Raw genomic sequence first — 55,221 nt, forward strand, 5'->3', positions numbered from 1 at the left:
CCGCCGCCGACGCGGCGTTCGACGTCTATCGCGAGACCGACCTCGAGACCCGCGCCGCCTTCCTCGAAGGCGTCGCCGCCGAGATCGAGGCCGTGGGCGACGCGCTGATCGAGCGCGCCATGGCCGAGACCGGCCTGCCGCGCGCCCGCCTGGAAGGCGAGCGCGGCCGCACGACCGGCCAGCTGCGCCTGTTCGCCAAGACCGTCCGCCAGGGCGACTTCCTGGGCGCCCGCATCGACCCGGCCCTGCCCGAGCGCAAGCCGCTGCCGCGCGCCGACCTGCGCCAGCGCTTCATCGGCCTGGGCCCCGTCGCCGTGTTCGGCGCCAGCAACTTCCCGCTGGCCTTCTCGACCGCCGGCGGCGACACCGCCGCGGCCCTGGCCGCCGGCTGCCCGGTCGTGTTCAAGGGCCACCCGGCTCACCCCGGCACCGCCGCCCTGGTCGGCGCGGCCATCAGCAAGGCCGTCGAGAAGGCGGGCCTGCCGGCCGGCGTGTTCGCGCTGCTGACCGGCCAGACCCACGAACTGGGCGGCGCCCTGGTCAGCGACTCGCGGATCAAGGCCGTCGGCTTCACCGGTTCGCGCGCCGGCGGCGTGGCGCTGATGAAGATCGCCAACGCCCGTCCCGAGCCGATCCCGGTCTATGCCGAGATGAGCAGCGTCAACCCGGTGGTGCTGTTCCCGCACGCCCTGGCCGCCCGCGCCGAGGCTCTGGGCGCGGCTTTCGTCGGTTCGCTGACCATGGGTTCGGGCCAGTTCTGCACCAACCCCGGCCTGGTCCTGGCGCTGGAAGGTCCGGACCTCGACACGTTCGTGGCCTCGGCCTCGGCCGCCCTGGCCGCCGCCCACCCGCAGGTCATGCTGACCCCGGGCATCTTCGGCGCCTATGAGCAGGGCGTCGAGAAGCTGGGTTCGCGTCCGGGCGTCACCGTCGCGGCGCGCGGCCTGGTCGGCGAAGGCTGCAACCAGGGCCAGGGCGCCCTGTTCGTGGTCGACGCGGCGACCTTCGCCGCCGACCCGGCCCTCAGCCATGAAGTGTTCGGCTCGTCGTCGGTCGTCGTCCGCGCCCCGGACCTCGCCACCCTGGCCAAGCTTCTGGAAGGCCTGGAAGGCCAGCTGACCGCGACCCTGCACCTCGACGCCGAAGACGCCGAGGCCGCCCGCGGCCTGCTGCCGATCCTCGAGCGCAAGGCCGGCCGCATCCTGGCCAACGGCTGGCCGACCGGCGTGGAAGTGGCCCCGGCCATGGTCCACGGCGGCCCGTTCCCGGCCACCTCGGACGGCCGCTCGACCTCGGTCGGCACCCGCGCCGTCGAGCGCTTCTTGCGCCCGGTCTGCTACCAGGACCTGCCCGACGTGCTGCTGCCGGCGGCGCTGAAGGAAGCCAACCCGCTGAACATCAAGCGCGCCATCGACGGCGTGCTGTAATCCGGCGGGTCCGGTTCGGACCTCGAAAGACCAAGCGCGCGGCGGCCCCGGCCCCGCGCGCTTTTTCTTTGGCCTCAGGTCAGGCGCTCGACCAGCAGCCACAGGCAGAAGGCGAGGCACGAGGCGGGGATGAGCACCTTGTCCATGGCGGCTCCTTTCAGCGCCCGGACAATCTGCAACGCCCCGGAATCGCTGGATTGGACGAGGTCGCTCTTTCTTGCGCGATCGTCGAAATAACGGCGGCTTTGGGACGGGTGCGGCAACACTTGGCGGGCGAGCCGGAACGCTGGCGACAACCTTCCGGTCGCTTTGAAACGGAAGTGTATCGGCGCGAGCCTGGCCGTAGCATGACGGAAATTTCATAGACACGCCTGGGCCACGCACGGCGCCTAAGGCTCGGAGGTTCCTTCAAGCGGGTCCTCCATGTCGCGTAAGCTTCTGATCCTCTCGGCCGCCGCCCTGCCGATGCTGTTGCACGCGGGCGGAGCCGTCGCCGAGACCGAGATCACCAGCGGCAGCCGCACCAAGGCCGTGGCGACCTCGACGGCCAACGACGGCGCGGCCGACGACGTCAAGATCACCACCGACGGCGTGATCACCTACGCGTCCGAAGGCGCGATCGCCACCGTCGACAGCAGCAACACCCTGACCAACAACGGCACGCTGCAAAGCACCGACATCTCCAACTCGACCGGCGTCCTGATCAACGGCGGCCTCACCTCGACGGTGACCAACGGCGGCACGATCTCGCTGACCGAGGACTACGACTACACGGATGCCGACAGCGACGGCGACTACGACGGTCAGTTCGCGCTGGGGACCAACCGTTACGGCATCCGCCTGACCGGCCCGGGCGACTTCACCGGCACGATCGAGAACTCGGGCGCGATCAGCATCGAGGGCAACGACTCGATCGGGATCATCCTGGAGTCGTCGGTCATCGGCGACATCCTGAACTCCGGCTCGATCGCGGTCACCGGCGACGACGGCTACGGTATCCGCAACACCGCTAAGATCACCGGCGACATCGTCAGCGACGGCTCGATCAGCGTCACGGGCGCGAACAGCGTCGGCCTGGCGGTCAACGGCGAGGTCGACGGCTCGGTGATCGTGCAGGGCTCGATCAGCGCCACCGGCTATCGCTACACCAGCCGCTACACCGATCCCGACGATGAGGCCCTGCTCGACTCCGACGACCTGCTGCAGGGCGGCTCGGCCATCCAGGTGACCAGCAACGTCAGCCAGGGCCTGGTGCTGGACGCCCCGCCGACCGACACCAACGACGACACCACCGACGACGAGGATGGCGACGGCGTCGCCGACAACGAGGAAGGCACCGCCTCGGTCACGGTCTATGGCGGCGCGCCGGCGATCCTGATCGGCTCCGACACCCAGACGGTCGCCCTCGGCTCGGCCGGGGAGGGAATATACGACTACGGCCTGGTGATCCGCGGCTCGGTCGGCGCCTACGGCATCCACCCGGGCGTGGCCTCCACCGGGGTGCAGATCGGCGGCGCGGCGGGCTACGAGACGCTGGTCGCCAACGGGATCAACCTGGAAGGCTCGATCACGGCCGGGGCCTACGAGGCCGACGCCATGGGCCTGCACCTGACCTCGGGCGCGATCGCCCGCATCCTCGACAACAGCGGCTCGCTCAGCGCCTCGGTCGAGGCCGAGAGCGACGTCGACGCCTACGCCCTGCTGATCGACGCCGGGGCGACCATGACCACGGTCAACAACAGCGGCGTGATCACCGCCTATCTGTCGGGCGAGACCGGCGACGCCAACGCCATCGTCGACCGTTCGGGCACGCTGACCACGATCACCAACACCGGCACGATCGCCGCCTACGTCTCGGCCACCGACGACGACTACGACCTCGACGACAGCAACGACGACGCGTCCGACGAGGTGGTCACCGGCAAGGCGATCGCCATCAACCTGCAGGCCAACACCACCGGCGTCACCATCACCCAGACCGGCGTCAACGACGGCGACGACGGCGACGACGATGTGGCCGACACCGATACCGACGGCGACGGCGTGGACGACGCCGACGAGCCGTCGATCATCGGCCAGGTCCTGCTGGGCTCGGGCGCCGACACCCTCAACCTGCTGAACGGCACGCTGTACGGCGAGATCTCGTTCGGCGACGGGGCCGATGTCTTCAACATCGACGGCGGCGCCTACGCGATCACCAAGATCAGCGACAGCGACGGCCTGCTGTCGATCAACATCGGCGACGGCGGCCTGCTGCTGACCAACACCAATACGATCAACGCCACCAGCCTGACCCTCGGCGCCGACGCCAAGCTGGTGTTCACCGTCGATCCGTCGGCGGGCACGGCGACCCAGCTGGTGGTCGACACCGCCACCATCGCCAGCGGCGCCAATCTGGGCCTGGTCTTCAACAACCTGCTGACCTCGGCCAGCACCTTCAAGGTGATCACGGCCGGCAGCCTGACGGTCGGCGACATCGACCAGGACCTGCTGGGCGACGCGCCGTATCTCTACGTCGCCAACGCCTATGCCCAAGGCAACGACGTCCTGATCGACGTGCGCCGCCGCACGGCCGCCGAAGCGGGCATGACCCGCAGCCAGGCTTCGGCCTACGAGGCGGTGTTCGCCGCCCTGGGCAATGACGACGGCATCGCCGGCGCCTTCCTCAGCCAGTCGACCGCGGACGGCTTCTACAATCTCTACGACCAGATGCTGCCCAGCACCGGCCAGGGGATGTTCACCAGCCTGCAGGCCGTGCAGCAGCAGCTGTCGTCGGCCACGGCCGTCCGTCCGGATGGCGCCGACCGCTACGGCCCCGACAGCGTCTGGGTGCAGGAGATCAACAGCCTGGTCCGCATCGAGGACGGGGCGGTGCAGGGCTCGGACACCAAGGCCGTGGGCCTGGTCGCCGGCTACGAGGCCATGGGCGACGCCGGCGGCGCGCTGGGCGTGACCCTGTCGTTCGTCAGCCTCGAGGAAAAGGACACCGCCGCCAAGGTCGGCGAGGAGACCACCGCCTCGGTGTTCCAGGCCGGAACCTACTGGCGCCGTTCGATCGGCGGCTGGCGCCTGAACCTGGGCGGCGGCGCGGGCTACATCCGTTTCAACGGCGACCGCAGCTTCATCAGCGAGGACGTCGACAGCGACGGCGCGGCCGACGAGATCGTCCGCAACACCGCCTCCTGGAACGGCTTCACCGCCAACGCCTTCGCCGGCGTCGGCTACGAGGCCACGTTCGGCGCCAACTACATCCGCCCCGAGACCCGCCTCGACTACGTCTATCTGTGGGAAGGCGAGCGCCGCGAGCACGGCGGCGGCGAAGGCTTCGACCTGACCGTCGCCTCGCGCAAGTACAGCAACCTGTCGGGCGACGTCGGCGTGGCCTTCGGTCGCCAGTTCGGCAAGGACGTCTGGTTCCGGCCGGAAGTCCGCGTCGGCTATCGCCGGACCCTGGCCGGCAAGTTCGCCGACACCACGGCCACGTTCGCGGGCGGCTCGCCGTTCACGATCCTGGCCGACAACGCCCGCAACGGCGCGGTGACCCTGAACGTCGCCCTGCGCGCCGGTTCGGACCTCTCATATTTCGCCCTGGAGGGCGGGGCCGAAGCGTCCCGTCGCCAGACCCGCTATTCCGCCCGGCTTGTCGGCCGGGCCATGTTCTGAGAACGCCCGTGAGACCCCGCCTGCTCATCGTCGATCCCGATATCGACTCCCGCGCCGCCATCACCGCCCTTCTGGGCCGGTTCGACCTGGAAGTGCTCGAGGCCGGTTCGGCCCGCGAGATGGACCAGATCCTCGGCCGCACCCAGATCGAACTGGTCGTGATGGACATCCTGCTGCCCGACGAGGCCGGCCTCTCGGTCTGCGCCCGGCTGCGCCGCCTCAACCCGGCTCCGGGCGTGGTGGTGGTCAGCGCGGTCGACGACGAAAGCGACGTGGTGGTCGGCCTGGAGATGGGCGTCGACGACTACATCGCAAAGCCGTTCCGCCCGCGCGAGACGGCCGCCCGCATCCGCGCCGCGGTCCGCCGCCGCCAGGCCTATCGCGCCCCCGAGCCGATCGCCGCCCCGCCGGTCTATCAGTTCAGCGGCTGGCGCCTGAACGTCGCCACCCACGAGCTGTTCGACCCGCGCGGCGAGTCGGTGAACCTGTCGTCGGCCGAGTTCCTGGTGCTGTGGACCCTGGTCTCCAAGCCCCAGCAGATCCTGACCCGCGACCAGCTGCAGCAGGGCCCGCCCGAGGCCCGCAGCAAGGCCCCGCCGCAACAGATCAACGTCACCATCAGCCGCCTGCGCAGCAAGCTGCGCCGGGCGGAAGGCGGGGCGCAGATGGTGCGCACGGTCCGCCACGCCGGCTACATGTTCGCCCCGCGCGTGGACCGCGTGCACGCGGACTGATTGGCGTTCAAGGAACCTCCCCCTGTGGGGGAGGTGATCGCGAAGCGATCGGTGGGGGGAGTGGTCGCGCAGGCGGCCACCGCTTCGGAAGCTGAAAACGGCCCCCCACCGGCCTACGGCCGCCTCCCCCAGAGGGGGAGGTTCCCGCAGCGCATCTACTTCTTCCGCACGAAGGTCAGCGTCTGGTCCGGCGGGCCGGGCTTGCCGTCGACGTCCTGCTCGACCAGCAGGGTGTCGGGCGCCGAGAGGGCCACGCGCATGGTCTGGCGGCGGCCGGTCTGGCCGTGGGTCATCACCGCCACGCTGGACGGACCTGTGCGATCGACGCTGAGGGTCACGAAGTTGAAGTTGACCACGGCCCGGGTCGGCGAGCCGTCGAGGCCGGCGTCGGCGAACTGGATGGCGGCCACGCCCTCGTCGTCCTCCTCGACCAGGGTCCAGGCGATCGACTTGCCGTCGTCCTTGGTGATGTCGAGCTCGCCGCTCAGCGGCGCGGCGCCGGTCAGGGCCTCGTTGAAGTGCGAGCGCGGCAGGTCGAGCATCCACTTGCCGCCTACGCCCAAGGGACCTGTCGCCTGCGCCTGCGCGAGGGCGGGCGCGGCGAGCAGCAGGAGGCCCAGGCCCGCGAGCGCGGATGCGACTTTAGCTTTGGCCATGACCGATCTCCTTGACGATAGGTCAATGTCGGGTGGCGCGGCCGGTTCGTCCAGAGGCCCGGCGTTTTTGAGCCCCGGCGTTTTGGGAGACGCCGTTCTTCCAATTGTGGATTGCCAAGCGCGGGGCGGGGTCGTTCTGGTCGGCGGACTGCAAGAATCGGAGCCCGCCCATGCGCCGCCTGTCGCGTTCGATGTCGCGTTCGATGTCGCGTTCGCTGTTGTTCGCCGCCTCGCTGTTCGCCGCGGGCGCGCTCTACGGCCCCGAGGTCGACGCCGCCGAGAAGGCCGACACCTCGGTCAAGGCCGTGCAGAAGATCGTCGGCGGGGCCGGCTTCAAGGCGGCCGTCCAGCAGCTCGACGCCGACTATGAGCGCACCGTCGCCGACATCGTCACCCTGACCGAGATCCCCGCGCCGCCCTTCAAGGAGGAAAAGCGCGCCAGGGCCTATCTGGAGATGCTGAAGGCCGCGGGCCTGACCGATGTCGAGATGGACGCCGAGGGCAACGTCATGGGCGTGCGGCCCGGCACGGCGACCAAGGGCAAGGGGCCGTTCGTGGTGATCGCCGCTCACCTGGACACCGTCTTCCCCGAAGGCACCGACGTGACGGTCAAGCGCGAGGGCACGAAACTGTCGGCCCCGGGCATCGGCGACGACACCCGCTCGCTGGCCGTGCTGCTGGCCTATGTGCGGGCGCTGGACGCCGCCGGGATCAAGACGAAGTCCGACATCCTGTTCGTCGGCAATGTCGGCGAGGAGGGGCCCGGCGACCTGCGCGGGGTCAGGCACCTCTTCACCAAGGGCAAGTACCAGGGCCGGATCAGCGCCTTCTTCTCGATGGACGGCTCGGATCCCTCGCGCATCGTCGATCGCGGCGTCGGCTCCAAGCGCTATCGCGTCACCTTCAAGGGCCCGGGCGGCCACAGCTACGGCGCGTTCGGCGTGGTCAATCCGATGACGGCCATGGCCCAGTCGGTGGTCGACCTCTATGCGGTCAAGCCGCCGGTCAGCCCCAAGACCACCTATTCGGCCAGCGTGGTCGGCGGCGGCACCTCGGTGAACTCGATCCCCAATTCGATCTTCATGGAGTTCGACATGCGCTCGGAGAGCGCCGACGAACTGGCCAAGCTGGACAAGACGCTGGTCGCCATCCTCGACAGGGCCGTGGCCGGCGAGAACGCGGCCCGCTCGACCAAGCCCGGCGAGGTCTCCTACGAGGCCAAGGTGATCGGCGAGCGTCCTGCCGGCGGCACGGATCCGAAGGCGGCGATCGTCACGGCCACCGCCGCGGCGGCCTCGGCCCTGGGCTTCACGCCCACCCACGAGGCCTCCTCGACCGACGCCAACCTGCCGATGAGCCTGGGCGTTCCGGCCGTGACCATCGGCTCGGGCGGCAAGGGCGGCCGCGCCCACGCCCTGGACGAATGGATCGACGTCGAGAAGGGCGAGAGCCTCAAGGGCATGCAGGTCGGCCTGGCGGCCCTACTGGCCGTGGCGGGGGTGGAATAGCCGCCCGCGGCGGCCCCGAGGAACCTCCCCCTGTGGGGGAGGTGATCGCGAAGCGATCGGTGGGGGGAGTTTCTGCTAACTTTGCCGACGCGCGGGAAGCTGAAAACGGCCCCCCACCGGCCTTCGGCCGCCTCCCCCATAGGGGGAGGTTTCTGTTCTACGCCCGCTGATTCAACGTGATCGCCGTGGCGCTGTTGCGGTAGGCCGAGCCCTGGGCGCTGGGGCCGTAGCCGGCGGCTTGCGGGCGTTGGGCGGCGATCTCGTTGGCGACGGCGCGGACCAGGCCCTCGGTGACGGTCTTGGCCGCGGCGATGGCGCGCGACTGGCGGGCCAGGACGGCGTCGAAGGCCTCGGTGGCGCGCACCAGGCGCATGCGGCGCTCGGGCGAGGCGGCCTGGACGACGGCGACGTTGCTGCGCACCCGCGCCGACTCGTGGCGGTAGATGTTGGCGAGCTTGGCCGTCTCCTCGACGTGGCGGGCGGCCTCGTGCGGGCGGCGGGCCTCGAAGGCGGTGGCCTGCCTGGCGATCAGGTCGGTCAGGCGCTCGGTCAGGATGATCAGCTGTTCGACGCGCTCGTCGGCCGGAGAGAGGGGGGCGGAGCTCATCATTGGGCGACCTCCTGCAAGCCTTGCATCTTGAGCATCTCGCGCTGGACCGAGGCCGCGATGCCGATACCGCCGGCCTTGGTCACTTCCTTGGCCATGGCGTCGGTCAGCAGCGAGCGGAACATCTCCTCGCCCTGGCCGCCGCCGAACGGTTCGGAGGTCTTCACCCCCTCGAACATCGACTGCATCATCGACGACAGGAACGAGGCCTCGAACTTCTGGGACGTTTCCTTGATCTTGCCGCGCTTGGCCAGTTCGGCGGCCGAGGTGGCGCCGGTCCCGGCGATGGCCGAGTAGGCGTCGACGGCGCTGGCGGCGGAGGAGAGGGCGCTCATCACATCACCTCGATGTCGGCTTGCAGGGCGCCCGCGGCCTTCACGGCCTGCAGGATGGTGATCATGTCGCGCGGGGTGACGCCCAGGGCGTTGAGGCCGCCGACCAGGCTCTTCAGCGACGCGCCGCCGCCCAGCGTGATCAGCTTCTTGCCCTTTTCCTCGTCGATATTGATCGTCGACTGCGGGACGACCTTGGTCTGGCCCTGGCTGAACGGGGCGGGCTGGCTGACGGCCGGGGTCTCCTGGACCGAGATGGTCAGGTTGCCCTGGGCGATCGCCACCTGGCTGATGCGGACGTCGTCGCCCATCACCACCACGCCGTTGACCTCGTCGATGATCACCTTGGCCGGACCGTCGGGCTCGACCTCCAGGTTCTCGATGGCGGTGATGAAGCTGATCATGTCCATGCCATTGGGCGAACGGATCGCCACGACGGTGGGGTTCTGGGCCTGGGCGCAGCTGGGGAACTTGGTGTTGATGGCGTCGGCGATGCGGCGGGCGGTGGTGAAGTCGGGGTTGCGCAGGGTCATGCGCAGCTCGCTCATGGCCACCATCTGGAAGCCGGTCTCGCGCTCGACGTCGGCGCCGGCGGCGATGCGGCCGGCGGTCGGGACGCCGCGGCTGATCGAGCTGCCGGAAGCGCCGCCGGCCGAGACGGCGCCGGTCTGCACCTGGCCCTGGGCCACGGCGTAGGTCTGGCCGTCGGCGCCCTGCAGCGCGGTGACCATCAGCGTGCCGCCCTGCAGGCTCTTGGCGTCGCCCATGGCCGAGACCGAGACGTCGATCTTCGAGCCGGCGCCGGCGAAGGCGGGCAGCTTGGCGGTGACCATGACGGCCGCCGCGTTCTTGGCGTTGAGGTTGGCGTCGCGGACGTTGACGCCCTGGCGCTCGAGCAGCGATTCCATGCTCTGCTTGGTCATCGGCGCGTTGCGCAGGCTGTCGCCCGTGCCGTTGAGGCCGACGACGATGCCGTAGCCGATCAGGTGGTTCTCACGCACGCCCTCGAACGAGACGATGTCCTTGATCCGCGACTTGGCGGCGGCCGGACCGGCGACGACGGTCATGGCCGCGAGGGCCAGGCCGGCGAGAACGGAGCTGAAAAATGAACGACGCATGGATTTCCACACCGAGGACACAATTCCGTCGCGGCCCATGCCAGAACCGGGCCACCGGAAAAGGTGAGGAAAATCAATGAAAAGGGCGGGCAAAAACGCCTGCGACAATCCTGTCCGGCAGATTCTGCCCGGCATTAACCATACCGCAAGCGCCGATCTCGAATATGAGTTCTCATCGGGGAGGCCGACTCCCTATATGTAGGCGTTCAAGACCAGCTTTGGAGCGACGGTCGTCATGAAGGTTTCGAGCTCGGGAGGCGTGGGCGCGGCTGGCGCATCACGTGCGCGGCCGGCGGGCGGCGGATCGAACTTCGCCCTGCCCAGCGTCGGCGGCGCCAGCGGCGTGGCCGGGACGGCCGCGGCCGGCGGCCTGGCCGGCGTGGGCTCGCTGGACGCCCTGCTGGCCCTGCAGGCCAACATGGACCCGATGGAGCGCAAGCGCCGCGCCATCCGCCGGGCCGACGACATTCTGGACATCCTCGACGGCCTGAAGATCGCCGTGCTGGACGGGGAGGTCTCCTCCAGCACCATCGACAAGCTCAAGCGCGCCGTGCGCGAGCACCGCGAGAGCGTCGACGATCCGAAGCTGCAGAGCCTGCTCAACGAGATCGAGACCCGCGCGGCCGTCGAAGAGGCCAAGCTCTCCATGGCGCAAGGCGCGTGAGGAGCGGCGGGATGGAACCTCGAACCCATTCCCGCGATTTTATTGCCCCGGCCGGCGCGGCGAAGCTCGCCGCCCCCCAGCATCGCCGCCGCCGTGCGAGGCAGGCGCGCGCGCCTGAATGCACCGCTCATGCGACGTTCATTGAACGGGGCTATCGTTTTGGTATAAGCACACCGCCCGCTGAGGGCGGAGTTCATCGGGGCGTGAGGCGTTGATGCAGACGGCCACTGTTCTTAAAGAACCGGACACCTATCGTCCTTCCGAGGACGAGCCTTTCATGAACGAGCGTCAGCTTGAATATTTCAAGCTGAAGCTGCTCGCCTGGAAAGAAGAGATCCTGCGGGAATCTCGCGAGACGGTGTCCCATCTTCAAACTGAAACTGAAAACCATGCCGACCTCGCCGACAGGGCGTCGTCGGAAACCGACCGAGCGCTGGAATTGCGGACCCGCGACCGGCAGCGGAAGCTGATCTCCAAGATCGACCAGGCGTTGCGCCGCGTCGAAGACGGCAGCTACGGCTACTGCGAAGAGACCGGCGAGCCTATCGGCCTGGCCCGTCTGGACGCGCGTCCGACCGCCACCCTGAGCCTCGAAGCCCAGGAGCGTCACGAGCGCCGCGAGCGGGTCCACCGCGACGACTGAGGCCCTCCGGGTCTTGATCCTGTGTGTTTTGCGACGGCCTCGCCCCAACCCGGGCGGGGCCGTCTGCGTTTCTGCCCGAAATTAGCCCGAGCTTGCTGCTTTTCACGGCGACGGGGGAATGATCTTCTCCCGACCGTCGAGGGCCGTTGAGCGGGGAGAGGTCCGCGCCTACGGCCGCTCGAAAGCCCCTTTCAGCGAGCCGCGTCCATGCGCCTGTCCCGTCGTCATCTTCTTCTCTCGGCCGCCGCCGCCGGTGCGGCTTCCGGCCTGCCCGCCTTCGCCGCCGCCCCGGCCAAGGGGCCGATCGCCGACCCGAAGCTGGCCAAGCTGCTCGACGCCTTCGTCGACGAGATGCTGATCGACCAGCCCGAGGCCGCCACGGGCCTGGGCCTGGACAAGGGCGCCCGCGCGGGGCTGAAGGCCAGGCTGTCGGACAGCTCGACCGCCGGCCGCCGCGCCCAGGTGGCCGCCTACGCCGACCGCGCCAAGCGCATCGCCGCCGTCGATCCCAAGACCCTCAACCCGCACGACCTGACGATCCGCGACACTGTGCTGGCGGCCCAGAAGATCGGCGCCGAGGGCGCGGCCTTCAGCTACGGCGGCGACTACGCCAACCCCTATGTCGTCAGCCAGCAGGGCGGGGCCTATTCCTTCGTGCCGGAGTTCCTGAACTCGCAGCACGGCGTCGAGACCGCCGCCGACGTCGACGCCTATGTCTCGCGCCTGGCCGCCTTCGCCAAGGTGGTCGACCAGGAGAACGGCCGCATCGCCGAGGACGTCGGCGCCGGCGTCATCCCGCCCAGCTTCATCCTCGACAACGCCATCGGCCAACTGACCGAGATGCGCGCCCAGAAGGCCGCCGAGAGCCGCATGGTCGGCTCGCTGGCCGAGCGCGCCAAGGCCAAGGGCCTGGCCGACCGCGCGGGCGACGCGACGAAGATCGTCGAGGGCGAGGTCTATCCGGCGCTCGACCGCCAGATCGCCGCCCTCAAGGCCGCGCGCGCCAAGGCCGACGACAAGGCCGGGGTCTGGAAGCTGCCGCAGGGCGAGGCCTATTACGGCTGGGGCCTGCGCTACAACACCACCACGACCTTGGGCGCCGAGGAGATTCACGCCCTGGGCCTGGAGCAGGGCCGCGAGATCGCCGCCCGCATGGACGTGCTGCTGAAGGGCCAGGGCCTGACGCAGGGCAGCGTCGGCGAGCGCGTCACCGCCCTGACCAAGGACCCGCGCTACCTCTACGCCGACAGCGACGCGGGCCGGGCCGAACTGCTGGCCTATCTCAACGACCGTATCGCGGCGATCCGCCTGCTGATGCCCAAGCTCTCGCGCCTGGGCCTGAAGGCCGACGTCATGGTCAAGGCCGTGCCCAAGGAGATCCAGGACGGGGCGCCGCAGGGCTACATGAACTTCGCCTCGCTCGACGGCTCGCGCCCGGCGATCTACTACATCAACCTGAAAAACATGGGCAATTGGCCCAAGTTCAGCCTGCCGACCCTGACCACCCACGAGGCCATTCCCGGTCACGCCTGGCAGGGCGCGTACCTGGCCGAGCGGGCCAGCCAGATCCCGACCATCAGCTCGCTGATGGGCTTCGGGGCCTTCGTCGAGGGCTGGGCGCTCTATGCCGAGCAGATCGCCGACGAGGCGGGCTATTACGAGGGCGATCCGCTGGGCCAGCTGGGCTACCTGCAGGCCCAGCAGTTCCGCGCCGCCCGCCTGGTGGTCGACACCGGCCTGCACCACAAGCGCTGGACCCGCGAGCAGGCGGTGGAGTTCATGACCTCGACCACGGGCCGCGCCAAGCCGGCCATGGTCAGCGAGGTCGACCGCTACTGCGCCAGCCCAGGCCAGGCCTGCGCCTACAAGATCGGCCACACCGAGATCCTGCGCCTGCGCGAAAAGGCCAAGGCGGCCCTGGGCCCGCGCTTCGACCTGCGCGACTTCAACGACGCCGTGGTCTCGACGGGGGGGACGCCGCTGACCGTGCTGGGCGAGGTGGTGGATCGGTATGTGAAGGGGGCGAAGGGCTGATCGCTTTCTGGCCCTCTCCCCTTGCGGGAGAGGGTGGCCTCGCGGAGCGAGGTCGGGTGAGGGGTCTCTCAAATTGCTCCGCCGCGACGGCCGATCAGCTGTCGCGGCGTTCGATGTCTGAGAGACCCCTCATCCGTCGACTTTGTCGACACCTTCTCCCGCAAGGGGAGAAGGATTTTACCACATCGTCGCGGCGGCCCGCGCTGGCCAGGCCTCGTCATAGGCCGCGCCGCCGACCTCGCCGGCAGTCACCGCGGCCAGCATGGCGCCGGCCGTGGGGATCGACTTCGGATCGACGTGGCTCTCGGCCTTCCACAGCCCGGCGCGCATCACCGCCCGGGCGCACTGGAAGTAGCACTCCTCGATGGTGACGATCAGCGCCGTGCGCGGCGCCTTGCCCTCGACGGCCAGGCTTTCGAGCAGCGCCGGCTCGATGCTGATCACGGCCCGGCCGTTGACGCGGAACGTCGTGCCCGAGCCCGGGATCAGGAACAGCAGAGCCACGCGCGGGTCGCGGACGATGTTGCGCAGGCTGTCGATGCGGTTGTTGCCGCGACGGTCGGGCAGGACCAGCGTGCGGTCGTCGGCGATGGTCACCAGGCCGTGGGCGTCGCCGCGCGGGCTGCAGTCCAGGCCCTCGGGGCCGACCGTGGCCAGGGCCAGGAACGGCGAGGCCTCCACGAGCGCGCGGTAGTGCGGGGTCAGCCGGTCGCTGACCTTGACCGTCGAGGCCGCGACCGGAGCGGGGCTGTAGATCGCCTCCAGCGCCTCGAGCGTGTCGATGATCGCCATCCGCCGTCCTCCCCGTGTCAGGGAAGAAACCTAGCAGGCGAGGCGGGCCGCGTCAGGCCCGGCTGTCGAGCGCCTGCTGGCAGGCCTCGGCCAGGCGGCGGGGCGAGATCGGCTTGTCGACGATGGCCCGGCGGGCGTTGGCCAGCTGGTCGGCGTTGCCGGTGACGAACACCGTCGGGATGCGGCCGAGCTTGGCCTCGATGGCCTCGACCGCCTCCAGTCCCGTGCCGCCGATGATGCGGAAGTCGGCGGTGATCAGGTCGGGCGCGCGGGCCAGCGCGCAGCTGAGCGCTTCCTGCGGACTGTCGGCGATGTCGAAGCTTGAATAGCCCTGGGCGGCGAGAAGCGCCTCGACCTCGAGGGCGATGAGGATCTCGTCCTCGATAATGAGCGCGTGGCCTTGGGACCTTGTCACTGCACTTACGCCAATCCGCTGTCGTCCCTGACAAGACTACAACCCGAACTTTCAGGCCGCGCCAATCGAATTCGCGCTTGGGTTTCCAGAAATGTGTCCCTGCACGCACGAAGACTCACGCCGGCGTGATGGCGCCGCCCGTCCTGCGGGAGCCGCCGGGGGCGGTTTCCCTCGCGAGCCGAAAGCCTCTATTCAAACGGAAAACAGAGAACATCCAGGAGCGCCCAAACCCCATGTCGTCCCAGCCCCTCGTCCTCACCGAAAAGCGCGGCCACGTCGCCATCCTCACCCTCAACCGCCCCGAGGCGATGAACGCCCTGGGCGCGCCGGGCGACGGCGACCAGGTGGCGGCCGCCTGCGAGGCGATCAATGACGACCAGCAGATCCGCTGCGTGATCCTGACCGGCGCCGGCAAGGCCTTCTCGGCCGGCGGCGACGTCAAGGCGATGAAGGCCCGCGAGGGCGCCTTCGGCGGCAACGGCGTGGCCGTGCGCGACGGCTACCGCAAGAACATCCACCGCATCGTGCGGGCCATCTACGGCCTGGAGGTCCCGTCGATCGCGGCCGTGAACGGCGCGGCCATCGGCCTGGGCTGCGACGTGGCCTGCATGACCGACATCCGCATCGCCGCCGACACGGCGAAGTTCGGTGTGACCTTCCTGAAGCTGGGCCTGATCCCCGGCGACGGCGGCGCCTGGCTGATGCCGCGCACCGTGGGCATGAGCCGGGCGGCCGAACTGCTGTTCACCGGCGACGTCATCGACGCGGCCAAGGCGGCCGAGTGGGGCCTGATCAGCCGCGCGGTGCCCTCGGCCGACCTGATGGGCGAAGCGCTGGCGCTGGCCGAGCGGATCGCGCAACAGCCGCCTCACGCCTTGCGCATGGCCAAGAGTCTGCTCAAGCACGGCCAGACGGCGAGCTACGACACCCTGATGGAGATGAGCGCCGCCGCTCAGGCCATCGCCCACCACACCGAGGACCACATGGAAGGCGTCGACGCCATTCTCGAAAAGCGCCAGCCCACGTTCAGGGGCGCCTGAGACATGGGCAAGGAAGCCAAGGCCTGGGGCTACCTCAGCGACGGCGAAAGCGACGGCAAGCTCCAGTGGGAGCCGCCCAAGCTGATCTTCCGCGGGGCGGTGCGCGGCATCTACCAGGGCCACGCCCTGCGCGGGATACGCGTCGAGGGCGACGACATCGTGCTGAGCGACGGCACGCGCTTCACGCTGGATCCCGGCCAGGCGGAAAAGTGGGTGCACGCCATCCTCAACCCGCCTTCGCGGCTGGACAAGCTGGGCGTCAAGCCGGGCATGCGGGTGGTGGTCGACGGCGTCGATGACGAGGCGTTCCTCGAGGAACTGGCCGGCCGCGTCGAGGTCGAGCAGGGAACGGCGGAAGACTTCGAAGAGATCGACCTGCTGTTCCTGGCCGCCGACGACCTGGCCGAGCTGGACCGTCTGGAAGACCTCAAGGGCGTGCTGGCCGACAAGGGCGCGATCTGGATCGTCTCCCAGAAGGGCAAGGGCGCGCCGCTGAAGGACACCGACGTCCTGGGCGCGGCCCGGGGCGTGGGCCTGTCGGACACCAAGGTCTGCGGGTTCTCGGCGACGCACACGGCGCTGCGGTTCGTGGTGCGGAAGGGGTGAGGAGCGAGGGCCTTCCCAATCCTCCCGTCATTCCCGCCCTTGTGGCGGGAAACCCTGGTTCCGCTCGCAGGTGAGGCGCCAGCGGCGTGCTGAGCACGCCGCCACTACTGCCCTTGCGGCTGACAGAGGGGTTCCCGCCACAAGGGCGGGAATGACGGGAGGAAAGATGGCGCAGCTCTTGTACGACGGAGCGGGATCATGATCGTCGGCCGGCGCGCGGGTCTTTTCGAAATCGCCTTCGCCCTGCGCGGCTCGATCCTGCCCAGGATTGCCGGGCGGCTGGTGGTGCTGCTGGCGGTGTCGGTCGGGGCGGTGCTGGTCGCCCAGCGCTGGCTCGTGGCGCTGGAGCGCCTGAGCGCCGTGCCGTTCACCCTGATCGGCCTGTCGCTGTCGATCTTCATGAGCTTCCGGAACAACGCCTGCTACGACCGCTGGTGGGAGGCGCGAAAGCTCTGGGGGCAGCTGATTATCGCCGCCCGCAGCTTCGCCCGCCAGACGCAAGGCCTGCCGGAGCCGGCGCGCGAACCCCTGCTGCTGGGCCTGGCCGCCTTCGCCGGCGGACTGGCCGCGCGGCTGCGGGACGGGGACGAGCGGGCGGCGATCGCGCGCTGGCGGGACCTGCCGACCCTGGCGGCCGCCCCCAATCCGACCGATGCGATCCTGGCCGCCGTCGGCGCCGACTGCGCCCGGCTGCAGGGCGAGGGGCTGCTGACGCCGGTCCATCTGTCGGTCCTGGAGATCCAGCTGACCGAGCTGGGTCACGTGCAGGGCGGCTGCGAGCGGATCAAGACCACGCCGCCGCCGTTCTCCTACTCGCTGATGCTGCACCGGACGGCGCACGTCTTCTGCCTGCTGCTGCCGTTCGCCCTGGCCCACGCGCTGGGCTGGTGGACGCCGGTCCTGGTGCTGCTGACCGGCTACACCTTCTTCGGCCTCGACGCTCTGGGCGACCAGCTGGAGGACCCGTTCGGCCTGGAGGACAACGACCTGCCGCTGGACGCCATGGTCCGCACGGTGGAGCGCGATCTGCTGTTCTCGCTGGGACGGGAGGATCTGCCGCCGGTGCTGGAGGCGAAGGGGTATCGGCTGACCTAGAGGCTGGTGGACCCCAGTCGCTCTGCGACAACTCCCTGCTCCTCCCCCGAGAAACGGGGGAGGTGGCGCGCTGCGGATACGCAGCGTGACGGAGGGGGCGACGGCCGGCACTGAGCCCAGTCTCGCCCCCTCCACCGCTTCGCGGTCCCCCTCCCCCGCAGGCGGGGGAGGAGACAGAAGGGCCGGGTCAGAACCGCTGCTTGCAGCCCTGCTTCTGATGCACGCCGCGCAGGAAGCCGCGGCGGGCCAGGCCCGCGTCGCCGAGGGCTTCGAGGTGGCGGTCGGCGGGGGCGGCGCCGGAGATCTCGCGGACCAGGCTGCGGAACGGGATGATCGAGTTGATCAGCGTCTTGCCGCCGGCCTCGGCCAGCTTGCCGGCGCGGTTTTCCTTGTACTCGTTGTCGGTCTTGTAGTCGGGGCCCAGCACCTCGTTAAGGCGCCCGATCTCGGCCGTCAGCTTGGCGCAGGTCTTCAGGCCCTTGAGGCTGTAGGGATCGGCCAGGGCCTCTTCCAGCACCGGCGGGATCTTCTTCTTCGACAGGCCGACGTCGCGGACCGGCTGAGTGCCGATGTCCATCGACTTCTCGCGCCAGCCGTCGGGCCTGCCGTCGCCGTCCGAGTCCTTGGCGGGCGGGGGCGGCGGCTTGCCGGCCGTGGCGGCCTGGGGCGTCTTGGCCGGATAGCTCGGCTGGGCCGTCGCGCAGCCCGTGGCCATGAACGCCGCCGCGCCCAGGACCGCCATCGTCGTCAAAGTCGCGCGCATCGCACCCCCCGCATCCTGCTGATCGCCCATCATAAGCTGATGAACGCTGATCAGGAACGACAAGCTGGGCCTTGGGTTCCGGGGTGAAGGACCGCCTTGCAACATAAGGTCGCCTTCCTGGGCCTTGTGCCCAGGATCCATGGTTCAACCTGCTCAGACCTTTTGAGGGCGGTCGAGGTCTGAGCGGGCGCCGGCATGGGCCCTCACCACAAGGGCGAGGGAGGCGGGTTTTTGTAGGAGCAGGCGTTCAGAGCCTTAAGCCGCAGTCTTCGCCTTGCGCCGCCCGAACCGCATCACCCCATCCTCCAGCTTGCCCAGGCGCAGGGCGGCCAGGTCCAGGGCGTAGTTCTGGTGCACCTTCCACGGGGTCTTGGTCCCCTGCTTGGGGAACTTGTCCATGGCCCGCTGGACGTAGCCCGACGAGAAGTCGAGCCAGGGCGCGGCCTCCATGTCCGGCTGGTCGAGGTGGGGCATGCACCAGTCGGCGCCGGTGCGATCCATGTGGGCCAGCAGGCGGCAGACATATTCGCTGGTGAGATCCGCCTTCAGCGTCCAGGAGGCGTTGGTGTAGCCGAAGGCCGAGGCCAGGTTCGGCACGTCGCTGAACATCATGCCCTTGTAGCTGAAGCCCTTGGCCAGATCGACGGCGCGGCCGTCGACGACCACCTCCATGCCGCTCATCAGCTGCATGCGCAGGCCGGTGGCGGTGACGACGATGTCGGCCGGCAGGGTCTTGCCCGACTTCAGCTTGAGGCCGTCCTCGGTGAAGGTATCGATATGGTCGGTGACGACCTCGGCCGAGCCGTTTCCGATCGCCGTGAACAGGTCGGCGTCGGGCACCAGGCACAGCCGCTGGTCCCAGGGATTGTAGCGCGGCGTGAAGTGGGTCTCGACGTCGTAGTCCTTGGGCAGCTGGTCGCGGACCAGGTTGATCAGCCGTTCCTTGGTCTTGGCTGGCTTCTTCCTGGAAAGATTGAAGAACAGCATGGTGATCAGCACGTTCTTCCAGCGCGTGATCCCGTAGGCGGTCATGGCCGGCAGGCGCTTGCGCATCCAGTTGGCCAGGCCGTCCTCCGCCGGCCGCGAGACCACATAGGTCGGCGAACGCTGCAGCATGGTCACGCGGGCGGCCGTCTTGGCCATTTCCGGCACGATGGTCACCGCCGTCGCGCCGCTGCCGATCACCACCACCTGCTTGCCGGCGTAGTCGAGGTCGTCGGGCCAGTGCTGCGGGTGGACGATCTTGCCCTCGAAGCGCTCGGTCCCCTCGAAGTCGGGGGTGTAGCCGGCGTCGTAGGCGTAGTAGCCGGCGCACATGTAGAGGAAGCCGCAGCTGATCTTTACGATCTCGCCGGTGTCCTTGCCTGGGTCGAGCCGTTCGGCCTCGACGGTCCAGCTGGCGGTCTCGCTGCTCCACTCGGCGCGGCGCACCTTGTGGCGGAAGCGGATGTGCTGGTTGACGCCCGCCTCGGTCGCTGTCTCGCGCACATAGTTCAGGATCGACGGGCCGTCGGCGATGGCTTTGGCCTCGCGCCACGGCTTGAAGGAATAGCCCAGGGTGTACATGTCGCTGTCCGACCGGATGCCCGGATAGCGGAACAGGTCCCAGGTGCCGCCGATGGCGTCGCGGGCCTCCAGGATGGCGTAGGTCTTGCCCGGGCAGCGCCGCGTCAGGTGATGGGCCGCGCCGATCCCCGACAGGCCCGCGCCCACGATCAAGACGTCGAAATAGTCCGTGCTCATCCGCGTCTCCGTCCCCGCATGTTGGTCCGGTTGGTCCGGACGCTGTCTTCAAGTGAACGATGTTCACCAGCAAACGTCCGTTTGGACGCTGCGTCAATCGGGGCGTCGAAATGCGAGTCGGTTTTCATTGCGCATGGTCCCGCTCGCCAAGTATGCGAAGGGCATGTCCCTGCGTGACTTCGGCCTTCTGGTGCTGGTCTGCCTGATCTGGGCCAGCAACAACATCGTCTCCAAGATCGTGGTCGCCCACTGGGGCGTGCCGCCGCTGTTCTATGCGGCGGTGCGGTTCGGCCTGGTGGCGGCGGTGACGCTGCCGTGGCTGCTGCCCGCGCCACGCCCGACCTGGCGGATGCTGGCGGTGGGCGTGCTGATGGGGGCGGGCGGTTTCGCCCTGCTGTTCATGGGCTTCAAGACAGCCTCGCCCTCGGCCGCGGCGGTGGTGGTGCAGGCGGGCGTGCCCTTCACCACCCTGCTGTCGGTGCTGATGCTGGGCGAGAAGATCCACTGGCGGCGCGGGATCGGCATCGCCCTGACCCTGGCCGGGGCGATGATCGTGATCTGGAACCCGCATGGCTTCTCGCTGTCGGTCGGGCTGTGGCTGGTGGTGGCCTCGGCCCTGGCCGGCTCGCTGGGGGCGGTGATGATGAAGCAGATCCAGGGCGTCAAACCCTTGAAGCTTCAGGCCTGGGTGGGCTTCACCTCGGTGTGGATCCTGGCGGCCGCGAGCTTCGCCATGGAACCCGGCGCCTCGGCCAAGGCGTTCGAGGCCGGCTGGCCGTTCGTGGCGGCGGTGGCCTATTCGGCCCTGGTGGTGTCGGTGATCGCCCACACCGGCTATTACGGCCTGATACAGCGCTACGAGGCCAACCTGATCGCTCCGCTCACCCTGATGACCCCGCTGATGACCATCGGCCTGGGCGTGGCCATCACCCATGACCATTTCGACCTGCGCATGGGGATCGGCGCGGCGCTGGCGCTCGCGGGCGTGCTGATCGTCGCCCTGCGCCGCAACCAGGTGACGCCGCTGCTGATGCTTCTCAAGGACCGCTCGCAATGACCATCGTCGAGGCCCCGTCGCCCAATTTCGACGCCCGCAAGGCCGTGCCCGACACCGTCGTGCTGCACTACACCGGCATGGAGAGCGGCGAGGCGGCCATCGAGCGCCTGCGCGATCCCGAGGCCAAGGTCAGCGCCCACTACGTGGTGGAAGAAGACGGCCGCGTGTTCCGCCTGGTGGCCGAGGAACGGCGGGCCTGGCACGCCGGCGCGGCCTTTTGGAAGGGCGTGCGCGACATCAATTCGTCCTCGATCGGCATCGAGATCGTCAATCCGGGCCACGAGTTCGGCTATCGCGCCTTTCCCGACGCCCAGATCGCCGCGGTGATCAACCTGCTGGCCGACATCCGCTCGCGCTGGACCATCGACGACGACCGCATCATCGGCCACTCCGACGTCGCGCCGGCCCGCAAGATCGATCCGGGCGAGCTGTTCCCGTGGAAGCGCCTGGCCGAAAGCGGCCATGGCCTGTGGGTCGAGCCGCCGTCCTCGCCGGGCGCGCCGCTGGGCCGGGGTGAGCAGGGGACGGGCGTCTTCGCGCTGCAGGCCGGCCTGACGCGCCTGGGCTTCGACTGCGCCCCGTCGGGCGAGTACGACGAGTGGACCGAGACGGTCGTGGGCGCCTTCCAGCGCCACTGGCTGCAGAACCGCTTCGACGGCGTCGCCGACGGCGAGACCCGGGCGCGGCTGGTGGGCCTGCTGCGGGCGGCGGCGGGCGCCTGATGCATCCGGCCAGGGCCTTCCACGTCGAGGATCGCGCGCGGCTGCTCGCCTTCCTCGCCGAGCATTCGTTCGTCACCCTGTGCGCCAGCGTCGCCGGCCGGCCGTTCGTCGCCCAGGCGCCGGTGGTGGTGCGTGACCTCGGCGACGACGGCCTGTTCCTCGACTTCCATCTGTCGCGGGCGAACGCCGTGGCGGGCGCGGTAGTGACCGGTTTCTCCGCCGTCGCCGTCGCCATGGGGCCGCACGCCTATGTCAGCCCCGACTGGTATGGGACCGACGATCAGGTCCCGACTTGGAACTACGTCTCCGTCGAGGCCGAGGGCTTCGTGACGCCGCTCTCCGAGCCCGAGACCATCACGCTGCTCGACGATCTGTCGGCCCAGGAGGAGGCGCGCCTCCTGCCCAAGCCCGTCTGGACGCGGGACAAGATGACGCCCGCCAGGTTCGACGCCCTGCTGCGCGGCATCGTCGGCGCCCGGCTGCACGTCGAGCGCCTGGAGGGCACGTTCAAGCTCGGCCAGAACAAGCGCGAAGCCGAGCGGGCGGGCGTGATCGAAGCGCTGGGCGACCACCCGGTGGCGGGGTGGATGCGGGGCGAAGGTTAGACCGGCCCATCCCAATCTCCCGTCATTCCCGCCCTTGTGGCGGGAACCCCTGGTTCCGCTCGCAGGTGAAGCGCAAGCGGACTGCTTGGCAGTCCGCCCCATCCGCCCTTGCGGTCGACAGAGGGGTTCCCGCCACAAGGGCGGGAATGACGGGAGGTGAGGTGGGGAGCGCATCCGTCATTGACCTCGCCGCCTCGGCGCCGCAAACAGCGCGCGGACCAGATGGCCGGGCGATCGCGGTGTCCCTTGCGGGCATCGAGGAAAGTCCGGGCTCCACGGTGACAAGGCGGTGGGTAACGCCCACCGGGAGCAATCCCAGGGAAAGCGCCACAGAAAGCAAACCTCCTCCCTACGGGGCGGGAAGGGTGAAAGGGTGGGGTAAGAGCCCACCGCGGACCTGGCGACAGGGACGGCATGGCAAGCCCCGCCTGGAGCAAGACCGAATAGGGATCCCGCGCCGGCTTGCCGGCTAGGCCGTCACTGGCCGAGAGGATCCGGGTTGGTCGCGAGAGCCGTCCAGCAATGGGCGGCCAAGAGGAATGATCGTCGCGTCCCTGTACACAGGGGCGGCACAGAACCCGGCTTACAGGCCGTCTGGTCCATAAATTCCACCGCAATCCCAAGCGACTCCCCGGGCCCCGAAATGGGCCGGGATGGGACGCGTCTGTGCGCGGGTCTGTGGATAAATATCGGGTTGTCTGTATGTTCCGAAATTAACCATTTTATGCGGTCTGATATTACCGCTAGCGCCTTTGAATTCCTGACGAAATGGCCCTTGGTGTCATTGTTTCCCAGTTCATCCCATGTTAACCCATTCGGGCCGGATCGATCCATGGCGGGGCGACGGCTTTTGAGGTTGGCGGGGTGTTCCTCTCGACATTCGAGAAGCAGCTGGACAGCAAGCGGCGCATCGTCGTGCCGCAGGAGTTCCGCGCCGCCGTCTCGGGTCCGTTCGATGGCGTCTTCTGCTTCCCCTCCATCGAGGCCGACTGCCTGGAAGCCGGCGGCAAGGCGCTGTTCGACCGCTACCAGTCGGTGATCGACGAGCTGCCCTTCGGCGATCCGGTGCGTTCGGCCCTGGAGACCAGCGTCCTGGGCGGCATGGCCAGGCTGTCGTTCGACACCGCCGGCCGCATCACCCTGCCCGACGTGCTGTGCGACACCTTTGGTCTCACTGACGAGGTGACGGTCGTCGGCCTGGGCGAGCGCTTCCAGATCTGGTCGCGCGACGCCTTCCAGGCCCACCGCGCCGCCCAGCGCGAACTGGCCCGCGACGGCCTGGCCGCTCTGCGCGCCCAGCAGCGCGTCGCGCGCCTGGGAGGTGCGGCATGAGCGTCGCGCCGCACATCTCGGTCCTGTTGGGCGAAGTGGTCGAGGCGCTGGACGCCAAGCCGGGCGACATGGTCGTCGACGGCACCTTCGGGGCCGGCGGCTACACCCGCGCGATCCTGTCCACGGGCGCCTCCGTCACCGCCTTCGACCGCGATCCGACGGTGGTTCGTTTCATGGCCGACCTTTCCGCGGCGGATGGTCGCTTTCGGCTGATTCAGGACCGTTTCTCGCAAATCAGCGCGTATCTGGGAGAGGCGTCGGTCGACGGCGTAACCCTGGATCTTGGCGTGTCTTCCATGCAGCTCGACGAAGCCGAGCGCGGCTTCTCCTTCATGCGCGACGGTCCCTTGGACATGCGCATGGGCGACGACGGCCCCACGGCGGCCGATCTGGTCAATACCCTGGACCAGACCGAACTGGCCCGCATCCTCTATGTCTACGGCGAGGAGCACGCCTCGCGCCGCGTGGCCAGCTTCATCGTCAGGCGTCGGGCCGAAGAACCGTTCACCCGCACCCTGGACCTGGCGGCCGTGATCGAGCGCGCCCTGGGCGGCCGCAAGGGCGCCAAGGTGCATCCGGCCACGCGCTCGTTCCAGGGGCTGCGCATCGCCGTCAACGACGAGCTGGGCGAGCTGGAGGCGGGTCTGGCCGCCGCCGAGCGCGTGCTCAAGCCGGGCGGCCGCCTGGCCGTGGTGACCTTCCATTCGCTGGAAGACCGCATCGTCAAGAATTTCCTCGCCGAGCGGGCCGGCCGCACGCCGGGCGGCTCGCGCCACGCGCCGCCGGCCGCCGCCGGCGCACCGTCCAGCTTCCAGCTGATCTCGACCAAGGCCATCGCGCCGGGCGAGGCCGAGCTGGCCGTCAATCCCCGCGCTCGCTCCTCGAAGCTGCGCGCGGCGATCCGCACGCAGGCCCCCGTCTGGGAGCCCACGGCATGAGGATCTCGGAGGTCTTCAATCGCCGCGTCCGCGGCTTCCGCGTCGTCGAGCTGGTCGGGGTCGGGGTGCTGCTGACCCTGGTGCTGGGCGTCTACATGGCCAAGACCTTCGCCGGCCGCGAGCGCGCCGAGATCGCCTCGGTCGAGCGCCAGATCGAGGACGAGCGCATCAAGGTGCGCCTGCTGCAGGCCGAGGTCGCCCACCTGGAGCAGCCGCGCCGCATCGAGTCCCTGGCCCAGGCCGCGCAGCTGGCGCCGATCGCCGCCGAGCGCGAGACCAGCGAAGACGCCCTGATCGACGTGGCCCGCCGCCCGGTCCCGGCCTCGAAGGCCGCTCCGGCGCCGGCCCCCGCGCCGAGCGCGGTCCTGGCCGGCGCCGACGCGCCCGATGGCTCGGCCGACCAGCCGGGCGAGGAGGCTCCGCGATGAGCCTCGCCAACCTCGTTCCCCAGGGCGGCGGCCCGGCCTGGCGCTGGGTCGTCGAGCGCGTCTGGCGCCTGGAGCACGCTTTCGAGCGCTCGCGGGCCGCGGCCAAGCCCGAAGACGACACCAGCATCCGCATCTTCTTCGTCCTGGCGCTGTTCACCTGCGCCTTCATGGTGCTGGCCATCGGCGCCACCTGGGCGGCGGTGTTCTCCAACCCCAGCAAGAACAGCGGCTATCTGGCGGCCATGGAGGGCGCGCGAGGCGACCTCGTCGACCGCGAAGGCAAGCTGCTGGCCGTCGACCTGACCCACTACGCGCTCTACGTCGATCCCAAGGAAGTGTGGGACGCCAAGGCCACCCGCGCCGCCCTCGGCCGCGCGCTGCCGCAGGTTCCGGCCAAGCGCCTGGACAAGGCCGTGTTCGGCGACCGCCGCGCCTTCCTGCTGGGCGGGCTCGACCCGGCCCAGAAGGACGTGATCTTCAACCTGGGCCTGCCGGGCGTGGAGTTCGAGGAGCAGGCCCGTCGCGTCTATCCGCTCGGCGTTTCGGCCGCCCACTTCGTCGGCTTCGTCGACGGCGGCGGCAAGGGCCTGGCCGGGGCCGAGGGCGCCCTGAACGACGACATCCACGCGGCAGCCGCCCGCGGCGAGGGCGCGGCCCCGATCGCCCTGTCGATCGACCTGCGCGTCCAGGCCGCCCTCGAGGACGAGGTCCGCAAGGCCGCCCTGGAGTTCGGCCCCAAGGGCGCGGTCGGCATCGTCACCAACGTCCACACCGGCGAGATCCTGGGCCTTGCCAGCTATCCGGACTTCGACCCGAACGACCCGGGCAAGGCCAGCGACGACGCCAAGCTGAACCGCGCGGCCGCCTCGGTCTACGAGATGGGCTCGACCTTCAAGGCCTTCACCGTCGCCATCGGCCTGGACACGGGCGTCGCCACGCCCAACTCGACCTTCGACGCCCGCGAGCCCTACAAGCTGGGCTACCGCACGATCCACGACTACCACGCCGCCCGCAAGATCCTGACCCTGGTCGAGGTGTTCCAGCACTCGTCCAACATCGGCACCGCGCGCCTGGCCGAGGGCGTCGGCCCGCAGCGGCTGAGCCAGTATTTCAACAACCTGGGCCTGACCAAGCCGGCCAAGGTGGAGCTGCGCGAGTCGGCCCGTCCGCTGACCCCGAAGAAGTGGGACAACGACGCGGTGGCCTCCACCTCGTTCGGCCACGGCATGAACGTCAGCCCGCTGGCCCTGGCCCGCGCCTTCGGCCCGCTGCTGAACGGCGGCGTCATGCCGCCCCTGACGATCCGCAAGCTGGACCCCGGCGTGCGACCGGAAGGCCCGCGGGTGATGTCGGAAGAGACCTCGCAGCAGATGCTGCAGATCATGCGCGCCAACGTCACCGGCGGCAGCGGCAAGTCGGCCGACATCAAGGGGCTGACGGTGGGCGGCAAGACCGGCACCGGCGAGAAGTACGACCCCACGATCCGCGGCTACAACCACCAGCGCCAGGTCTCGTCCTTCGCCGCGGTGTTCCCCACCGAGGGGCCGCTGGAGGCCGACCGCTACTTCGTGCTGATCCTGCTGGACGAGCCGCACGGCACGCCCAAGACCTTCGGCTTCTCGACGGGCGGCTGGGTCGCCGCGCCGGCCGTCGGCCGGGTGATCGACCGCATCGCCCCGTTCCTCGGCGTCCAGCGCCGCAACGACATCCTCACCATGGCCGGCGGCCAGCCCAAGACCACCACCCCAGGGGCGGGACTTTGACCAAGACGCTTTCACAGATCCTGCATCGTCCGTTCGACGGCGACCCGGCCATCGCCGGCGTCACCGCCGACAGCCGCAAGGTGCGTGAAGGCTTCCTGTTCGCCGCCCTGCCGGGCAGCAAGGTCGATGGCCGCGCCTTCATCCCCGGCGCCATCGCCTCGGGCGCCGCCGCCGTCCTGGCCCCCGACGACGTGACCGGCTTGTCCGTGCCCGTGGCTCACGCCGGCGACATCCGTCGCGCCTACGCCCTGGCCGCCGCCGAGTTCTGGGCGCAGCAGCCGGCGACGGTGATCGCGGTCACCGGCACCAACGGCAAGACCTCGGTCGCCGGCTTCGCCCGCCAGATCTACGCCCTGCTGGGCAAGACCGCCGCCAGCATGGGCACCCTGGGCGTCGTCGTCAGCGCGCCGGGCGTTCCGGATCAGCAGCTGACCCCGCCGGGCCTGACCACGCCCGACGCCGCCGACGTCGCCGAGATGGCGGCGAAGCTCGCGCAGATGGGCGTGACCCACCTGGCCGTCGAGGCCTCGTCGCACGGCATCGACCAGCGCCGCCTGGACGGGCTGAAGATCAGCGCCGCCGGCTTCACCAACTTCACCCAGGACCACCTGGACTATCACGGCACTATGGGTTGCTACCGGGCCGCCAAGCTGCGGCTGTTCGAGGCCCTGCTGCCGCGCGGCGCGACCGCCGTGCTCAACGCCGACAGCGACGCCTTCCCCGCCTTCGCCGCCGCCGCCGTGACCTCGGGCGAGACCATCCTGTCGGTCGGCGCGCAAGGCCAGGGCCTGAAGCTGATCTCGCGCGAGCCGACCCCGTGGGGCCAGCTGCTGAAGATCGCCGCCCAGGACCGCGAGTTCGAAGTGAAGCTGCCGCTGGCCGGCGACTTCCAGGCGTCGAACGTGCTGGTCGCGGCCGGCCTGGTGCTGGCCACGGGCGAGGACCTCGACGCCGTGCTCGCCGCCCTGGAAAAGCTGGAAGGCGCGGCCGGCCGGCTGCAGCGCGTCGGCAAGGGCAGTGGCAAGGGCGAGGCCTATGTCGACTACGCCCACACCCCCGACGGCCTGGAGACGGTGCTGAAGGCCCTGCGCCCGCACGTGCGGGGCAAGCTGGTGGCGGTGTTCGGGGCCGGCGGCGACCGTGACCGGACGAAGCGTCCGCAGATGGGCGAGATCGCCGCCCGCCTGGCCGACGTCGCCATCGTCACCGACGACAACCCGCGTTCGGAAGACCCGGCCAGCATCCGCGCCGCCATCCTCGCCGCCGCCCCGGGCGCGCGCGAGATCGGCGACCGCCGCGAGGCCATCCGTGTCGGCGTGAGCCTGCTGGAAGATGGCGACGTGCTGGTGGTGGCCGGCAAGGGCCACGAGCAGGGGCAGACCGTCGCCGGCGTCGTCCACCCCTTCGACGACGTGGCCGAGACCCTGAGCGCGCTGGAGGCCGTCGATGGCTGACGTGCTCTGGACGGCAGAGGAGATCGCGAAAGCCACCGGCGGGATCGCCTTGGGGGATTTCGGAGTCAACGGCGTTTCGATCGACAGCCGCACGGTTGAGCCGGGGGACCTGTTTGTTGCCTTGGCGGGTGCTCGCGATGGCAACGAGTTCATCGGGCAAGCGCTGCTAAATGGTGCTCGAGCGAGCTTGGCCTCGCGGTCAGATGTCGCTGCCCCCGCCGTCGTCGTCGCCGACACCTTCACGGCCCTCGAAGCCCTGGGCGTCGCCGCCCGCGAGCGCGCGCCCCAGGCCCGTCGCGGCGCCGTCACCGGCTCGGTCGGCAAGACCAGCGTCACCCGCGCCGTCGAGGCCGGCCTGCGCCGCGCCGGCAAGGCCCACGCCTCGGTGAAGTCCTACAACAACCACATCGGCGTGCCGCTGACCCTGGCCCGCATGCCGCGCGACACGCAGCGCGCGGTGTTCGAGGTCGGCATGAACCACGCCGACGAAATCACCCCGCTGTCGAAGTTCATCCGCCCGCACGCGGTGGCGATCACCACGGTCGGCCCGGTGCACCTTGAGAACTTCGCCGAGGGCGAGATCGGCGTGGCTCGCGCGAAGGCCGAGATCTTCGACGGGCTGGAGCCCGGCGGCGTCGCCGTGCTGAACGCCGACAACCAGTGGTTCGATCTGCTGAAGGCGCAGGCCGACAAGGTCGGCGCGACCGTGCGCAGCTTCGGCCGCGACGGGACCAGCGCCCGCCTGGTGGACTTCGTGGTCGAGGGCGCCGGCGCGACCGTCGTCGCCGAGCTGGACGGCGAGGCCGTCTCCTTCCCGATCCGCCAGACCGGCGTGCACTGGGGCCCCAACAGCCTGTGCGTGCTGCTGATGCTCGAAGCCCTGGGCGTCGATCGCGCCACGGCCCTGGCCGCCCTGGCCGAGTTCGCGCCGATCGAGGGTCGCGGGGCCGAGCAGACGGTGGCCGTCGAGGGCGGCGCCTTCACCCTGGTCGACGAGAGCTACAACGCCAATCCGGTGTCGATGCAGGCCGCCCTGGCCACGCTGGGCGCGCGCAGGGTCAAGGGCCGCCGCATCGTCGCCCTGACCGACATGCTGGAGCTGGGCCCCGACAGCCCGCGCTTCCACGCCGAGCTTGCGGGTCCGATCGACGCTGCCGGCATCGATCTGGTGTTCTGCGCCGGGCCGTTAATGATGTCGCTGTGGAACGCGCTTCCGCAGACGCGCCGCGGCGGCTATGCGGACGCCGCGCCCGAGCTGGCGGAAAAGATCGTAGCGGCCGTAGAGCCGAACGACGTGGTGATGGTGAAGGGGTCGAACGGATCTCGGGCCGGCGCTGTCGCCGCCGCCCTGTCCGCGCTCGGCCGGCGGGAACAAGTCTGATGCTGTATTTCCTCTACGAATGGCTCTCGCGCGGCGGTCACGAGCACGTTCCGGTCCTGAACCTGCTGAAGTACCTGACCTTCCGCACCGGCATGTCGATGCTGACGGCCTACATCGTGGCCGTGGCCATGGGCTCGCGCTTCATCCGCTGGATGAAGGCCAAGCAGGGCAAGGGCCAGCCGATCCGCACCGACGGCATCGCCCGCCACGTCACCGAGAAGGCCGGCACGCCCACCATGGGCGGCTTCATGATCCTGGCCGGCCTGTTCGTCGGCTCGCTGCTGTTCGCCGACCTGCGCAACGTCCATGTCTGGGTGGTGCTGGGCATCACCGCGGCCTTCGGCGTGCTGGGCTTCATGGACGACTACGCCAAGGTCACCAAGCAGACGACCGCCGGCCTCTCCAGCGGCCAGAAGCTGATCGCCCAGTTCATCGTCTCGATCTTCGCCGCCGTGGTGCTGATCCTGTTCGCGCCGAAGTCGCCGATGACGCCGGGGCTCGAGACCTCGGTGGTCTTCCCGATCCTCAAGAACCTGGTGATCAACCTGTCCTGGTTCTACGTGGCCTTCGCCGCGATCACGATCGCCGGCTTCTCCAACGCCGTGAACCTGACCGACGGCCTGGACGGCCTGGCCATCGTGCCGGTGATGTTCGCCGCCTCGACCTTCGGCCTGATCGCCTACCTCGTCGGCAACTACAAGTTCGCCGACTATCTGAACCTGCACTTCGTGCCGAGCGTCGGCGAGCTGGCGGTGCTGTGCGGCGCCATCATCGGCGGCGGCATGGGCTTCCTCTGGTACAACGCGCCCCCGGCCAAGATCTTCATGGGCGACACCGGCTCGCTGGCCCTGGGCGGCGCGCTGGGCTCGATCGCCGTCTGCGCCAAGCACGAGCTGGTGCTGGGCATCGTCGGCGGCCTGTTCGTGGCCGAGGCGCTGAGCGTGATGATCCAGGTCGCCTACTTCAAGAAGACCGGCAAGCGCATCTTCCTGATGGCGCCGATCCATCACCATTTCGAAAAGCTGGGCTGGGCCGAAAGCACCGTCGTCGTCCGTTTCTGGATCGTCGCCATGATGCTGTCGTTCGTCGGCCTCGCCACGTTGAAGCTACGGTAGGGGGAGGGCGCGCGATGATCCCGGTCCGTGGGTTCGAAGACAAGACGGTTGCGGTGTTCGGCCTGGGCCGCACCGGCCTGACGGCCGCGCGCGCCCTGATCGCCGGCGGCGCCAAGGTCGCCCTGTGGGACGAGAAGGAAGCCGGCCGCGAAGCCGCGCGGGCCGAGGGCCTGCCGGTCGTCGATCTGTCCACGGCCGACTGGAGCGGTTTCGCCGCCCTGATGCTGTCGCCGGGCGTGCCGCTGACCCATCCCAAGCCCCACTGGACCGTCGACAAGGCCAAGGAAGCCGGCGTCGAGATCCTGGGCGACGTCGAGCTCTTCGCCCGCACGGTCAACGCCGCGCCCGCGCACAAGAAGCCGAAGATCATCGCCATCACCGGCACCAACGGCAAGTCGACCACCACGGCCCTGATCGGCCACCTGTGCCAGCAGGCCGGCCGCGACACCCGCGTCGGCGGCAACATCGGCGCCGGCGTCCTGGGCCTGGAAGACATGCACGGCGGGGCCGTCTACGTGCTGGAGCTGTCGAGCTACCAGCTGGACCTGACCTCCAGCCTGCACGCCGACGCCACGGTGCTGCTGAACCTGTCGCCCGACCACATCGACCGCCACGGCTCGATGGAAGGCTACATCGCCGCCAAGCGCCGCATCTTCCTCAACCAGGGCAAGGGCGACACCGCGATCATCGGGGTCGACGATCCCTGGTGCCAGCAGATCTGCACCGAGATCACCGCCGCCAACCGCCGCACCATCTGGCCGATCAGCGCCGGCAAGGCCATGGGCCGGGGCGTCTACGCCCTGCAGGGCGTGCTGTACGACGCCACCGGCGAGCGCGTCACCGAGATGGCCGATCTGCTGCGCGCCCGCAGCCTGCCGGGCCGCCACAACTGGCAGAACGCCGCGGCCGCCTACGCCGCCGCCATCGCCATCGGCATACCGCCCCAGCAGGCGGTCGAGGGTCTGATGACCTTCCCGGGCCTGGCCCACCGCATGGAGACGGTCGGCAAGATCGGGCGGGTCGCCTTCGTCAACGACAGCAAGGCCACCAACGCCGACGCCGCCCGCCAGGCGATGTCGTCCTATCCGAAGTTCTACTGGATCGCCGGCGGCGTGCCCAAGGCCGGCGGCATCGAGGACCTTCAGGACCTGTTCCCGCGCGTGGCCTGCGCCTACCTGATCGGCCAGGCGGCCGATGACTTCGGCAAGACGCTGGACGGCAAGGCCCCGGTCAAGCAGTGCGGCGACATCGAGACCGCCGTCGCCTCCGCCCATGCCGACGCCGCCGCCACCGGCCAGGACGCCATCGTCCTGCTCTCGCCGGCCTGCGCCTCGTTCGACCAGTTCGCCGACTTCGAAGCCCGCGGCGAAGCCTTCCGCGCGGCCGTGAACGGTCTGCTGGCCAAGCCCAAGGCCAAGCGGGCTTAACGCCGCGGGGCCCCCTCCGGCCCTCCGGGCCACCTCCCCCAGAGGGGGAGGATCTACGCCGCGCCAGATGCTCCCACTTTGGGGGAGCTGTCGCGGAGCGACTGAGGGGGATCGCCCCAACCGGCCGCCTTTTCGTCGCGGGCGTCGGCAAGACTCGATTAACCCTAACGGCCGACTCTCCGCCCATGCGCCAGCAGACCGCCCACGCCTTCGCCCGGACCGACCGCTCGCCCCTCGGGGTGTGGTGGTGGACGACCGATCGCTGGCTGCTGGGCGCGACCGCGATCCTGGTCACGGTGGGCGTCCTGCTGTCGTTCGCCTCGAGCCCGGCCGCGGCCCAGCGGATCGGCATCGACGACCAGTTCCACTTCGCCATCCGCCAACTGGTGTTCGGCGCAGGCGCGGCGACGATCGTGCTGGCCGTGTCGATGCTGAGTCCCAAGGGCATCCGGCGGGCGGCGTTCTTCATCTACATCGTCGCCATCGGCGTCATGGCGGCCCTGCCGTTCATCGGCCACAGCGCCAAGGGCGCGGCCCGCTGGCTGATGATCGGCGGCTTCACCTTCCAGCCGTCGGAATTCATGAAGCCGGCCCTGATCATCCTGGTCTCGTGGATGTTCTCCGAGGGCCAGAAAGGCGAGGGCGTGCCGGGCGTGTCGATCGCCTTCGGCCTCTATTTCATCGCCGTGGGCCTGCTCCTGATGCAGCCCGACGTCGGCCAGACCGTGCTGATCACCATCGCCTTCGGAGCCGCCTTCTGGATGGCCGGGGTGCCGATCTCGTGGATCATGGGCCTGGGCGCGGTGGCGCTGGGGGGCCTGGGCTCGACCTATTTCCTGTTCGACCACGTGCACGCCCGCGTGCAGAAATTCCTCAGCCCCGACCAGGCCGACACCCACCAGGTGACCCGCGCCGCAGAGGCCATCCACGCCGGCGGCCTGTTCGGGCGCGGCCCGGGCGAGGGTGTCATGAAGCGCCACGTGCCCGACCTGCACACCGACTTCATCTATTCGGTGGCGGCCGAGGAGTACGGCCTCGTCTTCTCGCTGGCCCTGATCAGCCTGTTCGCCTTCGTCGTGGTGCGCGGGCTCTACAAGTCGATGAAGCTGGCCGACCCTTTCGAACAGGTCGCTTCGGCCGGTCTTTTCGTGCTGTTGGGCCAGCAGACGTTCATCAATGTCGCTGTGAACTTGAACATGATCCCGACCAAGGGCATGACCCTACCGTTCATCAGCTACGGCGGCTCGTCGATGCTGGCCATGGGACTGACCCTGGGGATGGCGCTGGCGTTGACCCGCAAGCGGCCCGGGTCCTATGGCGGCGGCGGGCCGTTCGGCCAGGCGGGGGCCTTCGACTGAAGGCTTCCGGGTTAGGGAGACTGCAGTTGCGTAACCTCTTCACGCGTCCCTCCATCCGTTCCGCGGACCAGGCCTGATGAGCGGCAAGCTGGCGATCGTCGCCGCCGGGGGCACCGGCGGCCATATGTTCCCCGCCCAGGCGCTGTCCGAGGCCCTGATCGCGCGCGGCTGGCGCGTGGTGCTGGCCACCGACGAACGCGGCGCCTTCTACGCCGACAAGTTCCCCGCGCAGGAGCGGCTGGCCCTGTCGGCCGCCACGGCCAAGGCCAGCGATCCGATCGGCATGGTCAAGGCCGGGGTCGCGGTGTTCCAGGGCGTGATGCAGGCCAAGGCCGCCTTCGCCCGGCTGAACCCGTCGGTCGTGGTCGGCTTCGGCGGTTACCCCGCCCTGCCGGCCCTGCTGGCGGCCCTGCTGGAAAAGCGCCCGACCGTCATCCATGAACAGAACGCCGTGCTGGGCCGGGTGAACCGCTTCCTGGCGCCCTATGTCGGCGAGGTGGCCTGCGCCTTCCCGACGCTGGAGCTGGCCAAGCCGTCCGTGAAGGCCCGCGCCCGCGTGGTCGGCAGCCCGGTGCGTCCGGAGATCCGCGACCTGGCCGAAACTCCCTACCTGCCGCCCGAGGTGCAACTGCGCATTCTCGTCACCGGCGGCAGCCAGGGCGCGCGCCTGCTGTCGGAACTGGTGCCCGAGGCCGTCGCCAAGCTGCCCGAAGAGATGCGCGGCCGCATGAAGGTGTTCCAGCAGGCTCGCGCCGAGAGCATGGAGCACGCCCGCAAGATCTATCGCAACGCCATGGTCGACTGCGAGGTCGCGCCGTTCTTCCGCGACATGGCCGGCCGCCTGCGCCAGAGCCACCTGGTCGTCGGCCGGGCCGGCTCGTCGACCTGCTGCGAACTGGCCGTGGCCGGCCGCCCGTCGATCCTGGTGCCGCTTAAGATCGCCGCCGACGACCACCAGCGCTTCAACGCCAAGCTGCTGGAAGAGGCCGGGGGCGCGGCGGTGTGCCTGGAGGACGAGCTGACGGTCGACGCCCTGGCCGGGGCCCTGAACGCCCTGCTCAAGAACCCCGAGCGCCTGGCCCGCATGGCCAAGGGCGCCCGCTCGGTGGCCGCGCCTGACGCGGCCGAGAAGCTGGCGGACCTTGTCGAGCGCACCGCGCGTTAGATATCGCAGGTCCAGTCGGGAACATGCTTAACCGCGCGTTAAGCAACGCGCCCCAAACCGGACATGAAAGCCTGTGACAGTGCCGACACGTTAGAGCTTGCCTGATCCCGGCTAACGCCAGGAGCAGATCGGCAGGCTCTAAAGTCAAATACGAGAGCGTGGCGGTCGCCGAAACCGCCTACACTTTCGGCTGTCACGCTCTAGCCTTGCGAGAAAGACACATGGACCGTCGCTCTCTGATCCTCTCTGGCATGGCCTCCGGCCTGACCTCCGTGGGCCTGGGCGCCTGCGCCAGCACCTCGCAGCCGCATAATCCCGGCGCCGACGCGCCGACCTACGACACCGGCGCGGCCGCCACCTATTCGGCCGACGAGATGATCCGCGCCACGTCGGACTTCCTCGGCGTCACGGCCGAGAGCGCCGGCGCGGCCATCGAACGCATCTTCCGCGAGCGCGGCCAGCCCACCGGCTACATCGCCGGCGAAGAGGGCTCGGGCGCCATCGGCGTGGGCCTGCGCTACGGCCGCGGCCTGCTCTACATGAAGAACCGCCCCACCCAGGAAACCTTCTGGCAGGGCCCGTCGATCGGTTGGGACTGGGGCGGCAACGCCAGCCGGGTCTTCACCCTGTGCTATAACCTGCAATATCCGGACGCCATCTTCCGTCGCTTCCCCGGCGTCGAGGGCAGCGCCTATCTCGTGGGCGGCCTGGGCGTGAACTACCAGAAGGCCGACACCATCACCCTGGCCCCGATCCGCGCCGGCGTCGGCCTGCGCCTGGGCGCCAATGTCGGCTACCTGGCCTACAGCCGCCAACGCAACATCCTGCCGTTCTGATCCCGATATCCTTCTCCCCTTGCGGGAGAAGGTGTCGACGAAGTCGACGGATGAGGGGTCTCTCAGACACAAAACGCCGCGACAGCTGAACAGCCGTCGCGGCGTTTCTGTACGTGCGACCCCTCACCCGACCTCCTTCGGAGGCCACCCTCTCCCGCAAGGGGAGAGGGAACACGGTCAGTGCTTGGTCACCTTGCTGTTCAGCCAGTCCATCACCGCCAGCAGCACGCCCGAGACCACGAACGACAGGTGCACCACCACCAGCCAGAGCAGGCGCGGCTGGTCGAGCGGGACCTGCGGTTCGGTCAGCTTCAGGAACGACTTCAGCAGGGCGATGGCCGAGATCGCCACGATCGAGGCGATCAGCTTCATCTTCAGGCCCGAGAAATCGACCGTGCCCATCCAGTCGGGGCGGTCCTCGTGGCTGGCGGTGTCGATCTTGGAGACGAAGTTCTCGTAGCCCGACAGGATGACGATCACCAGCAGGTTGGCCGCCAGCGACAGGTCGATCAGCGACAGCGCCAGCAGGATCGCGTCCTCCGGCTTCATCGACAGGACGTTGGGCAGTTCGTGGAACAGTTCCTGGAAGAACACCACGATCAGCGCGGCCAGGGCGACCACCAGGCCGACATAGAACGGGGCCATCAGCCAGCGCGAGGCGAACAGGCCGCGCTCCAGCAGGGTCTCGATCACGGGCTTCTTCATGCGCGCCTCCGCGGTTCTGGTCCTGCGGGCAAGCCTAGCCGGGCTTCTTGACGAAGTCGCGTCGCCCGCTCGAGCCTCCAGGGCGCGGCGGTCTTCACCGGCTCCGTCAGAAGCCGGTGAAGTATTCGGCGATCGCCGCGTCGACGGGCTCCAGCTTGAAGTCCGGGGCGGCGGCGCGGTCGAGCGCGTTGCGGATCTGCCAGGCGCTGCGGCCGACATGCAGGCCCATGCCGCGCAGCTCGGCGACGATGGCTTCGCGCGTGGCGTCCTCCACCGACTTGTTGCTGCGCAGCCTCGCCTGGTCCAGCCGCCAGCCGAAGATGCCGTCGGGCGTCAGCTCGATCACCGCGCCCGGCTCGGGCACCCACTCGTAGATGGCGCTGCGCCGGTCGAGGGCGTCGTCGACATAGTTGTCCAGGCAGTTGCGGTAGCGACGGGCGGCGTCGCGGATGGCGCTCGCCGTGGCCAGCGGCCGCAGCCGCTCGGTCCCCGGATGCGGCGGCGCGGGCGGGTCGAGGCGGAAATCCTCGGCCACCAGGGTGAACAGCGCCTTGGCGTCGGGCGCGCGGCTCCAGGCGGCGATCCGCTCGGCCAGCACCGCCGGCTCCAGGCGGCGCGACAGGGCCGCATGGGCCTCGGCCAGCAGCACCGCCTGGGCGGGCGCCATGCGCATCAGGCCGCGGGCGCGCACGGCCGGCGGCAGGGCGTCCAGGGTCCGCACCTCGTCGGGCGTGATCGCCCCGGCGTGGCGCAGGCGCTTGGCGGCCGCGGGCTCCGCCAGCAGGGCCAGCAGGATGCGATAGTCGGCGGCCGACCAGGCGATCTCGCCCAGATGCTCCAGCGCCCGGCGCAGGCCCTCGGGGGCGGGATCGACGACCCGCCGCACGATCTTGCGCAGCGGCTCGTCCAGCAGGCGGGCGACGTCCAGCGGCGCGGCGTCGACGGGATCGACCGCCAGCATCAGGCAGACGAGGTGCCGACGCGCGGCGGGCGCGGTCAGGAACGGCGTATGGGGCGCGGGCCACATGGCGGCCAGCGTGTCGGCGTAGTCGGGCGCGATCAGGCGCAGTAGGGGCGAGGCGGTCAGGGACGGCCCGGCCAGAGGCAGGACGGACATCGAAAAGCTCCGGACGCGGCCGGAGCGGCCGCGATCAGCGGTTGGAAACGGTGGGGCGAAGGGCCGGGCGCGCCTTGGTCGACGCGCGCCATTCCGCCGTCATGGGCGGCTTCAGCTGTGCGACGAGGAAGGTCATGCGGCGGTTCGGCTCCGGAGTCTGATCGGGAGCGGGCTGATCTCACGGCCGGCGCGCGGCCGCAAGACCGGCGTTCGCCCATTTGGCGCGTCGCCGGGTTGCTGTGGCGCTTGGGACACGCCTGGGTGGCTCAGCCCGCGTGCCGCACGACGTAGCGGAAGAGGCGGGTCTCGCCCGGGGCCAGGGTCACGCGCCAGGCGACCTGGCCCTGGCGGATGTCGTGTTTCGCTGGTTCGGACACCACCTTGAAGAACTCGACGTCCGGGTCGTGGCGGATCTCGAAGGTGACCGGGATCGACTTGTCGTTGGCCAGGTCGACCTCGTAGGTGCGGCGGACCATGGTCTTGCCGGCCCGCTTGTCCTCGACCAGGCGCGGGCGGGCGCGGACGTCCATGCCCTGGCCGATGACGAGGTCGGCGGGTTCGCCCACGGCGACGTCGCGCACGGCCTGCTCGCCGGCGAAGGTCGGCAGGCCGCCGACCGTCTCCATCACCGACAGGGCGCCGGAGGGCAGGGGCTTGCCCAGGCCCTCGGCGGCCTTGTTGTCGAGGCGCAGCACGACCTGCGGGGCGTCGATCCCGTCGTCGTCCGCGTAGTCGTTCCAGGGGCTGACCGGCACGACATAGAGCCGCTGGTAGCGGACGTCCTTCAGGTCGAGGAAGGCCATCTGCTTGGTCTGGCGGGCGGCCACGGTGACCGGCTCGGGCAGGGTGTAGAGCTTGTAGTCGCCGAGGTCGGACTGCTCGGCCAGGGCGCGCTTGCGGGCGCCGCTGACCACGACCGACTCCTCGACGGCGCGGTTGGCGGACATCATGACCGGCGCGGCCATTGGCGGGGGAGGCGGCGGTGGGGGAGGGGGCGGCGGTGGCGGCGGCGCGCCGTGGGTCGTGGTGTCCATCGGCCAGCAGGCGCGGCTGGCCCGGACTACGCGCGGCCTGGGCGTGTTGACCGGCACGCGCGAAAGCTTGCCGGCCACCAACTGGGTCGGGGCGTCGGCGAAGGTCGAGCCGGAGCTGTTCATGACGGTCAGCCAGCCCAGCAGGTCCAGCGTCTTGCCGTCGGGGTTGAGGGTGGCGACGTAGTCGGCCTGCCAGTTCACGCCGATGGCCAGGTAGGTCAGGGTCAGGCGGTAGCTGCCGCCGGTGGGCACATCGACCAGGGCCGACAGGGTCGGCTTGCTGGACAGGCCGTCGGGCGCGCGCTCGAACACCAGGCGCTCGGGGCCGCCCGAGCAGCCCAGGGCCTCCACCCCGTCGGCGGTGCGCACCATCAGTCCATCAGGGCCCTGGATCAGGGTGGCGTCGACCGTCGTCTGGCGGCCGGTCTCGCGGTTGGTGCGCACCACCTTGACCGGCTGGTCGAGGGACCGTTCGACCAGGGTGCCGGGGCTGAGCAGGGCGTAGTCGTAATTACGCTCGACCGCGCCCTGCGGCAGACCCTCGATGGCCGCGCTCTGCGGGATCAGGCCCTCGGCGACGCCGTCGAAGCGCAGCACGTGGCGGCCGGCCGGCAACTCGACCGTGCGGGTCTCGCTGACCATCACCAGCCCCTGCTCGGCGGCCCGCTGCTTCTCCCAGGGCGACAGGGTCTGCACCGGCCCCTGGCCGTCGCGATAGAGGGTGACGGCGACCGCTTCCGGGGCGGTGGAGGGGATAGTGTCGGCGCGGGCGGTGAGAGGCGTAGCGAGTAAGGCGAGGGCCACGAGGGCGGTTCGCACGACCAAGGAACCTCCCCCTGTGGGGGAGGCGGTCGCGAAGCGACCGGTGGGGGGCGTGGCAAGGTCTGCGGGCGTTCCCCCCACCGTCGCCTTCGGCGACACCTCCCCCACAGGGGGAGGTTCCCTGCGGATCGGGCTCGCCGTCACCAGCCGTTGTCCACCGTGAAGGTCAGGACGGTCTCGCCGTTGGCGGGGACGGGGACGCTCCAGCCCAGGGTGCGAGCGTCGATGCGGCGGCTGGGCAGGCTCTCGTCGCTGACCTTGCCGTCGCGCAGCAGGCCGGCCTGGCGCAGCTCCACCGTCACGGCCTCGGGCCGGGCGTTGCGGACCACGTACTTCATGACGTAGCGCGAGCGGGTCTTGGAGACCTTTTCCTGCGAGACCAGGGTGGCCTGGCTGGAGACGTCGAAGGCCTCGCCGGTCTTGATCGACAGTTCCGAGCCGGCTGAGGTGTGGCCGATCTGGTTCTCGCCGATGAACTTCGGATCGCCCGCCTGGTCGCGCATGTAGACGCGCATGGTCCCGGCCGGCAGCTGGTCGCCCAGGCCCTTCAGCCTGGAATTGCTGAACTGGATGGCGGTGATGGCCTTCTGCGGGTTCTCGTCGCTGGAGAAGCCGTATTCGCGCACCTCGTAGACCTTCTGGGCCGGTACGGCCTGGGCGCTGAGGAAGCCGACCTGCTTGTTCTGGTTGGCCGCGATCGTGGTCCGCTCGGGCAGGGGGTAGATGTAGTAGTCGGCGATGCGCTCGCGGCCGCTGCTCTCGGTCCCGGCCGAGATCGAGCCGCGCACCGACGACCCGCCGCCGTTGAACTGGTTGACGTTGCCGGCCACCAGCTGGGTCTGGGCGTTGTCGAAGGCCGTGCCGGAGTTGTTGCGCAGGGTGATCCAGCCCTGCAGGTCCAGCGCGTTCTTCTTCTCGTCGAACAGAGCGACATAGTCGGCCGCCCACGACAGGCCCGAGGTCAGGTAGCTGAGGGTCACGGGCGTGGGGCCGGCCTTGTCGGCGTTGACCGTCACCGACAGGGTCGGACGGGCGCGCAGGGTCTCGGGCACCTTGTCGAAGATCACCCGCGTGGGCACGCCGTCGTCGCGCAGCACCTCGATGCGGTCGCCGATCTTCAGCACCACGCCCTCGTTGGCGGCCAGCACGGTGGCGGTCTCGGTGGTCTCCTTGCCGTCGCCGGGATTGGTGCGGACGATCCTGATCTGCCGCCCGACCGCCTTCTCCATCAGCTTGTCGGGGGTCAGCAGGTCGTAGTCGAAGTTCTGCTCGACCACGCCCAGGTTGGGCGAGGACAGGCTGACGGTCTCGGGGCGGATGGCGGCCGAGACGTCCTTGAACTCCAGCCGCTGGCGGCCGGCGGAGACGTCGATCGTCCGCTGGTCCTGAACCAAAGCCAGGTTGTTGTTGTAGATGGTGACCGAGACTTTCGGCGGCGATGCGGTCTGGACAGGCGCTGTCTGGGCGTGGACCGCGGGAATGGCGGCGGTGGAAGCGGCGGCCACGCAGACGGTGGCGAACAAGGCGGCCCGAAGCATCGGCGCGACGTCTCCCTACTCTCTTTGCGGCCACGGTTTCACGGCTACGCGGGAAAGTCGAGAGATTATGGGTGTAATATCGGACGCTCCCCCTGAAGGGGGAGCTGTCGCGAAGCGACTGAGGGGGTGTGATCTTTGAGCCGACGGCCGCCCTGACCTCGGCAGGGACTTCCCCCTCCGACCCTTCGGGCCACCTCCCCCTTCAGGGGGAGGGTCTCTATTTCCCCCACACCTGCGCCAGGCGCCGATCGCGCCCGCAGCCCGTGCGGTAGAGGTGATACTCGACCGAGTTGTTCTTGGCGTAGTCGCGGTGATAGGCCTCGGCCGGCCAGAAGGTCTGCAGCGGCAGGACCTGGGCCTTCATCGTTCCGGTCTTCAGGCGCTTGGCGGCCTCGGCGCGCGAGCGCTCGGCGGCGGCGCGCTGCTCGGCGTCGACGAAGACGGCGGGGCGATAGGAGGGGCCGCGGTCGCAGAACTGGCCTTCGTCGTCGGTCGGATCGACCAGCTTCCAGTAGCGCTGCAGCAGGAAGGCGTAGGGGAGTTTGGCCGGGTCGTAGGTGACGCGGACGGCCTCGTAGTGGCCGCTGCGCTCGCTGGTCACGTCGCGATAGGTCGGGTTCTTCACGTGGCCGCCGGTGTAGCCGCTCTCGACCTTCACGACGCCGGGAATGCCCCGCATGTCGTTCTCCATGCACCAGAAGCAGCCGCCGGCGAAGACGGCCGTCTTGGTCGGCGCGGCCAAAGCAATGGCGGGCAGGGCGGTCGCGAGGGCGATCAGCAGCAGGAGGCGGCGAAGCATGGGCGGTCCTTTCGAGGCGTCGTCCATAGATACGGCACAGCGGGCCGAAAGGTTTTGAACGAGCCTATCGCCAACCGTGGCCGACGCCGCGCACCGCCGGAACCGCCGCCAGGCGCGCCGCGAGCGTGTGGGCCCGGTCGTCGCCCTGGTCGTCGATCTCCAGGCGGATGGCGATGTCGGCGCCTTCGGGCTGGGCGGTCAGGGCGCGCAGGCGCACCTGCTGCACGCTGGCCACGCCCAGCACCCGCATCAGGGCGTCGGGCGTGTCTTCAGCGGTGACGAGGAAGAGGCGGCGTTTGTCGTCTTCCGGTTTGAGAAGGCTCAAGGCCGCACCCACTGGTGTTCCACGCTGGCCGAGTTGACGCCGGGCCAGGCGGCCAGGTCGCGGGCGAGGAGGCGGGCGGCCTGGTCGCCCAGGTGGCGCACGCGCAGGGACGCCTCGACCAGCTGGCCGACGGGCTTCAGGGACAGGTTGCACAGCTCGGCGCCGCTGTCGGCCAGGCTCTGGCGCACGGCGTCCAGCGCGCTGGGGGCGTCCTGGGCGCAGAGGAACAGCTGGTGGACGGTGACGCCGTCATGGTCGCTGTGGAAGGCTGGTGGGGAAGGCAGGTAGCTCATGGTCGAAGATCCTTTGAGTTTTTGAAGGACCGTCGGATCGCGCAACGAAAAAGCCCCGCTCCTTTCGGAGGCGGGGCTTTTTCAGATCTTGCGATCCTTCGGCTTGGTTTCTGGGGAACCTTGGTTCCCTAGTCTGCGCGCCGTCTTTGCCCCGTCCGTACCGGCACGGTTTTAATCTGGGTAATCTTCGACATCATGGCGCACCACATCGCGACGCCGGCGGTGAGGCCAGTCGTAAACAGCGCGATGGTGGTGAGGTTCGACAGCATGAGGTCGGAAGGGTTCCAGTAGGCTTGCAGGTCAACAGGTAACGCTTGCAGGCCCGCCGCGCAAGGTCTTGCCGCGCGACGGGCCTTAATGCCGCGGATTGGGCAGATTTTAGGCGAGTTCGATGGCCATGGCCGTCGCCTCCCCGCCGCCGATGCACAGCGAGGCCAGGCCGCGCTTGGCCTTGCGGGCCTGGAGAGCCGAGATCAGCGTGCACAGGATGCGGGCGCCCGATGCGCCGATGGGATGCCCCAGGGCGCAGGCGCCGCCGTTGACGTTCAGCTTGTCGTCCGGGATGCCCAGTTCCTTCTGGGCGATCATGGCCACCACGGCGAAGGCCTCGTTGACCTCGAACAGGTCGACGTCGTCGACGCTCCAGCCGGCGCGGGCCAGGGCCTTCCTCATGGCCGGCACCGGGGCGGTGGTGAAGAGGCCCGGCTCGTGGGCGTGGGCGGCGTGGCTGACGACGGTGGCGACCACCGTCAGGCCCAGGGCCTCGGCGATGCTCTTGCGGGTCATCACCAGGGCCGCGGCGCCGTCGCTGATCGACGACGAATTGGCCGCGGTGATCGAGCCGTCGCGGGAGAAGGCCGGGCGCAGGGTGGGGATCTTGGCCGGATCGGCCTTCAGCGGCTGCTCGTCGGTGTCGATGGTCTCGACACCCTTGCGGGTGGTCACGGTCACCGGCGCGATCTCGGCGGCGAAAGCCCCGCCCTCGACGGCGGCCTTGGCCTTGAACAGGCCGCGCGTGGCGTAGTCGTCCATCGCCTCGCGGGTGAACTGGTAGTCGGCGGCGGTGTCCTCGGCGAAGGCGCCCATCAGCTTGCCGGGGGAATAGGCGTCCTCCAGGCCGTCCAGGTACATGGAGTCCCAGATCTGGTCGTGGCCGATGCGGGCCCCGCCGCGGTGCTTGGCCATCAGGTAGGGCGCCCCGGTCATGCTCTCCATGCCGCCGGCCACGACGACGTCGGCGCTGCCGGCCAGCAGGGCGTCGTGGGCCATGATCGCCGCCTGCATGCCGCTGCCGCACATCTTGTTGACCGTCGTGGCCTCGACCGACTTGGGCAGGCCTGCGCCCAGGGCGGCCTGGCGGGCGGGGGCCTGGCCCAGGCCGGCCGGCAGCACGCAGCCCATGATGATCTGGTCGACCTTGTCGCCGGAGAGCCCCGCGCGCTCCAGGGCCGCCTTGACGGCGGTCGCGCCCAGTTCCGTGGCCTTCACCCCGCCCAGCGCGCCCTGGAAGCCGCCCATCGGCGTGCGGGCGAAACCGGCGATCACCACCGGATCGGCGTGCTTGGACATGGTTGAGCTCCCGATAGGTTTGTTTTGCGGCGGAATAGGCCCCGGATCGGCGCGCCTGCGCAAGCGTCTTGCTGGAATCTTTCCCACAGCAAGAAACGGCCGGCGGCGGAAGGGCGGCTCCCGTCGCCGGCCGGTCAGTCGAGCAATGAACCGAGAGAGTCAATTGCGATTAGAAACCTACTCTGGTTCGTACTCAAAAGCAACGGCCCTTGCATTCCCTGGCGGAACGCCGCACTTTCCTCCGTATGGGTCGCACCGCCGATTACAGTCACCAACGCTGCGCCATCGCCGCCACCCTCGAGGTCGTCGGCGATCCCTGGACCCTGCTGATCCTGCGCGACGCCTTCCAGGGCGTGCGGCGGTTCGAGCAGTGGCAGGATCGCCTGGGCGTGGCCCGCAACGTGCTGGCCGCCCGGCTCAAGAGCCTGGTCGGTCATGGGGTGATGGAGACCCGCCGCTATTCGGAGCGGCCGCCGCGTCATGAATATGTGCTGACCGCCAAGGGGCGCGACCTGTCGGCCGTGCTGCTGACCATGGCCGAGTGGGGCGACCGCCATGTCTATGGCGTCGGCAACGGGCCCGTCCGCTTCGTGCACAAGGCCTGCGGCTGCGACTTCCACCCCAAGCTGGCCTGTGAGGCCTGCGGCCAGGTGGTCGACGGCCGCGACCTGTCGCGCGTGGTCCACGAGGGGGCGTCCCCGACCGTGGGCGAGGCGCTGGAAGCCGTCGCGGTGAAGGCGGCGGCCGAGTAGGACGCGCCGCCTTCGCGATCTCAGGCCTTGCCTTCCATGGCGCGGCGCAGGCTCAGCGGACGCATGTCGGTCCAGACCTCCTGGATATGCTGCAAGCAGGCGGCCTTGGTCCCGCGGAAGCCCGCCTCGTTCCAACCCAGGGGCAGTTCGCGGCCCACCGGCCAGATCGAGTACTGCTCCTCGTGGTTCACCACCACGAGGTACTCGGTGGTGTCTTCCCGTTCTTCGCGCATCTTTTCCCCCGCCGCTCTTTAATAACTGGCGTGGCCGGAGCCTTGGCCGGGGCGGGGCGGCTGTCAATCGCATAGGGCGAGCGGCATCGGCGCGCGCTGAAGGGTTGCGCGGATCGGGCCGATTGCGACGGAAGCTGGGGGTAAGCGCCGCGCGTCCACAGCCAAGTTAACGGCAAGGCTTGAAGGGCGGGAACGCGCGCGAAACGAATCAGGACCGAATCGCTGACTCGGTTCGATTCGGGATTTGTTCCCTACAAGCTATTGTAGCTTAACGACGATTAACCACAACGGCGTTCGCTGAAGGGGCGGCGCCTTGCACCTGCGCACCCCAGCAACCGTTGTTACCCGCGAAGGCGGGGAACCCAGCGGGCTTTCAGGAGGTGGCGCGGTCGTGGCTCATCCACGGACTCGGCTTGGATCCCCGCCTTCGCGGAGATGCTCGATATATAGTGTCGTGAATGTCGGTCCGGACCGGGGGTTACTTCGCCTCGGCGGGGCAGGTGGCCGACAGGCGCTTGGCGTTCATGACGCCGGCCAGCGGCAGGCCGTCGACCGTCTTCAGCTTGATGTCGAGCTTGAAGCTTTCGGGCGTGTAGGCGCCCTTGGCGGTGACCGGGGCCGCGCGGCCCTTCTTGTCGGTCCAGGTGCCCTTCAGCTGGATCTTGCCGTCGTCGACCTGGTTGGTGGTGTAGTCGCACTTGTAGCGGCGGGTGCAGATGCCCTTGGAGAACTGGGCGGCGTCGGCCGGCTTTATGCACTTGTCCTCGCTGCCGACCGGGATGATGCCGATGCGGTAGCTGTATTCCCAGTGGCCCGGCAGAATCGTCGTCTTCGGCGCGGCGGCGCTCGCCGGTGCGGTCGCGGCGAATCCCACGGCCAGGGCGGCTGCGGAGGCGGCGAGAGCGGGGGCGGCGAGGGCGATGAGACGCATGCGATCGAACTCCTTCATGGCCGTGCATATAGGAAGTATCAGATGAACCGCGCTTGAAGGCGGGGTGATGGCGAGCCGAGGGCTTTGCCGCCTTGACTCAGCAAGGCTCCATCGCCTATATCGCCCCCTCTCGCGCGGCGGACCTCGGTTCGGAAGCGCGCCTGACATTATGTTCGCGGGGCCTTCGGCTTCGCCTAGCCCAAGGTACTCGTCATGTCGCGCCGTTGCGAACTCACGGGCGTCGGTCCGATGATCGGCCACAACGTGAGCCACTCGAACATCAAGACCAAGCGCCGCTTCCTGCCGGCTCTGTCGCCTGCGTCGCTGCAGTCGGACTCGCTGGGTCAGACCTTCAAGCTGCGCATCAGCAACGCTGCCCTGCGCACCCTCGACTTCAAGGGCGGCCTGGACGTGTTCCTGCTGGGCGCCAAGGACGAGCAGCTGTCGCCGCGCGCCCTGAAGATCAAGGCTCAGGTCAAGGCCAAGGCCAAGGCCGCCGCGCAAGCCGCCGCCGCCTAAGTCTTTCGGTCCTTCGGGGCCGATACGAAAAGCCCGCCGAGTTCGCTCGGCGGGCTTTTTCGCGTTTGGCGATCGGCAGGAGACGGCGACCCCGACCGGGATCGCCGTCCACGGGCGTCATTCGAGCGGCAGGAACAGCTCGACCACCACCTCGTGCGTCGCCGCATCGGGCGGGAACGAGAAGTGGCGCTGGCAATAGATCGGGAAGTCCCGCGCCTCCTCGCCGCTGGCCGGCAGCCACTCGCGATAGAGATAGAGCGCGGCGGGCTCCAGGTTATGGGTGTCGTGCACGACCCGCAGCACCGCGCAGCGCCCGCCGGGAATCACGCCGGCCTTCATCAGCTCGTCGTCTGGATCGATCGGCCGGTCGGTCCCGATGCACAGGTCCATGCTGTAGTCGGCCGGATTCTCGGGAATCCGCTCGGACCGGAAGATGTTGAAGGTCGGATTGGTCTGCGGCGACAGGCCGGCGGCCTTGCGCCAGGTGATGAACCGCTCGATCGAGGCGCCGATCAGCGCCCGGTCGCCCCGGTGCTCCATGATCGCCACCGGGGTGGGCGGCACGTCGCGGATCGTCACGTCGTCCTGGTCGTAGGTAATCTGCATGAGCTTGCTCCTGGCGTTGTCCAGCGGCCCGAAGGCGGCAAGCCACGGCGCCCAGTCGGGCGATTTGCGGAACGACGACGGCGATTGCTTGAACCTTCGCCGAAAGGCGCGGGCGAAGGCGTCCGGCGCGTCGTAGCCGGCGTCCAGCGCGACGTCGGTGACGCTCGGGGCGTCCTCGGCGACCAGCTGGCGCGAGGCGCGCTTTAGGCGGGCCAGCTGGACATAGCTGTGCACGGACAACCCGAAGGTCGCCATGAACTGCCGGTGGAAGTGGAACTTGGAGAAGGCGGCCACGCGGCTCACCGTCTCCAGGTCCAGATCGCCGTCCAGATGCTGGTCGATATGGTCCAGCACCCGCTGCATCCGGGCTGTGTAGTTTTCGAGCGCCGCCTTCATCGTCCCCCGTCTCCGTGGCGCGGCCAGTTAGCCGTTCGCCGCCGGATCGTGCTCGACCGATCTTGCGGTTTGTAGGGCGCGCGGGGGAGGGGGGCTCAGACCGAGATGTTGACCAGCGTGCCGGTCAGTTCGCCGGTGGCCTGACCGAGGGCCGCGCCGGCGGCCGCCGTGGCCTTGGCGTTGGTCTGCGCCACGGCCAGCTGCGTCAGGTCGACGATCTGGGGCGAAGCCTCTCCAGACGCGCCGGAGCGCGGCGGGGTGTAGCGGGCGGCGTTGGCGGCGGAAACCTGCACGGCGACTCCCTTCTGAGGCTACGGCGCAATCTGGCTGCCAAGCCTTAAGCAGGCCTGACCGAACGGGGTTAAGGCGGTCGTCGAGCGTGCAGCAAAAAGCCGCCGTCGCTGGGCGACGGCGGCTTCTGAAGCCTTGAAAGACTGGTCGCCTTAGCGGGCGGCCAGTTCCAGGGCCTTGGCCGGGTTGGCGGCGTTGTAGGCGGTCAGTTCGGTGTTGCCGAGCTTGGCCACGGCGTCGTTTACCGACGAACGGACGCAGGCCGGGTACAGGTACATGGCCAGCGACTCGCCGCGGACGTCCTGCCAGCAGACGGTCGAAGCGGCCTTGACGATGTCGGCGCGGACGTCGGCGGCGGCGCGGCCGGCGACCTTGACGCGGACTTCGGCGGCGCCGGCCGGAGCGGCGGCCAGCAGGGCCAGGGCGGAGAGAGCGAGAGCGGCGGAGCGGATCATCTGACGGATTCCAGGTCGGGCGGCGCTTGCAGCGCGCGGTTCAGGGCGACCGCTTCCCGACGCGTTCCTCCGACGGCTGGTCCAGGATCTCGCCCGCTCTGCCGTCGAGCGGAATCTGTAGCTCATCGCTGTTCAGTTATCAACAGTCATATTCGCGCAACCGGCAGGCGAAGTCCTTGATTTCACGCGTTTGTTACCGGTGTCATGAGCTGGCTTCCAGGCAAGCAAAAGCCCGCGGAGCGGGGGCTCCGCGGGCTCTGGTCCCGATGGGGCTTAGCGGTGTTCCGCTTAGCGGGCCGAGGCGGTCTTGATCAGACCGTTCGGGCGCCATTGGGTCTTGTCGTAGGCGGTCAGGGTCGGGCTGCCGACCTTTTCCACGGCCGAGCGGGTCACGTCGCGGATGCAGTAGGGCAGGACGTCGGCGCCGTAGGTGGTCGAGTCCGTGTCTTCCTTGCACACCGAGGTGGCGGCCTTGACGATGTCGGCGTGCACGGCGGCGGTGGTGCGGCCGGCGACCTTCACGGTGACTTCGCCGGCGAAAGCGGCGGGGGCGCTCAGGAGAGCGATGGCCGAAGCGGCCAGAACAAACACACGTTGCATGATCTTGATTCCGGAAAGGGGGTTGGGGTCAACCTCCTCCCGATGCGTTCCTCTGACGGCCGTCCGGATCTCGCCTGCTCATGCCGTCCTGTTCTAAATATAGTGACAACGCTGTCATTCCAAGCGGATTTTTGACTTCCGGCGTCAAATTTTTACGACGCCCACGAACGCTGTATGCCGGAAAGGCATTCTGTACGGCAAATGAGCACCTAAAATGCGTTAGTTTCAGGTGAAATTATCCCTTTCAGCTTCGCCGCCGCGACGGATTGGCCTCGCCTTGGCCGGTTGCCCGGGGCCGCTGTCCTTCGTGACACGCCGCATCGAGGTCGAAGACCCCGGTAGATGTCAGGACAGGCAATTCGAACATTGTAATATTTATATCGTATAAGATATTTGACATAAATCGTAACATTGTGCCTCTCTTCGCCAAGGCGCGACGGATCCAGATCGCGCGCAGCGAGGAGGGACTGCGATGCGGAACAACAAAGGGCGCCTTGGGGCGTTCGGGGGAGCGGCGGCGATCGCCTTGCTCTCCGGGCTGGCGGCGGCTCCGCTCGCCTCGGCCCAGACTGCTACACAGGCGCCCGTGGGCGCCGAGGAGACCTCGACGGTCGACGCCGTGGTGGTGACGGGCTCGCGGATCAAGCGGCCCAACCTGGTCTCGGCCAGCCCGATGACCGTGGTCGGCGGCGACGAGGTCAAGCTGCAGGGCGCCACCTCGATCGACAGCGTGCTGAACCGCCTGCCGCAGTTCACCGCCGATTCCAACGAGAACGGCTCCAACGGCTCGGACGGCACGGCGCGGGTGAACCTGCGCAACATGGGCTCCAGCCGCGTGCTGGTGCTGGTCGACGGCCAGCGGATGCTGCCCACCGAGGCCGCGGACGTGAACTTCATCCCCAGCGCCCTGGTCGACCGGGTCGACGTGGTCACCGGCGGCGCCTCGGCGGTCTACGGCTCGGACGCGGTCTCGGGCGTCGTCAACTTCATCCTGCGCAAGAACCTGAACGGCCTGCGCCTGGACGCCCAGTACAGCCTGGCCCAGCACACCAACGACGCCGACTATCCGCGCTCGCTGATCAGCCAGGCCAACTACAAGCTGCCGTCCAAGCGCGTCACCGACGGCGAGAAGATCGACGTCAACCTGGCCATCGGCATGAACGCCCCCAGCGGCAAGGGCAACGTCACCTTCTATCTCGGCTATCGCGAGATGAAGCCGGTCACCCAGGACAGCCGCGACTATTCGGCCTGCGGCCTGAACATGACGGGAACCAACAGCAACGCCCTGGTCTGCGGCGGCTCCAGCAACAACGAGTACGGCCTGTTCACCCTGCTCAGCGGCCCCAACGCCGGCCAGACGCTGAACAACACCAAGGACGGGGCCAAGACCTGGGTCCCGTACAACAGCTCGTTCCTCTACAACTACGCGCCCACCAACTACATCCAGCGCTCGGACTCCCGCTACACGGCGGGCGCCTTCGCGCACTATGAGCTCAGCCCGGCGGTCGAGGCCTACGGCAGCCTGATGTTCATGGACGACCACACCTTCTCGCAGGCCGCGCCGTCGGCCCTGTTCCAGGGCACGACGTTCAAGATCAACTGCGACAACCCGCTGATGTCGGCCTCGCAGGCCGCCACCCTGTGCGGCGCGGCCGCCGGCACCGGCGTCAGCCAGGACACGTTCATCGGCTATCGCCTGACCGGCCCGGGCAGCTCGCCCCGCCGCGACGACCTGCGCCACACCGACTATCGCATCAACGCCGGGGTGCGCGGCAAGCTCGCCCAGGGCTGGAGCTACGACGCCAGCTTCCTGTTCTCGACCGTCATCCTCGACGAGAGCTACAAGAACAACGTCGACAACGCCAAGGCGATGAAGGCCCTGCAGGTGGTCAATGTCGGCGGGACCCCGACCTGCAAGTCGGTGGTCGACGGCACCGATCCCAACTGCGTGCCGATCGACGTCTTCAAGTACCAGGGCCTCAGCGCGGCGGCCTACAAGTACCTCTACGCCCCGACCTTCACCCACGGCGTCCAGCGCGAGAAGGTGCTCAGCGCCTCGCTGAACGGCGACCTTGGCCAATACGGCGTTAAGACCCCGTGGGCCGAAGACGGCGCGGCCCTGGCCCTGGGTGTCGAGCACCGCCGCGAGGAGCTGAAGTTCGAGGCCGACGCCCTGGCCCAGGCGGCCGGGACCAAGGAAAACAACGGCGCCTTCAGCGTCAGCGAGCTCTACGGCGAAGTCGACCTGCCGCTGGTGCAGGACGCGCCCTTCATCAAGGCGCTGTCGCTGAACGCCGGCTACCGGACGTCCAAGTACGACTACCTCGACGACCGGGTCTCGACCTACAAGGTCGAGCTGCAGTACGCGCCGACCTCGGACGTGCGGTTCCGCGCCAGCTACAACCGCGCCGTCCGCGCGGCCAACATCAGCGAGCTGTTCGCGCCGCAGGGCCTGGGCAACGTCGCGGCCGTGGATCCGTGCTCGGGCGCGGCCCCCAAGGCCAGTCGCGAGGCCTGCGCCCTGACCGGGGTCACCGCCGCCCAGTACGGCAAGATCCCCGACTGCCCGGCCGAGACCTGCGTCACCCAGGGCGGCGGCAATCCGAACCTGAAGCCGGAAGTGGCCGACACCCGCACCGCCGGCGTCGTGCTGACCCCGCGCTTCCTGCCGGGCTTCTCGATGTCGCTCGACTACTTCGACATCTATGTCGACCAGTACATCGGCGCGGTCGACGCCCCGACCGTCATCAACCAGTGCGTCCAGACCAGCAATCCGTACTTCTGCGGCCTGTTCCACCGCGACCCGACCTCGGGCGTGCTGTTCGGCGATCGCGGCTACATCGTCGCCACCAACCAGAACACCGGCTTCCTGCAGACCTCGGGCCTCGACGTGACGGGCAACTACCGCCTCGATCTGTCGTCGCTGGGCAACTACGGCGACGTCGACTTCAGCTTCGTGGGCACCTACCTCAACAGCCGCAAGATCGAGCAGCTGCCGGGCCTGGGCGCCTATAACTGCAAGGGGCTGTTCGGGCCCACCTGCGGCCAGCCCAACCCGGCCTGGCGCCACCAGATGCGGGCGACCTGGAACCTGCCCTGGATCGCGGCGTCGCTGTCGGCCAACTGGCGCTACTTCGGCGCGACCGACCTCTCCAGCAACGACAGCAACCCGTTCCTGCAGGGCGACTACGTCGAGATCAACCGCAAGATCAAGGCGTACAACTACCTGGACTTCGCCGGCACCTGGAAGGTCCGTGAGCAGCTGACCCTGCGCGGCGGCGTCAACAACGCCTTCGACAAGGATCCGCCGGTGATCGCCGCGGGCCTGCTCTCCTCGTTCGGCAACGGCAACACCTATCCCGGCGTCTACGACCCCATGGGCCGCACGCTGTTCGTGGGCCTGACCATGGACTTCTGACGACGTCTCGGCGGGGGAGGGGGCGCTGGCGCCGCCTTCCCCGAGCTTCTCCCCAAACTCAAAAGCCGCCGACGCTCCCAGCGTGGCGGCTTTCTTTTTGGAATTGGGGGCAGGGCGCGCGCCCCTGTCCTCAACGGCGCTTCTTGCGGGGCGGCGGCGGCGGGGCCGGCGGCGCTGGCGGTGGCGGCGTCCAGTCGAAGGCCAGCAGCAGGGTGCGCTGACTGTCGCCGCCGTTGTCGTCCGACAGCAGATAGACCCGGGTCGCGCCGTTCGGGCCGGCGGCCAGGGCGATGCCTTCGAAGTTGTCGCGGGTCAGCGGGCCTTCGAGAGTCAGGCTGGCCAGCGGGTACTGCTTGTTGGCCGGGGTCATCGGGTCGGCGATGAAGCGCACCTGGGCGCGCCAGCCGCGGATCGGGTCATAGGCCCGGTGCAGCGTGGCCAGGGCCTTGCCGCCGAAAGCGGTGAAGCCCGACAGGCCCCAGGTGAAGTCGATCGGCGACTGCGGCGGGATCGGCTGGCAGCTGGTCGACAGCCGGCACAGCCACACCTCGCCCTCCTCGCCGCCGACGAGATAGGCGTCGGGGCCGGCGGCCGGATAGGCGGTCAGCGCCTCCATGCCCTCGTTGTCGGGGAAGACAGTGGCGGGCTTGGGGGCGACGGCGGGGCGGCTCCACAGTCCGGTCGGACCGACGGCGTAGCGCCAGATGCGGTGATCGCGCTCGAAGCTGACCAGGCGCTCGCCGTTGGCCAGGCGGGTCAGGCCCTCGGCGTCGCCCTCGGTCTTGCCGCGCAGGCCCTGGCCGTCGACGCCCAGCAGGGGCGTCAGCTTGCCGTCGGTCAGGCCGATCAGCTTGCCCGCCGCGTCCAGTTGCAGCCGGGCCGAGAAGCGGTCGCCGTCGTCGCTGACGGCCTCGACGCCGTTTCCGTCGGTCAGGATCAGGTCCGACAGGCCGTGCAGCCGGCTTGTGTCAGGGCTGGTGATGGCGATCCCGCCCGCATAGGCGAAGTGGCCGACGGCCGTCTGGCTCGGGTCCGAGGCGTTCAGCGGCACGGGCGTGACGGTCAGGCCGATCTCGGGACCGACCTTGACCGGCGCGGCCGGGGTGACCACGGGCGGCGGCGGCGCGGGCTTGGGTCCGCACTGGGCCAGCATGCCGCCGGCCAGGCTCAAGGCGAGCAGTCCGCGCAGTCCGATCACGCCGAAGCCTTGCGCGCGGCCTTGGGCGCCTGAGGCACCACCGTGGGCGGCGGCGGCAGCAGGCCGCGGGCGCGCGCGGCGGTGCGCGGCTCCTCGTCGAACAGGGCGGCCAGCTGCTCGACCAGCACCCCGCCCAGCTGCTCCACGTCGACGATGGTGACGGCGCGGCGGTAGTAACGGGTGACGTCGTGGCCGATGCCGATGGCGATCAGCTCGACCGGGCTCTTGCCCTCGATCTCGGCGATGACCTGCCGCAAGTGCCGCTCCAGATAGTGGCCCGAGTTCACGCTCAGGGTGGAGTCGTCCACCGGCGCGCCGTCGGAAATCACCATCAGAATGCGGCGGGCTTCGGGCCGGCCGATGATCCGCTGGTGCGCCCACATCAGCGCCTCGCCGTCGATGTTCTCCTTCAGGAGCCCCTCGCGCATCATCAGGCCCAGGTTCTTGCGAGCCCGTCGCCAGGGCGCATCGGCGGCCTTGTAGACGATGTGGCGCAGGTCGTTGAGGCGGCCGGGCGAGGGCTGTTTGCCGGCCTTGATCCACTCGTCGCGGCTGGTCCCGCCCTTCCAGGCCCGGGTGGTGAAGCCCAGCACCTCGGTCTTGACCCCGCAGCGCTCGAGCGTGCGCGCCAGGATGTCGGCGCAGACGGCGGCGACCATGATCGGCCGGCCGCGCATCGAGCCGGAATTGTCGATCAGCAGGGTCACGACCGTGTCGCGGAACTCCTGGTCCTCCTCCTGCTTGAACGACAGGGGGGCGGTGGGGTCGATGATCACCCGCGTCAGGCGGGCGACGTCGAGCATCCCTTCCTCGAGATCGAAGGTCCAGGCGCGGTTCTGCTGGGCCAGCAGGCGGCGCTGCAGCTTGTTGGCCAGGCGCGAGACGACGCTGGAAAGGGCCGAAAGCTGCTGGTCGAGATAGGCCCGCAGGCGGGTCAGCTCGTCCGGGTCGCACAGCTCCTCGGCCGACACCACCTCGTCATAGGCGGTGGTGAACACCTTGTAGGCCGGCTCGCCGCCCTTGTCGGCCGACGGATCGGGGCGGGCCGGCTTGGCGCCGTCGCCCATGTCGGGCGCCTCGTCGCTGTCTTCGGGTTCGCCTTCCTGCTCGGACTGGACGATCTCCTCGTCGCCGGCCTGGCTTTCGCGGTCGGAGGCTTCGCTCTCCTGCTGCGAGGAGCCGTCGGGCTGCTCGCCTTCGCCTTCGCCCTGGTCCTCGTCGGAATTGTCGGTCGGCTTGTCGTCTTCGCCCTCGTCTTCGTCCGACGCCTCGGTGGCGTCGTTGACGTCGTCGCCCAGGTCCAGGTCGCGCAGGATCTGGCGGGTGACCTTGGCGAAGGCGGCCTGGTCGTCGATCGAGGCGGCCAGGCGGTCGAGGTCCTTGCCGGCCTTGGCCTCGATGTCGGCGCGCAGGATGTTGACCAGGGCTTTCGCGCCATCGGGCGGGGCGTCGCCGGTCAGGCGCTCGCGGACCATCAGGCCCAGGATCTCGGCCATCGGGGCCGACTGCTGGTCGAAGGCGACGGCGCGGGTCAGGCCCTGCTTCTCCAGCCGGGTCTCCAGCACCGTGGTCAGGTTGGCGCGCACGCCGTTCAGGGCGTTGGCGCCGATGGCCTCGATGCGGGCCTGCTCGACCGACTCGTAGATCGCCTGGGCGTCGGGCGCGGCCGGACGCGAGCGGGCGTGGGTCGACGGGTCGTGATGGGCCAGGCGCAGGGCGATCTGGTCGGCCATGCCGCGCAGGCGGGCGGCCTCGGGGCCGGACAGGTCGCGCGGCGGATGCGGCAGCACGGCGCGCTTGCCCACCAGCCCCGGCGACTCGCCGGAAAACACGATCTCGAGGTCCGGCGTCTCGGCGAGCGAGCGGGCGGCGTGCGCCAGGGCGCGCTTGAAGGGTTCGGTCGGGTTCTCGGGCTTGGACGCCATGGCTTTGGAGTTAGCGGCGCGGGCCCGCGAAGACAAGGAACGACGCGCGCCAAGGCGACGTTGTTGCGCTGAAGCCTGCGCAGCGCAGGTCCAGTCCAAGGAGCTTTCCCATGCTGAAATGGGCCCTGATCTTCGCCGTGGTCGCCATCATCGCCGGCGCCCTCGGCTTCACCGGCATCGCCGGCGCGGCGGCCGGCGTCGCCAAGATCCTGTTCTTCCTGTTCCTCGTGGTGTTCCTGGTCGTGCTGGTGCTCGGCCTGGGCGTCTTCAAGGG

General features: G+C 69.3%; 52 protein-coding genes and 1 other RNA gene (2 of these 53 running past the window's edge). 29 read left to right on the plus strand and 24 right to left on the minus strand.

The window, feature by feature from the left end; genetic code table 11:
* The 3 genes from AC07N1_RS08095 to AC07N1_RS08105 form a co-directional block, all read left to right on the plus strand.
* Positions 1-1,427, plus strand: partial view of an aldehyde dehydrogenase (NADP(+)) gene (locus AC07N1_RS08095; protein ID WP_494671327.1) — the 3' portion only. Its footprint begins 94 nt before the window's first position; the window shows 1,427 of its 1,521 coding nt (coding positions 95-1,521); its start codon lies off the left edge, out of view; its stop codon occupies positions 1,425-1,427.
* A gap of 423 nt (positions 1,428-1,850) precedes the next feature.
* Entirely contained in the window at positions 1,851-5,090 is a 3,240-nt protein-coding gene (locus tag AC07N1_RS08100; RefSeq protein WP_494671328.1) for an autotransporter domain-containing protein, read from the plus strand.
* A gap of 8 nt (positions 5,091-5,098) precedes the next feature.
* Positions 5,099-5,824, plus strand: a complete 726-nt coding sequence (locus AC07N1_RS08105) for a response regulator (RefSeq protein ID WP_110119828.1) — start codon at positions 5,099-5,101, stop codon at positions 5,822-5,824.
* A 155-nt stretch (positions 5,825-5,979) separates the two neighbouring features.
* Here the strand turns inward: AC07N1_RS08105 and AC07N1_RS08110 are convergent, their stop codons facing one another.
* Positions 5,980-6,480 carry a hypothetical protein gene (locus AC07N1_RS08110; RefSeq protein ID WP_494671329.1) on the minus strand — a complete coding sequence of 167 codons (501 nt, stop codon included), beginning with the start codon at positions 6,478-6,480 and terminating at the stop codon, positions 5,980-5,982.
* Positions 6,481-6,671: 191 nt separating this feature from the next.
* On the opposite strand from AC07N1_RS08110, the gene AC07N1_RS08115 reads away from it, so the two are divergent.
* A complete protein-coding gene (locus tag AC07N1_RS08115; protein ID WP_494671396.1) occupies positions 6,672-7,988 on the plus strand; it encodes a M20/M25/M40 family metallo-hydrolase in 1,317 nt (438 codons plus the stop codon).
* A 157-nt stretch (positions 7,989-8,145) separates the two neighbouring features.
* On the opposite strand, the gene AC07N1_RS08120 is transcribed toward AC07N1_RS08115, so the two are convergent.
* From AC07N1_RS08120 to AC07N1_RS08130, 3 genes are read right to left on the minus strand one after another with little or no spacing between them, the layout of a single operon-like run.
* Complete coding sequence (locus tag AC07N1_RS08120; protein ID WP_494671330.1) at positions 8,146-8,595, minus strand: flagellar basal body protein; 450 nt, start codon at positions 8,593-8,595, stop codon at positions 8,146-8,148.
* On the minus strand, positions 8,595-8,930 hold the full coding sequence (locus tag AC07N1_RS08125) for a rod-binding protein (protein ID WP_494671331.1): 336 nt from the start codon (positions 8,928-8,930) through the stop codon (positions 8,595-8,597). The genes AC07N1_RS08120 and AC07N1_RS08125 overlap by 1 nt, the downstream gene beginning before the upstream one ends.
* Complete coding sequence (locus AC07N1_RS08130) at positions 8,930-10,045, minus strand: flagellar basal body P-ring protein FlgI (protein WP_494671332.1); 1,116 nt, start codon at positions 10,043-10,045, stop codon at positions 8,930-8,932. Before AC07N1_RS08130 ends, AC07N1_RS08125 begins: the two co-directional genes overlap by 1 nt.
* Positions 10,046-10,280: 235 nt before the next feature.
* Between AC07N1_RS08130 and fliX the strand changes: the two genes are divergently transcribed.
* The 3 genes from fliX to AC07N1_RS08145 all read left to right on the plus strand — a co-directional run bounded on the left by fliX (position 10,281) and on the right by AC07N1_RS08145 (position 13,386).
* Positions 10,281-10,709: a flagellar assembly regulator FliX gene (gene fliX / locus AC07N1_RS08135; protein WP_494671333.1), complete on the plus strand. Its 429-nt coding sequence runs from the start codon at positions 10,281-10,283 to the stop codon at positions 10,707-10,709.
* A 214-nt stretch (positions 10,710-10,923) separates the two neighbouring features.
* On the plus strand, positions 10,924-11,352 hold the full coding sequence (dksA, locus tag AC07N1_RS08140; protein ID WP_198574100.1) for an RNA polymerase-binding protein DksA: 429 nt from the start codon (positions 10,924-10,926) through the stop codon (positions 11,350-11,352).
* A 207-nt stretch (positions 11,353-11,559) separates the two neighbouring features.
* Positions 11,560-13,386 (plus strand): DUF885 domain-containing protein, encoded by a 1,827-nt coding sequence (locus AC07N1_RS08145; RefSeq protein WP_494671334.1) that lies wholly within the window; start codon positions 11,560-11,562, stop codon positions 13,384-13,386.
* Between the two features lie 177 nt (positions 13,387-13,563).
* Here the strand turns inward: AC07N1_RS08145 and AC07N1_RS08150 are convergent, their stop codons facing one another.
* Together AC07N1_RS08150 and AC07N1_RS08155 are read right to left on the minus strand one after the other, a co-directional pair.
* Positions 13,564-14,178 carry a pyridoxamine 5'-phosphate oxidase family protein gene (locus tag AC07N1_RS08150; RefSeq protein WP_494671335.1) on the minus strand — a complete coding sequence of 205 codons (615 nt, stop codon included), beginning with the start codon at positions 14,176-14,178 and terminating at the stop codon, positions 13,564-13,566.
* Positions 14,179-14,230: 52 nt separating this feature from the next.
* Positions 14,231-14,593 carry a response regulator gene (locus AC07N1_RS08155; RefSeq protein ID WP_233245331.1) on the minus strand — a complete coding sequence of 121 codons (363 nt, stop codon included), beginning with the start codon at positions 14,591-14,593 and terminating at the stop codon, positions 14,231-14,233.
* Between the two features lie 233 nt (positions 14,594-14,826).
* On the opposite strand from AC07N1_RS08155, the gene AC07N1_RS08160 reads away from it, so the two are divergent.
* The 3 genes from AC07N1_RS08160 to AC07N1_RS08170 all read left to right on the plus strand — a co-directional run bounded on the left by AC07N1_RS08160 (position 14,827) and on the right by AC07N1_RS08170 (position 17,334).
* Positions 14,827-15,633: a crotonase/enoyl-CoA hydratase family protein gene (locus AC07N1_RS08160; protein WP_487288467.1), complete on the plus strand. Its 807-nt coding sequence runs from the start codon at positions 14,827-14,829 to the stop codon at positions 15,631-15,633.
* Between the two features lie 3 nt (positions 15,634-15,636).
* Positions 15,637-16,239: a DUF3052 family protein gene (locus AC07N1_RS08165; protein ID WP_494671336.1), complete on the plus strand. Its 603-nt coding sequence runs from the start codon at positions 15,637-15,639 to the stop codon at positions 16,237-16,239.
* A gap of 198 nt (positions 16,240-16,437) precedes the next feature.
* On the plus strand, positions 16,438-17,334 hold the full coding sequence (locus AC07N1_RS08170) for a bestrophin family protein (protein WP_494671337.1): 897 nt from the start codon (positions 16,438-16,440) through the stop codon (positions 17,332-17,334).
* 187 nt (positions 17,335-17,521) lie between these two features.
* Here the strand turns inward: AC07N1_RS08170 and AC07N1_RS08175 are convergent, their stop codons facing one another.
* Entirely contained in the window at positions 17,522-18,097 is a 576-nt protein-coding gene (locus AC07N1_RS08175) for a hypothetical protein (protein ID WP_494671338.1), read from the minus strand.
* Positions 18,098-18,352: 255 nt separating this feature from the next.
* Positions 18,353-19,840, minus strand: a complete 1,488-nt coding sequence (locus AC07N1_RS08180) for a flavin-containing monooxygenase (RefSeq protein ID WP_494671339.1) — start codon at positions 19,838-19,840, stop codon at positions 18,353-18,355.
* Positions 19,841-20,003: 163 nt separating this feature from the next.
* On the opposite strand from AC07N1_RS08180, the gene AC07N1_RS08185 reads away from it, so the two are divergent.
* The 15 genes from AC07N1_RS08185 (at position 20,004) to AC07N1_RS08255 (ending at position 35,421) form a co-directional block, all read left to right on the plus strand.
* The gene (locus AC07N1_RS08185; RefSeq protein ID WP_494671340.1) at positions 20,004-20,897 is read left to right on the plus strand and encodes a DMT family transporter; all 894 of its coding nucleotides are present in this window, start codon (positions 20,004-20,006) and stop codon (positions 20,895-20,897) included.
* Positions 20,894-21,619, plus strand: coding sequence for an N-acetylmuramoyl-L-alanine amidase (locus AC07N1_RS08190; protein WP_494671341.1), 726 nt, complete (start codon positions 20,894-20,896; stop codon positions 21,617-21,619). Before AC07N1_RS08185 ends, AC07N1_RS08190 begins: the two co-directional genes overlap by 4 nt.
* A complete protein-coding gene (locus AC07N1_RS08195) occupies positions 21,619-22,224 on the plus strand; it encodes an FMN-binding negative transcriptional regulator (protein ID WP_494671342.1) in 606 nt (201 codons plus the stop codon). The genes AC07N1_RS08190 and AC07N1_RS08195 overlap by 1 nt, the downstream gene beginning before the upstream one ends.
* Positions 22,225-22,442: 218 nt before the next feature.
* Positions 22,443-22,826, plus strand: an RNA gene (rnpB, locus tag AC07N1_RS08200) — RNase P RNA component class A.
* A 262-nt stretch (positions 22,827-23,088) separates the two neighbouring features.
* Positions 23,089-23,556, plus strand: a complete 468-nt coding sequence (locus tag AC07N1_RS08205) for a division/cell wall cluster transcriptional repressor MraZ (RefSeq protein WP_494671343.1) — start codon at positions 23,089-23,091, stop codon at positions 23,554-23,556.
* Positions 23,553-24,494 (plus strand): 16S rRNA (cytosine(1402)-N(4))-methyltransferase RsmH, encoded by a 942-nt coding sequence (gene rsmH, locus AC07N1_RS08210; RefSeq protein ID WP_494671344.1) that lies wholly within the window; start codon positions 23,553-23,555, stop codon positions 24,492-24,494. The genes AC07N1_RS08205 and rsmH overlap by 4 nt, the downstream gene beginning before the upstream one ends.
* Positions 24,491-24,922 (plus strand): cell division protein FtsL, encoded by a 432-nt coding sequence (gene ftsL, locus AC07N1_RS08215; RefSeq protein ID WP_494671345.1) that lies wholly within the window; start codon positions 24,491-24,493, stop codon positions 24,920-24,922. The genes rsmH and ftsL overlap by 4 nt, the downstream gene beginning before the upstream one ends.
* Positions 24,919-26,685 carry a peptidoglycan D,D-transpeptidase FtsI family protein gene (locus AC07N1_RS08220; RefSeq protein ID WP_494671346.1) on the plus strand — a complete coding sequence of 589 codons (1,767 nt, stop codon included), beginning with the start codon at positions 24,919-24,921 and terminating at the stop codon, positions 26,683-26,685. The genes ftsL and AC07N1_RS08220 overlap by 4 nt, the downstream gene beginning before the upstream one ends.
* Complete coding sequence (locus tag AC07N1_RS08225; protein WP_494671347.1) at positions 26,682-28,139, plus strand: UDP-N-acetylmuramoyl-L-alanyl-D-glutamate--2,6-diaminopimelate ligase; 1,458 nt, start codon at positions 26,682-26,684, stop codon at positions 28,137-28,139. Before AC07N1_RS08220 ends, AC07N1_RS08225 begins: the two co-directional genes overlap by 4 nt.
* Complete coding sequence (locus AC07N1_RS08230; protein WP_494671348.1) at positions 28,132-29,520, plus strand: UDP-N-acetylmuramoyl-tripeptide--D-alanyl-D-alanine ligase; 1,389 nt, start codon at positions 28,132-28,134, stop codon at positions 29,518-29,520. The genes AC07N1_RS08225 and AC07N1_RS08230 overlap by 8 nt, the downstream gene beginning before the upstream one ends.
* A complete protein-coding gene (gene mraY, locus AC07N1_RS08235; RefSeq protein ID WP_494671349.1) occupies positions 29,520-30,635 on the plus strand; it encodes a phospho-N-acetylmuramoyl-pentapeptide-transferase in 1,116 nt (371 codons plus the stop codon). The genes AC07N1_RS08230 and mraY overlap by 1 nt, the downstream gene beginning before the upstream one ends.
* A gap of 14 nt (positions 30,636-30,649) precedes the next feature.
* A complete protein-coding gene (murD, locus tag AC07N1_RS08240; protein WP_494671350.1) occupies positions 30,650-32,062 on the plus strand; it encodes a UDP-N-acetylmuramoyl-L-alanine--D-glutamate ligase in 1,413 nt (470 codons plus the stop codon).
* A 185-nt stretch (positions 32,063-32,247) separates the two neighbouring features.
* Complete coding sequence (gene ftsW / locus AC07N1_RS08245) at positions 32,248-33,420, plus strand: putative lipid II flippase FtsW (protein WP_494671351.1); 1,173 nt, start codon at positions 32,248-32,250, stop codon at positions 33,418-33,420.
* A 76-nt stretch (positions 33,421-33,496) separates the two neighbouring features.
* Positions 33,497-34,585: an undecaprenyldiphospho-muramoylpentapeptide beta-N-acetylglucosaminyltransferase gene (murG, locus tag AC07N1_RS08250; protein ID WP_494671352.1), complete on the plus strand. Its 1,089-nt coding sequence runs from the start codon at positions 33,497-33,499 to the stop codon at positions 34,583-34,585.
* A 221-nt stretch (positions 34,586-34,806) separates the two neighbouring features.
* Complete coding sequence (locus AC07N1_RS08255; RefSeq protein ID WP_494671353.1) at positions 34,807-35,421, plus strand: DUF1134 domain-containing protein; 615 nt, start codon at positions 34,807-34,809, stop codon at positions 35,419-35,421.
* A 177-nt stretch (positions 35,422-35,598) separates the two neighbouring features.
* Here AC07N1_RS08255 and AC07N1_RS08260 read toward each other — a convergent pair whose 3' ends face one another.
* From AC07N1_RS08260 to AC07N1_RS08295, 8 genes are all read right to left on the minus strand, one after another.
* Positions 35,599-36,126 (minus strand): TIGR00645 family protein, encoded by a 528-nt coding sequence (locus AC07N1_RS08260; RefSeq protein ID WP_494600721.1) that lies wholly within the window; start codon positions 36,124-36,126, stop codon positions 35,599-35,601.
* Positions 36,127-36,232: 106 nt separating this feature from the next.
* The gene (locus AC07N1_RS08265) at positions 36,233-37,243 is read right to left on the minus strand and encodes a hypothetical protein (RefSeq protein ID WP_494671354.1); all 1,011 of its coding nucleotides are present in this window, start codon (positions 37,241-37,243) and stop codon (positions 36,233-36,235) included.
* A 266-nt stretch (positions 37,244-37,509) separates the two neighbouring features.
* Entirely contained in the window at positions 37,510-39,096 is a 1,587-nt protein-coding gene (locus tag AC07N1_RS08270) for a DUF4139 domain-containing protein (protein ID WP_494671355.1), read from the minus strand.
* 143 nt (positions 39,097-39,239) lie between these two features.
* Positions 39,240-40,637, minus strand: coding sequence for a DUF4139 domain-containing protein (locus tag AC07N1_RS08275; protein WP_494671356.1), 1,398 nt, complete (start codon positions 40,635-40,637; stop codon positions 39,240-39,242).
* A gap of 217 nt (positions 40,638-40,854) precedes the next feature.
* Complete coding sequence (gene msrA, locus AC07N1_RS08280) at positions 40,855-41,436, minus strand: peptide-methionine (S)-S-oxide reductase MsrA (RefSeq protein WP_494671357.1); 582 nt, start codon at positions 41,434-41,436, stop codon at positions 40,855-40,857.
* 64 nt (positions 41,437-41,500) lie between these two features.
* On the minus strand, positions 41,501-41,761 hold the full coding sequence (locus AC07N1_RS08285) for a hypothetical protein (protein ID WP_494671358.1): 261 nt from the start codon (positions 41,759-41,761) through the stop codon (positions 41,501-41,503).
* Positions 41,758-42,054, minus strand: a complete 297-nt coding sequence (locus tag AC07N1_RS08290; RefSeq protein WP_110117883.1) for a hypothetical protein — start codon at positions 42,052-42,054, stop codon at positions 41,758-41,760. The genes AC07N1_RS08285 and AC07N1_RS08290 overlap by 4 nt, the downstream gene beginning before the upstream one ends.
* Positions 42,055-42,432: 378 nt before the next feature.
* Positions 42,433-43,623, minus strand: a complete 1,191-nt coding sequence (locus AC07N1_RS08295; protein WP_494671359.1) for an acetyl-CoA C-acyltransferase — start codon at positions 43,621-43,623, stop codon at positions 42,433-42,435.
* Positions 43,624-43,868: 245 nt separating this feature from the next.
* Here AC07N1_RS08295 and AC07N1_RS08300 point away from each other — a divergent pair, with 245 nt between their 5' ends.
* A complete protein-coding gene (locus AC07N1_RS08300) occupies positions 43,869-44,375 on the plus strand; it encodes a winged helix-turn-helix transcriptional regulator (protein ID WP_494671360.1) in 507 nt (168 codons plus the stop codon).
* A gap of 20 nt (positions 44,376-44,395) precedes the next feature.
* Here the strand turns inward: AC07N1_RS08300 and AC07N1_RS08305 are convergent, their stop codons facing one another.
* Positions 44,396-44,608 carry an MbtH family protein gene (locus tag AC07N1_RS08305; RefSeq protein WP_494671361.1) on the minus strand — a complete coding sequence of 71 codons (213 nt, stop codon included), beginning with the start codon at positions 44,606-44,608 and terminating at the stop codon, positions 44,396-44,398.
* Between the two features lie 478 nt (positions 44,609-45,086).
* Positions 45,087-45,539, minus strand: coding sequence for a DUF3617 domain-containing protein (locus AC07N1_RS08310; RefSeq protein WP_494671362.1), 453 nt, complete (start codon positions 45,537-45,539; stop codon positions 45,087-45,089).
* A 213-nt stretch (positions 45,540-45,752) separates the two neighbouring features.
* Here AC07N1_RS08310 and rpmB point away from each other — a divergent pair, with 213 nt between their 5' ends.
* Complete coding sequence (gene rpmB, locus AC07N1_RS08315; RefSeq protein ID WP_058346488.1) at positions 45,753-46,058, plus strand: 50S ribosomal protein L28; 306 nt, start codon at positions 45,753-45,755, stop codon at positions 46,056-46,058.
* Positions 46,059-46,175: 117 nt separating this feature from the next.
* Here rpmB and AC07N1_RS08320 read toward each other — a convergent pair whose 3' ends face one another.
* The 4 genes from AC07N1_RS08320 to AC07N1_RS08335 form a co-directional block, all read right to left on the minus strand.
* The gene (locus AC07N1_RS08320) at positions 46,176-47,060 is read right to left on the minus strand and encodes an AraC family transcriptional regulator (RefSeq protein WP_494671363.1); all 885 of its coding nucleotides are present in this window, start codon (positions 47,058-47,060) and stop codon (positions 46,176-46,178) included.
* 95 nt (positions 47,061-47,155) lie between these two features.
* Entirely contained in the window at positions 47,156-47,353 is a 198-nt protein-coding gene (locus AC07N1_RS08325) for a hypothetical protein (RefSeq protein ID WP_494671364.1), read from the minus strand.
* Positions 47,354-47,503: 150 nt separating this feature from the next.
* Entirely contained in the window at positions 47,504-47,806 is a 303-nt protein-coding gene (locus AC07N1_RS08330) for a hypothetical protein (protein ID WP_494671365.1), read from the minus strand.
* A 288-nt stretch (positions 47,807-48,094) separates the two neighbouring features.
* Positions 48,095-48,406 carry a hypothetical protein gene (locus tag AC07N1_RS08335; protein WP_494671366.1) on the minus strand — a complete coding sequence of 104 codons (312 nt, stop codon included), beginning with the start codon at positions 48,404-48,406 and terminating at the stop codon, positions 48,095-48,097.
* Positions 48,407-48,878: 472 nt separating this feature from the next.
* On the opposite strand from AC07N1_RS08335, the gene AC07N1_RS08340 reads away from it, so the two are divergent.
* The gene (locus tag AC07N1_RS08340; protein ID WP_494671367.1) at positions 48,879-51,824 is read left to right on the plus strand and encodes a TonB-dependent receptor domain-containing protein; all 2,946 of its coding nucleotides are present in this window, start codon (positions 48,879-48,881) and stop codon (positions 51,822-51,824) included.
* A gap of 130 nt (positions 51,825-51,954) precedes the next feature.
* Here AC07N1_RS08340 and AC07N1_RS08345 read toward each other — a convergent pair whose 3' ends face one another.
* Together AC07N1_RS08345 and cobT are read right to left on the minus strand one after the other, a co-directional pair.
* The gene (locus tag AC07N1_RS08345) at positions 51,955-53,022 is read right to left on the minus strand and encodes an esterase-like activity of phytase family protein (protein WP_494671368.1); all 1,068 of its coding nucleotides are present in this window, start codon (positions 53,020-53,022) and stop codon (positions 51,955-51,957) included.
* Complete coding sequence (gene cobT / locus AC07N1_RS08350) at positions 53,019-54,947, minus strand: cobaltochelatase subunit CobT (RefSeq protein WP_494671369.1); 1,929 nt, start codon at positions 54,945-54,947, stop codon at positions 53,019-53,021. The genes AC07N1_RS08345 and cobT overlap by 4 nt, the downstream gene beginning before the upstream one ends.
* A 110-nt stretch (positions 54,948-55,057) precedes the next feature.
* Between cobT and AC07N1_RS08355 the strand changes: the two genes are divergently transcribed.
* Positions 55,058-55,221 carry the 5' portion of a DUF1328 family protein gene (locus AC07N1_RS08355; RefSeq protein WP_110121042.1) on the plus strand. Its footprint extends 16 nt past the window's final position, so the window shows 164 of its 180 coding nt (coding positions 1-164); the start codon lies at positions 55,058-55,060; its stop codon lies beyond the right edge, outside the window.

The sequence above is a fragment of the Caulobacter sp. GW821-FHT09B11 genome (assembly GCF_059418205.1).

What these genes read in the sequence shown, in the direction of transcription:
- ftsL (WP_494671345.1), top strand. Translation starts at nt 24,491, where the DNA reads ATGAGGATCTCGGAGGTCTTCAATCGCCGCGTCCGCGGCTTCCGCGTC.
- rsmH (WP_494671344.1), top strand. Translation starts at nt 23,553, where the DNA reads ATGAGCGTCGCGCCGCACATCTCGGTCCTGTTGGGCGAAGTGGTCGAG.
- AC07N1_RS08330 (WP_494671365.1), bottom strand. Translation starts at nt 47,806, where the DNA reads ATGATCCGCTCCGCCGCTCTCGCTCTCTCCGCCCTGGCCCTGCTGGCC.
- AC07N1_RS08110 (WP_494671329.1), bottom strand. Translation starts at nt 6,480, where the DNA reads ATGGCCAAAGCTAAAGTCGCATCCGCGCTCGCGGGCCTGGGCCTCCTG.
- AC07N1_RS08195 (WP_494671342.1), top strand. Translation starts at nt 21,619, where the DNA reads ATGCATCCGGCCAGGGCCTTCCACGTCGAGGATCGCGCGCGGCTGCTC.
- AC07N1_RS08130 (WP_494671332.1), bottom strand. Translation starts at nt 10,045, where the DNA reads ATGCGTCGTTCATTTTTCAGCTCCGTTCTCGCCGGCCTGGCCCTCGCG.
- cobT (WP_494671369.1), bottom strand. Translation starts at nt 54,947, where the DNA reads ATGGCGTCCAAGCCCGAGAACCCGACCGAACCCTTCAAGCGCGCCCTG.
- AC07N1_RS08340 (WP_494671367.1), top strand. Translation starts at nt 48,879, where the DNA reads ATGCGGAACAACAAAGGGCGCCTTGGGGCGTTCGGGGGAGCGGCGGCG.
- fliX (WP_494671333.1), top strand. Translation starts at nt 10,281, where the DNA reads ATGAAGGTTTCGAGCTCGGGAGGCGTGGGCGCGGCTGGCGCATCACGT.
- AC07N1_RS08310 (WP_494671362.1), bottom strand. Translation starts at nt 45,539, where the DNA reads ATGCGTCTCATCGCCCTCGCCGCCCCCGCTCTCGCCGCCTCCGCAGCC.
- AC07N1_RS08125 (WP_494671331.1), bottom strand. Translation starts at nt 8,930, where the DNA reads ATGAGCGCCCTCTCCTCCGCCGCCAGCGCCGTCGACGCCTACTCGGCC.
- AC07N1_RS08255 (WP_494671353.1), top strand. Translation starts at nt 34,807, where the DNA reads ATGGACCGTCGCTCTCTGATCCTCTCTGGCATGGCCTCCGGCCTGACC.
- AC07N1_RS08180 (WP_494671339.1), bottom strand. Translation starts at nt 19,840, where the DNA reads ATGAGCACGGACTATTTCGACGTCTTGATCGTGGGCGCGGGCCTGTCG.
- murD (WP_494671350.1), top strand. Translation starts at nt 30,650, where the DNA reads ATGATCCCGGTCCGTGGGTTCGAAGACAAGACGGTTGCGGTGTTCGGC.
- AC07N1_RS08295 (WP_494671359.1), bottom strand. Translation starts at nt 43,623, where the DNA reads ATGTCCAAGCACGCCGATCCGGTGGTGATCGCCGGTTTCGCCCGCACG.
- AC07N1_RS08165 (WP_494671336.1), top strand. Translation starts at nt 15,637, where the DNA reads ATGGGCAAGGAAGCCAAGGCCTGGGGCTACCTCAGCGACGGCGAAAGC.
- ftsW (WP_494671351.1), top strand. Translation starts at nt 32,248, where the DNA reads ATGCGCCAGCAGACCGCCCACGCCTTCGCCCGGACCGACCGCTCGCCC.
- AC07N1_RS08290 (WP_110117883.1), bottom strand. Translation starts at nt 42,054, where the DNA reads ATGAGCTACCTGCCTTCCCCACCAGCCTTCCACAGCGACCATGACGGC.
- AC07N1_RS08265 (WP_494671354.1), bottom strand. Translation starts at nt 37,243, where the DNA reads ATGTCCGTCCTGCCTCTGGCCGGGCCGTCCCTGACCGCCTCGCCCCTA.
- AC07N1_RS08185 (WP_494671340.1), top strand. Translation starts at nt 20,004, where the DNA reads ATGTCCCTGCGTGACTTCGGCCTTCTGGTGCTGGTCTGCCTGATCTGG.
- AC07N1_RS08220 (WP_494671346.1), top strand. Translation starts at nt 24,919, where the DNA reads ATGAGCCTCGCCAACCTCGTTCCCCAGGGCGGCGGCCCGGCCTGGCGC.
- AC07N1_RS08175 (WP_494671338.1), bottom strand. Translation starts at nt 18,097, where the DNA reads ATGCGCGCGACTTTGACGACGATGGCGGTCCTGGGCGCGGCGGCGTTC.
- AC07N1_RS08260 (WP_494600721.1), bottom strand. Translation starts at nt 36,126, where the DNA reads ATGAAGAAGCCCGTGATCGAGACCCTGCTGGAGCGCGGCCTGTTCGCC.
- AC07N1_RS08160 (WP_487288467.1), top strand. Translation starts at nt 14,827, where the DNA reads ATGTCGTCCCAGCCCCTCGTCCTCACCGAAAAGCGCGGCCACGTCGCC.
- AC07N1_RS08150 (WP_494671335.1), bottom strand. Translation starts at nt 14,178, where the DNA reads ATGGCGATCATCGACACGCTCGAGGCGCTGGAGGCGATCTACAGCCCC.
- AC07N1_RS08170 (WP_494671337.1), top strand. Translation starts at nt 16,438, where the DNA reads ATGATCGTCGGCCGGCGCGCGGGTCTTTTCGAAATCGCCTTCGCCCTG.
- mraY (WP_494671349.1), top strand. Translation starts at nt 29,520, where the DNA reads ATGCTGTATTTCCTCTACGAATGGCTCTCGCGCGGCGGTCACGAGCAC.
- rpmB (WP_058346488.1), top strand. Translation starts at nt 45,753, where the DNA reads ATGTCGCGCCGTTGCGAACTCACGGGCGTCGGTCCGATGATCGGCCAC.
- dksA (WP_198574100.1), top strand. Translation starts at nt 10,924, where the DNA reads ATGCAGACGGCCACTGTTCTTAAAGAACCGGACACCTATCGTCCTTCC.
- AC07N1_RS08300 (WP_494671360.1), top strand. Translation starts at nt 43,869, where the DNA reads ATGGGTCGCACCGCCGATTACAGTCACCAACGCTGCGCCATCGCCGCC.
- AC07N1_RS08230 (WP_494671348.1), top strand. Translation starts at nt 28,132, where the DNA reads ATGGCTGACGTGCTCTGGACGGCAGAGGAGATCGCGAAAGCCACCGGC.
- AC07N1_RS08100 (WP_494671328.1), top strand. Translation starts at nt 1,851, where the DNA reads ATGTCGCGTAAGCTTCTGATCCTCTCGGCCGCCGCCCTGCCGATGCTG.
- AC07N1_RS08335 (WP_494671366.1), bottom strand. Translation starts at nt 48,406, where the DNA reads ATGCAACGTGTGTTTGTTCTGGCCGCTTCGGCCATCGCTCTCCTGAGC.
- murG (WP_494671352.1), top strand. Translation starts at nt 33,497, where the DNA reads ATGAGCGGCAAGCTGGCGATCGTCGCCGCCGGGGGCACCGGCGGCCAT.
- AC07N1_RS08120 (WP_494671330.1), bottom strand. Translation starts at nt 8,595, where the DNA reads ATGAGCTCCGCCCCCCTCTCTCCGGCCGACGAGCGCGTCGAACAGCTG.
- AC07N1_RS08305 (WP_494671361.1), bottom strand. Translation starts at nt 44,608, where the DNA reads ATGCGCGAAGAACGGGAAGACACCACCGAGTACCTCGTGGTGGTGAAC.
- AC07N1_RS08190 (WP_494671341.1), top strand. Translation starts at nt 20,894, where the DNA reads ATGACCATCGTCGAGGCCCCGTCGCCCAATTTCGACGCCCGCAAGGCC.
- AC07N1_RS08115 (WP_494671396.1), top strand. Translation starts at nt 6,672, where the DNA reads ATGTCGCGTTCGATGTCGCGTTCGCTGTTGTTCGCCGCCTCGCTGTTC.
- AC07N1_RS08145 (WP_494671334.1), top strand. Translation starts at nt 11,560, where the DNA reads ATGCGCCTGTCCCGTCGTCATCTTCTTCTCTCGGCCGCCGCCGCCGGT.
- AC07N1_RS08275 (WP_494671356.1), bottom strand. Translation starts at nt 40,637, where the DNA reads ATGCTTCGGGCCGCCTTGTTCGCCACCGTCTGCGTGGCCGCCGCTTCC.
- AC07N1_RS08320 (WP_494671363.1), bottom strand. Translation starts at nt 47,060, where the DNA reads ATGAAGGCGGCGCTCGAAAACTACACAGCCCGGATGCAGCGGGTGCTG.
- msrA (WP_494671357.1), bottom strand. Translation starts at nt 41,436, where the DNA reads ATGCTTCGCCGCCTCCTGCTGCTGATCGCCCTCGCGACCGCCCTGCCC.